Genomic DNA, 55,059 nt, shown 5'->3' on the forward strand with positions numbered 1-55,059 from the left:
GAGGGGAGAGCGGACCGCGGAATTTTCGTTGACGGGGTAGGCTATGGAAGCGCGATGATTGCCAATAAAATTTACGGCGTGTATGCGGCGGTATGCCAGGACCCGTTCTGCGCGGAATTGGCGCGGTCCCATTCCAATACCAATGTGCTGTGCATCGGCGGGAAAATCATCGGCTCGGCGATTGCTCTCGAAACCGTAAAGGTGTGGATGACGACCGACCATCTGGGCGGCGTTGAGAAGTACAAGCGGCGCGTGGACAAGGTGATTGAAATATCCGAGAAGCATCTGAAGAAGTTGTCTGAAATATAAGAGGCTGGGAATTCTGCCGCTCCGGGAACCTTTAGCCCATTTGTTTCCCGAAGCGATCTGTCTGAAAATATAAAAATATCGCATTTCTCCTAATAATTATCAGGTGGGTGCGATATTTTTATTTTTGTGTAATGCGATATTTTTGTGTAATTAGTATTTTTGTCACGACTCTCTTTTCCTATGGGTTATACAAGATTGATATTTGCGAAATTAGGAATGATAATTAACCGGCCTTTACCCCGTTGATCTCCGTTGTTCGGAACGAAAATCCCAACTGTTTGAATATTCCCGGTTTCCACTGCAAAATCAGTATGCGGCGCAACATCAAATGTAAGGGAAGGTGCATTGTACCGAGTAATAATAAGCTGCAGCACCGCCTCTTTGCTTTCGTTTTTCAACTGCACCAGTGCATTGATTCCAGGGGGAACTTCCTCAATAAAGTACCCTTGCCCAACACCGACGCCTTGTTCGATATGCAAATCTACATGTTTCATTCTTTTCGACTCCCTTCCAATGTGATGATACATAGTATTCGTTTCTATGAAGTTGCGACTAGTTGTTCGACTATTATTTCAATAAGTAGTTAAAACAACCAAAACTTTTACCTAATTAAGTACATATAGTTACATTAACCTCATCTTAAATAAGGAGAGATGCCATATGAACTTGCTGAGTGATCTATTAGGCAAACAAGTTATTGTAATGGTTTCGGGAGTACTCCAGCCTTTAGAAGGAACTTTGAGAGATTTTGGCCCGGATGTTGTTATCATTAAAAATGGAAACAAATACTTATATATCCCGGCTGCCCACATTAGATTTTTAACGCATAATACAGAAGCTGTCGTCGAACCGGACGATATTCCCCAATCCCTGCCTTCAAGTCAAGAAACAATCATCTCGCTTCGGCCGCTTTTGGAAAATAGCAAGGGTATTTTCACGGAAATTTATATTACTGGAGTCCATGTGCTTCACGGTTATATTCAGAACATACTGGACGATTATATCCTCTTCTATTCTCCTGTTTTTGATACCGTACTCGTTCATATGAAACATCTTAAATATTTGATCCCCTATCCTCCCGAAGTTATCCCTTACTCTTTGAAGAAAGATAAGCTCTTGTCCAATCTTTCTGCTGTATCGACAGAATCTAACTTCATTCAGCAGCTTAAAAAAATGGAAGGTAATTTCATTGCGATGGATATGGTTAACGATCCTCAGAAGGTCGGATTACTAAAAAAAGTTCAGGCTCCTATGTTTGAGCTTGTAGCTCCAAATGGTGAAAGTATATTTGCACTGATAGACCATATTCAGACAGTAAACTACCCAACAAAATAAACTGTGCCAAGAAAACAAGCTTCAACCGTTCATGCTGCTGTATGAGCGGTTAAAGCTCTTCAGTTCGTTCGGATGCCGCATTTGGGCATGAACGCATCTTCTTCGCTCCAGTATTTAAGAAAATATCAATTGAACCCAATAGTATAATAGAAACAAGGTTACAATAGTTGTTAATGGGACAACGATCAACGTGACATGTAAATAATCCTTCCATTTAATTTTAATCTTCTTTTGTCTAAGGATATGCATCCAAATAAGAGAGGCAAGTGTTCCAATAGGAAGTAGCAAGGAACCCATATCGCTGCCTATAATATTTGAAAGATAGATTGTTTTTAGTGTGACGGGATCAAGCTTCATTTCTGTTAAGGTAATGGTTCCGATCATCAGAGCAGGATGGTTATTAAAAATGTTAGACAAAATGGAAACTAATCCGCCCATAATCAAGCTTGCCTGCATTAATCCTTGAGTTACAATGGGAGTAACTATTCTCACCAGTATTGTTGTCAGTCCGGTATTATGAAGCCCATAAATAATAACGTACATTGAGAAGGCGAAGACCAGAATGTGCCACGGTATTTTCTTTAGGATATCGACGGGATTCGTTCCCAATTGGTACCATCTCCATAAAAGTAAACAGGTCGAACCCATTACGGCAACCCATTCAACCGGAATGGAGAAGAAAGATGCAACAAAGAGGAGACAACGCATTGCAAAAACAAACAGTAATATTTTCAACATAAAAAGGGTTCGTTTTTTCTTGGTTTCCACAGAAATTCTTCCCTTTAATGGATGGAAATTTGTAGTGAAGAATTGCTCCTCTAAATCATAGGCTGCAGCTGGCAATTTCTCTGGCAATTTCTTTTTTACTACTAGAAACATTAGACATGACATAAACAATAATCCCATAGTTGCAGGTATAAACATCATTGCTGTATACATAAATAGGCTCATATTAACTATTTTCAATGCGATTAAATTAACTATATTACTTACCCCGATAGGAGCGCTGGAAGCTGTTGCGATCAAAGCTCCGCTTAATAGATAAGGAATCATTTCATGTGGTTTTAGCCGCAGGTTTCTTAGCAATAATATTAATATGGGGGTCGTAATCAGGATGCTTCCGTCATTATTAAATAAAAAGGTCATTAAAAAGCATAGTATTTGAATGTACCAGTATAAGCGATAGCCGGAACCTTTTGACATAGTGGCTAGCCGTACAGCGGCCCAATTGAAAAATCCGAAACTTTCCAATATGACCGCCATGACAATCGTCGCCATAATGGTAATAGACGCCCCTCCTATTTTCTGAATGATGTCCGCAACGTCATTACCAGATACTATTCCTGCAAGTAATATTAGTCCGGCCCCAATTGATGCTGGCCAAGCTTCATTTATACCTCCAGGTCTCCAGAAAATAGCTAGCATAGCCATAATGAAAACAAAACTAGTAAATCCAATGTCGAATGTCATGTCTCCCCCTCACCTCCTTCTACCTTATAAAATAAGGCAACGCTGCATTTCCTATTCTCTATATTTATATTCACAGCGAATTAGTAGGGTCTGGTTAATAAACCAAACCTTTGAATATGTACTTTTTTAAACTGTGTTTCTCTGAATTTCGACAGTATCCGGCACTTCCGGATTTTTCAGACACAAAGCCGCATGTTACTTCTATCAGACTTAATCCCGTGTTGGATGACGAACCCTTCACAAAAAGTAAGCGTTCACAATATTGCAATATTTGTATAAAAAAAATGAAGGTTTTTGAGGGAATATGAATAATAATGATTGTTTTTTGATGTGAATATGTTACTATATGGTCAGTTGGAGGAATGAAAATGCTTACGGAAGAACGCTGCGGATTAATAATACAGCGCTTACAAGAGAAGGGCGTCGTCAAGATACAGGAGCTTATGGATTTGCTCGAAGCTTCGGAATCGACGGTACGGCGGGATTTAATCGATCTTGAGAGCCGTAATTTGCTGAAGAGGGTACATGGCGGAGCATCTTTACTGCCTCACAAAAGCCAGGAACCCGGCATGGATGAAAAAACATTCAAAAACATTCAGCCCAAAAACATCATCGCCCGTTTGGCCGCCAGCCAACTGCTTGATGGTGAATGTATTTATCTGGATGCGGGAACAACTACGTTAGCCATGATTCCCCATATTAAAGCCAAGGGCATAACCGTCGTGACAAACGGCTTGTCGCATGTTGAAGCGCTTGTAAGTAAGCGCATTCCGAGCTATCTGCTCGGCGGCATGATGAAGAGCCATACCAAAGCCGTTATCGGAAGCATCGCATTTCAAAACATGGATAATTTTCGTTTCGATAAATGCTTTTTAGGTACAAATGGCGTAGATGCGGAGTGGGGGTATACGACACCTGACCCTGAGGAAGCGCTGATTAAAAGACGGGCCCATCAGTTATCCGGCAAAACTTACGTGCTTGCGGACTCCAGTAAATTCGGCGAAGTTGCTTTTGCCAAACTGTTCGATTTGTACGAGGCTACCGTGATAACGGAGGCAGTTCCGGAGCGGCTTCGCCAATCCATTGCAAATAAAACCAAAATAATTGAGGGATGAATGATGATCTATACTGTGACGCTTAACCCTTCCATCGATTACATCGTGGAGGTTGAAGACCTGAAGCTTGGCGACTTGAACCGGATGAAGCGCGATTTGAAGCTTCCCGGCGGCAAAGGAATTAATGTATCCCGTGTGCTTGACCAGCTTGGGGTAGGGAATACGGCTCTGGGCTTTCTTGGAGGATTTACCGGCCACTATATTGCGGACAAATTGCGCGAAGACTCGATCCAAAGTGATTTCGTATTTGTGGCGGATGATACACGTATTAACATCAAGCTCAAACATGGAGACGAGACGGAGATTAACGGACTGGGGCCGGTCATTCGTGAAGAGGAAGCACAGCAGCTGCTGGATAAACTGTCCCATTTGCAGGAGAACGACATTGTCATTTTGTCCGGAAGCGCGCCTCCTTCCCTGGGAGGAGATTTCTATCAGAAGCTGATCCAGGCATGCGGGCAGTCCGGAGCGGAATTCGTCATCGACACCACCGGCAAGGCGCTGATGGACGCGCTGGTTCACAAACCGCTGCTGGTCAAACCGAATCATCATGAACTCGCCGAACTGTACGGAGTTACGATTCACTCTGTGGAAGAGATCGTCACTTACGGCCGTAAGCTCCTGGAAGAGGGCGCAAAGAATGTGCTGATTTCCATGGCAGGCGAGGGAGCTTTGCTTATTACCGAAAATGAGGTGTACCGCGCTACTGTGCCGTCCGGGACGGTTAAGAATTCCGTAGGCGCGGGCGATTCGATGATAGCCGGATTTGTCGGCACGCTGTTCCTTACAGGGAATCCGATTGAGGCTTTCCGCACGGGAGTCGCGTCGGGAAGCGCTACCGCATTTTCCGATGACCTGGCAACAAAGGAGGAGATCGAGCGGCTTCGTCCGCAGGTTGAAATCATAACCCTTTGATATGCAGGATCGTCAAAATGACAAGACGTGCGATATGCACATTTATGAATTTACGGGGAGTTGAACCTATATGAAAATTACGGATCTGATGATTAAACAGACCATGATCATGGACCTGAAAGCTACAACCAAGGAAGCTGCGATCGATGAACTGATTGCCAGCCTTGCCGAAAGCGGCCGCATTAACGATCAAGTGTTATTTAAGGAAATGATTTTGAAGCGCGAAGGAGAGTCCAGCACCGGTATCGGCGGCGGGATTGCCATGCCACACGCGAAGACCAAAGCGGTCAATGAACCGACTGTCGTATTTGCCAAAAGCGCCACAGGCGTGGACTACGATACTCTGGACGGAGAGCCTGCGTATCTGTTCTTTATGATCGCCGCTCCTGAAGGTGCGGGCAACACGCACCTGCGTACGCTTGCCGCTCTTTCCCGGCTGCTGATCGATGCCGAATTCATCGACGAGCTGAAGAATACCCGGACGCCGGATGAAGTGACGGCGCTCTTCGACGCCAAACAGGCGCAGCAGGAAGCGGCCAAACAAGCGGAAGAGGCCAAAAAGGCGCAAGCCGAACAACCGTCGGCGGCCGGAATGATCGTAGGCAACCCGAACAACTTGGATGCGTTTGTAGTCGCAGTTACCGCGTGTCCTACAGGCATTGCCCATACGTTCATGGCCGAAGACGCTCTTAAGAAGAAGGCCAAAGAACTCGGAATCAATATCCGCGTGGAAACCAACGGTTCCGAGGGTGCCAAGAATGTGCTCACTCCCGACGAAATCCGGCGGGCAAGCGGCGTTATCGTAGCCGCCGACAAACAGGTGGAAATGGCCCGCTTTGACGGCAAGCCACTGCTGCAAAGACCGGTAAGCGACGGTATCCGCAAGCCGGAAGAGCTGATCCGCAAAGCGGCTGCGGGCGACGCCCCGATCTACCGCAACGAAGGCAAGGCCGCTTCGGATGCGCCATCCGCGGGCAAGACCAGCGTCGGCAGCAAGATTTATAAAGATTTGATGAACGGTATCTCCCACATGCTGCCGTTTGTCGTCGGCGGCGGTATTTTGCTCGCCATCTCCTTCTTGTTTGAGCAAGTTGCAAGCGTAGATAATCCGATTGTCAAGCTTCTGCAGACCATCGGTGGCGGTGACGGAGCGTTCCACTTCCTGATTCCGATCCTGGCCGGCTTCATCGCAATGAGCATCGGTGACCGCCCGGCGCTGATGCCAGGTATGGTCGGCGGCTTTATGGCCGCAAGTTCCAATGCCGGTTTCCTTGGTGGTCTTGCAGCCGGTTTCCTGGCCGGTTATATCGTTATCGGCCTGCGCAAAGTGTTCGCCGGCCTGCCTAAGACGCTCGACGGTCTCAAGCCGATTCTGCTGTACCCGGTATTCGGTCTTCTCGTTACCGGCGCCATTATGTTCTACCTGTTCGATCCGGTCTTTAGCTGGATCAATGAAGGTCTTATCAGCGGTCTGAACAACCTCGGAACCGGCAACGCCGTTCTGCTTGGGCTGATTCTCGGCGGAATGATGGCAATTGACATGGGCGGTCCCTTCAATAAAGCGGCTTACACGTTTGCCATTGGCGTCTTCACATCCAGCGGCAATACGAACGGTCTGATGATGGCGGCTGTTATGGCCGGCGGTATGGTTCCTCCGCTTGCGATCGCATTGGCAACCACGTTCTTCAAGAAGAAATTCACGGAAGATGAGCGCAAGTCCGGCTTGACGAACTATGTGCTCGGCCTGTCCTTCATTACCGAGGGCGCGATCCCGTTTGCGGCCGCCGACCCAATGCGCGTTCTGACTTCCTGTATCTTGGGATCGGCTATTGCCGGAGGATTGACTCAGTGGTGGCAAATTAATATCCCGGCTCCGCATGGCGGCATCTTCGTAGCCGCACTCGCGAACCACGCCCTGCTGTTCCTGCTGTCGGTAGCCATCGGTTCGGTTGTCTCCGCTCTGGTGTTCGGCTTGTGGAAGAAGCCGCTCGAAGCGAAGCAAGTCGAAGTAAGAGCTGAACGCTCTATCGTTTAAATAGAATCAGAATGAGGGAAATGGCTCTATAAAAAATAACAACGGCCTGGAGATCCAGGCCGTTTTTTTGCGGGCTGTATAAATTGACGGTTCCGTTAGATGGATTCGCCATGTTTTTGAATAGATTTAGTGAGCCTTCAATCATGAAGCTCGCAAGCGTGTGCAACCCTGTATCGATGCCAACAGAGGCCCCCACTTCATGCGTAAGCTAAGTGGGGGAGAGTTCACTAGGCCTTTTCTTACTGCTCCGCTTTCTTCCGGGCCCTGAACCTTCGAACCTTCATCAGGTTGCCGCAGGCTTTATCGTCGCAGTAGCGCTTGGAACGGTTGCGTGTATCATCATAGTAGACCCAAAGACAGTCGGGATTGTCGCAAATGCGAAATCTCGACTCTTCTTTTTCCGCCAAGGCAGAGGCAAAAGAGGCGGCGATTTCCGCCATCACCTGTTCCCAATCGGCCCGCAGCGGCAGCAGCACCACTTTAATCCTTCCATCTTCGTCCTTTGCCGCCTGCCGCACCACAGGTCCAGCAGCCATGTAGGGGTTCAAGCGCTCCGGCAGCAGAGCAGGCTCTTTCCCATCCACAATTTCCCGGACCGCATCAAAAAGACAACTGCGCAGCTTCTTGAGCTCATGCAATTGTGCGCTTTGCATGCAAAACAAAATTAGCGAGGTTCTGCTCCAAAACTGGGATTATGCGATGGATCAGGAGGACTGGGCCCCGCCGCTGAAGGATGCGCTGGATGGCGTTGACAGCGAGTAGGCGCTATGGAAGCCGCAGGGAGAAGCCGCCAACTCGATTTGGGAGACGGTCAATCATCTCACTTATTATAAGGACCGGCTGCTGCGGAAGCTGAAGGGTCTGCCCAAGCTGCCGAATTTGGAGAGCAACGACGCTACGTTTACGGTGTCGGAAAGCGGTGAAGATGCTTGGGGGCTGGCGGTTTCCCGCCTCAAAAAAACCCATGCCGATCTGCGTGAAATTATCGAGGCGCTTGGGGAAGGCGCGTACGATTGGGGAGGCTCGGGGCATGCTCCCGGAGAAGAAGTCATGAGCCTCATCCTGCATGATGCCTATCATACGGGACAAATTGTGCTGGTCCGCAAGCTGCAGGGCTCCTGGCCGTCCAAACGAAGCTTCGGATAGACAACCGCCCGAACAGATGCTTTTTCTAACCTGCCGCACTTTCACCTTCCGGGTTTAATCGCGAAGGGCAGGGTAGCGGCTGTTTGTTTCAAATTTGAATTGGTCCGGGTAATGAAGCCTAAGCGGGCCCGGGCAGGAAATCCTGTTTATAAGCCCCGCCGTTGGAGAGCCGTTAATCTTGGGCAGATGGTGCATTTTCAAAAAATTCAGGTAAGGAGTGATCGATCATGGACACGCGTTACAAAGACAGCAATGTGGAAGTGGAGCATCGAGAGGTGCAAAAGAAAACGGATTCCAGTCTTGTCGCCTCCACCTTTATCAAGTACGCCGCCTATATTATTATTTTCTTCGGATTTCTGTATTTCCTGGTCCGATATGTATTCCCGAAATTCTGATTGCTTCCTTAAGCTGGACAAAACAAAATCCATCCCTTTAGAGAAGAGATGGATCTGTATTTAGGGCATTCATAAGGCTTGCCGGCACGGCAAACCGGTAACGGCTCTTGGACAGCGCGGCGCCAAACCGGACGGACTGAGCTTAACGCTTGACTGCGGAATCCCGGTAGAAGAACCAGCATTCGTTCAGCAGCTTGATTTGTCGCCGGTCTTTTTTGTAATAAGCTTTCATCAGCTGATGGCTGAGCCACTGCGGCAAGGGAACCCCTCCTCTGTGTGCTTAGGTATGTTAACATATGTGAGGAGTTGGGCAATGGTGCGCCTCAAGCCGAAGATGAATGCTGCCGCGTTCCGGCTGCCGGGAAGCCTTTTTCACAATAAAAGATTTTCTTCTTCATACCACTGCTCAAGCTGCGCCTGCAGCGCCCGGATTTCCGTCAGCAGGGATATGAGCGGATAGTTCTGCTCCTGAATGGAGGCGAAAGCCCGCTCCAGCCGGTTGATATAATCGAGTCCGGATTCCAGCGAATACTGCTCGCGAAGCAGCTCCAGGGAATCGCATTCAGCCACCGCAAGCGGCAGATCGGGCACATTCTCGGCCGTCAGCTTGTCGAGCTCCTTATTCAGTCTAAGATTGAGCGCACTGAGCTGATACGCGTAATCCTCAGGCATTTCCACGAATTGAAGCTCCTGATTTTGCTGCAAAATTACATACCGCATTTTCGGCATAGTCATTCTCCCTCCGTCCTTGTCTTCCTTCTTGAAGTGTAGCGTATGCGCAAGTTACAATTCAAGTACAGATTGCAGCAAGCGCCGAGCGCGTTAAAGAAACGGAGCCGCCAAAATCATGAGCATGACCAACGAAGAACTGCAGCGCTGGATTGAGCGGGTGTCGCGGGAAAGCTTCGGATTGCCTTTTCGCCATAAAGCGTCGTTTAACGGCAGGCTGTCCTCCACGGGAGGACGCTATTTTATGAAGAGCCATAACATAGAGATCAATCCCCACCAGCTTTCGGCGTACGGACCTGAAGAAACGGAGAAGATCATCAAGCATGAACTCTGTCACTACCATCTCCATCTGGCAAAAAGAGGGTACAGGCACCGCGACGCCGACTTCAAGGCGCTGCTCGCCCGTGTGGGAGGAAGCCGGTACTGTCAGAACCTTCCCGGAGCGAAGGCGAGAAAGCCGCTGCCTTACCGCTACAAGCTCATTTGCAAGCAGTGCGCTACGGAGTATCTCCGCAAGCGCAAGGTGAATCCGCAGCGCTACCGCTGCGGGAATTGCGCAGGACCGCTACAGCTTGCGGTTATTCAAGGCGCCGAGTCTAATTAGGAAACAATAAGGAGAGCGGGAACGGTCGGTCGACAGGCAAATAACTCAGCAGCCTACTTGATCCGGCTGATGGCGAGGCTTACCTTATAGTTGCCATACTTAAGCAGCCGGTCGAGCAGAGCGTTAAGCCGTTCCGGACTTTGCGTGAGCGCCCTCATCCAATAACAGCCCTCGCCGCTGACGCGGTGAGCCTCTTCAATTTCTTCCTCGGCTTCAACGAACTGCAGGAACATCCGGTGGGCGCCGCCTGAATTTAAGAATACGGTTATCAAGGCGTGTACGTGAAGTCCCAGCTTTTCCGGATTCCAGCCTACCGAATATCCCGTAATGACGCCCAGTTCCCGCAGCCTGCGAATACGCGCCCCCACAGCCTGCCCCGTCATATGAACCGTCATGCCGATCTCCTTATGGCTAAGTGTGGAGTCGTGTATCAGCTGCCGCAGAATGAGCAGATCGGTCTCGTCTATAAGCGCTTGGCCCATCATCAATGAATTCCTTTCTGTATGAAAATAAATCCGGATTAATCCTTTCACCGGATGATGTACTCCAAACCATGAGGAAAATTATACTTAATTGTAGCAGAACTCATGAAAAAGAAGGAGTACATCCCTATGAAGCTTCAATTGATAAGAAATGCGTCGCTTTGGCTGGAATACGGGGGATCGACCTTTCTGATCGATCCGATGCTCGGTGAACAAGGCGCGTATCCGCCGATCATGAACAGTAGCAATAACCGGAGAAACCCGCTCGTCGATCTTCCCGGCCCGGTGGGAGGGTGGCTAAAACCGGATGCCGTAATCGTGACCCATCTTCACAATGACCACTGGGACCCCGCAGCGGCGTCTCTGCTTCCCAAAGACGTCCCGCTGTTCTGCCAGCACGAGGAAGGGGAAGCGGTCGCCTCTCAAGGCTTTACCGCAGCAGTTCCTATTGAGCAGGAGGCGGAATTCCGGGGTGTGCGGCTGACTCGGACCGGGGGAAGACATGGCACCGGAATCATCGGACGGCAGATGGGCCCGGTATCCGGCTTTGTATTCCGTGCGCCTGATGAGCCTGTGCTCTATGTCGCCGGAGATACGATCTGGTGCGAAGAGGTGCGGGAGGCGCTTGACTCGCATCGGCCGGAAGTTGCTGTTCTAAATGCGGGCGAAGCAAGGTTTGCCGCTGGGTGTCCCATTACCATGAGCGAACAAGATATCGCGCATTTATGCGGCCATGCTCCCGGAACGAAAGTGGTGGCCGTCCACATGGATGCGATTAACCACTGCCTGCTAACCAGGGATAAACTTCGGGAAAGGCTCGAACAGAAAGGGTTGCTCGGCGGCGTGCTCATTCCATCGGACGGAGAGCAGCTTCATTTTTAAGCAGCCTTCGTAAGCGATTTCCCAGGTTTCCCCCCGCTCTTGACTGTAGTGTGAAATCGTGATAAATTATGTTTTGTTCACATTAAAATGTTCCCTGATAGCTCAGTTGGTAGAGCACTCGACTGTTAATCGAGTTGTCACAGGTTCGAGTCCTGTTCGGGGAGCCATTTTCTTGGAGAGATACCCAAGTGGCTATAAGGGGACCCTCTGCTAAGGGGTTAGACTGCGTAAGCGGTGCGAGGGTTCGAATCCCTCTCTCTCCGCCATATTTCATCTGAAATGTGCGGCTGTTTTAAACTTGACAGGTTTGATGAACACGATACATATATATAGAAGAAAGAGTTCCCGAGAGGGGGCTTTTTTTGTTTCAAGCTGCTTTCAAGCATAACGAGAGAAGAACAAAGCATATTTCTCCATTTTTAAAGGAAGGATCATCGAGAAATGTGATGAATTAACTCTTTAATAATTTGAAGGAATAGTGCTTTAAAGAGAGAAATGTTATATTAAATGCTACAAAATAAAGCTTTATATTCGTTTAGGGAAAAAATTCCACGTTTGGCCCACATTGATTTATCTCTGTTTTTCTCCATAATGCTCTGCTTTTCTAATAAATTGTTACACTATATAACATGTAGATTACATTTCAAGTTGCTAAACATCACATTGAATTTCGAAATTTCTTGGAATGCACTAAAATCTTAGTGACGAAAAAAAGGACATATGTTAATATAGGTAACATCATTAAAAAGAAAGAATGAAAGAGAGAAGAGGGAAAGACAATGAAAATGGGAAAAGGGGATGGCGATGGAGTACTTTATTCAGCAATTAATTAACGGAATTTCCGTAGGCAGCATTTATGCGCTGATCGCCTTGGGCTATACCATGGTTTACGGAATTATCAAGCTGATCAACTTTGCACATGGGGATGTGTTTATGGTCGGCTCGTTTATCGGATTGTTCAGCGCCAGATATCTGGCTTCGGCGGGTCTTCCTCCGGTTTTGGTCCTGATTATATCTCTGATTTTCTCCATGACGGTCAGTGCGCTGCTCGGTATCACCATTGAGCGTCTGGCATATAAGCCGATACGCAAATCTACACGAATCGCGGCGCTCATTACGGCAATCGGCGTATCCTTTTTGCTGGAATATACCGGTGTGCTCGTGCTTGGACCACAGGCGCAAGGTTTCCCGGACATTATGGTGAAGAAACAGTACCAATTGTTCGGCACTTCCATCCAGGTGGATTCGAATCAGGTCATGATTCTGATTACAACAATTATTCTAATGATTATTTTGCAATATATCGTACGTTATACCAAGACCGGTAAAGCGATGCGGGCGGTATCGTTCGATATGGAAGCGGCGCGTCTGATGGGGATCAACGTGGACCGCACCATTTCTGCGACCTTTGCCATCGGTTCGGCGCTTGCGGCTGCGGCCGGTGTTATTTTCGGCATGACTTACAACTCCGTAGACCCGCTTATGGGCGTTATGCCGGGACTAAAAGCTTTCGTCGCCGCGGTGCTTGGAGGCATCGGAAGCATTCCGGGCGCACTTGTTGGCGGCCTGCTGCTGGGTACGGTAGAGACGGAAATCTCTTCGATGGGATATTCCTCCTGGCGTGATGGCGTAGCTTTTGCTGTGTTGATCCTGATCCTTATCTTTAAACCATCCGGGCTGTTCGGCAAGAATGTCCGGGAGAAAGTGTAGGAGGGGAAACGGTGTGAAGAAGATAAATAAAAAATTCTGGCTTGGCATTATCGCAGCCTTGGCTTTGTATGGAGTTGTGCAAGTTCTGCTAACAACGGGGATATTGGACGATGTTCAAAGATCGATGCTCCTTCTGATCTGCGTCAACGTTATGCTGGCAGTATCGCTTAACCTGATTAACGGCATTACCGGACAGTTCTCCATCGGCCACGCCGGGTTTATGTCCGTCGGCGCCTATACTTCGGCGATTCTTACGCTTGACTATGACGTTCCGTTTGTTCTCGCTATTGTTGCGGGGGGGATTGTGGCTGCGATTTTCGGCGTGCTGATCGGGATGCCGACACTTCGCCTGAACGGCGACTATTTGGCGATCGCGACACTCGGATTCGGCGAAATTATCCGGATTATCATGCTCAACACGGAATACGTTGGCGGGGCTTCGGGCCTCAGCGGCATTCCGGCAAAATCGACATGGACTATCATGTTCTTCTTTATGTTAATTACGGTTGTCTTGATTAATAACTTCATCCGCTCCACACACGGCCGGGCTTGTCTCGCCATCCGCGAGAACGAAATCGCGGCGGAAGCGATGGGTATCAACACGACACTGTACAAGGTTATTGCCTTTACGCTCGGCGCTCTGTTCGCGGGGATGGCCGGAGGTCTGTCTGCTCATACGTTCTACGTCATCACTCCGGGCAGCTTCAACTTCCTGAAGTCGTTCGAAATTCTCGTTATGGTCGTTCTCGGCGGACTCGGAAGCACGGCCGGTTCGATCGTCGGCGCTGTATTCGTTACCCTGCTGTATACTTACCTTCGGGATGTCCCGGAATGGCGCATGATTATTTATTCGATCGTTTTGATTCTGATGATGATTTTCCGTCCGGGCGGTCTGCTTGGAAGCACGAAATTCTCTCTCAAGAAGTTCGGCAAAAAGGAGGCGAAGGCAAATGGCGGCATCAGCGACAGCAGTGCTTCTTGATGTTAAGGAAGCCAGCCGTTCCTTCGGGGGGCTAAAGGCACTCAGCGAGGTCTCTCTTCATATTAAAAAAGGCGAACTGATCGGTCTGATCGGACCGAACGGCGCCGGCAAAACGACGCTGTTCAATCTCTTGACCGGTGTTTACCCGCCTTCCACAGGCAGTATTATCCTTAACAATGAGTCGGTCGGCGGCATGAAACCATTCAAGATCAATCACAAGGGAGCCGCGCGCACCTTCCAGAACATCCGCCTGTTCACGGCAATGACGGTGCTTGAGAACGTCAAAATTGCCTTTCATCAGCATGCCAAACACTCCATGTTCACTTCCATGCTTCGTCTGCCAAAGCATTTCAAGGAAGAGGACGAAATTACGCGGAAGGCATTGGATATTCTGAAGATATTCAATCTCGCCGATCAAAGCGAAGAGCTTGCCGGCAATCTCAGCTACGGCAACCAGCGTCGTCTTGAAATCGCGCGGGCACTTGCCGCCGGACCGAAGCTGCTGCTGCTCGATGAGCCGGCGGCCGGTATGAATCCGAACGAGACGCGCGATTTGATGAATCTCATCGCCTGGATCCGCAAGGAGTTCGACCTTACGATTCTTCTGATCGAGCATGACATGTCGCTTGTTATGGGGGTCTGCGACCGGATTTATGTACTCGACCGCGGAATGCTCATCGCAAACGGTACGCCGTCCGAGATCCGGAGCAATCCGAAGGTTATCGAAGCGTATTTGGGACAGGAGGCGTAAAGGCTATGCTTACAGTACAGGAGATCAACGTTTACTACGGAGCCATTCACGCTCTGAAGGACCTCAGCATCAACGTCAAGCAGGGAGAGATCGTTACGCTGATCGGAGCCAACGGCGCCGGCAAGTCGACGCTTCTAAAGACGCTTTCGGGATTGCTTAAGCCGAAGACGGGAAGCATTGACTTTTTAGGGAAATCCATTACAAATCAAAGCGTTCAGGCGATCGTCAAGCAGGGGCTGATTCATTGTCCCGAAGGACGACGCGTGTTTGCCAATATGTCTGTAGAGGAAAATCTGGAGCTCGGCGCTTATTTGCAGGATTCCAGCAATTTGGCGGCTGATTTCGAGAAAGTCTACAATACCTTCCCGAGGCTTCGGGAGCGCAAGAAGCAACAGGCCGGAACACTGTCCGGCGGCGAACAGCAAATGCTTGCTATGGGCCGCGCCATTATGGGACATCCGAAGCTGCTGCTGCTGGATGAACCGTCCATGGGCCTCGCGCCGCTTCTCGTGCAGGATATTTTCAAGATTATCCAGGAAGTGAACGCAGCCGGAACGACCGTGCTGCTGGTTGAACAAAATGCGCATCAGGCACTCAAAATCGCCCACCGCGCATATGTGCTGGAAACCGGCAGAGTCGTACTGGAAGGAGACGCCAAGGAATTGGCCGATTCGGAAGAAATCAAAATGGCTTATCTCGGGCACTAACACATTTAGCTCTATTCATGGCATCACAGAACCAACATATAAATTAAATTATCTGGGAGGCTGGGAGAACAATGAAGAAAATCGGGGCCATTATTTTGTCGACAGTGCTGACTGCCGTATTGGCAGCAGGCTGCGGCAGCAACAACACAGAGAGCAGCGGGAATTCCGCAAACGGCGGTAACTCTGCCGGAGACACGATCAAAATCGGAGCTGACCTTGAGCTCACAGGCGGCCAAGCATCCTTCGGCGACTCCGCATCGAAAGGCGCGAAGCTGGCTGTTCAGCAAATTAACGATGCTGGCGGCGTGCTTGGCAAGAAGCTGGAGCTGGTTGTAGCCGATAACGCTTCGAAATCCGAGGAAGCAACGCAAGCTGCTCAAAAACTGATCACCGACGACAAGGTTGTTACCATTATCGGCGCATCGACTTCCACCAACACTTTGGGTATCGTTCCAGTTGTTACGGAAAAACAAATTCCACTCGTAGCCGTTGGCGCTACCAACCCTAAAGTTACTGTTGACGAGCGCACAAGCAAAGTGAACGAATGGGTGTTCCGCGCAGCCTTTATCGATCCTTTCCAAGGACAGGTTATGGCTAACTTTGCAACCAACTCGCTGAAAGCTAAAACAGCTGTAATCTACACGGATACGTCCAGTGACTATTCGAAAGGTCTGCAGAAGTTCTTTGAAGAAACCTTTAAGAAAAACGGCGGACAAATCTTGAGCCAAGAGTCTTACCAACAAAAAGACTCCGACTTCAAAGCCGTACTGACTCGCATCAAAGCATCCAATCCGGACGTTATCTACCTGCCTGGTTACTATGAAGAGGTAGGCAAAATCCTGAAACAGGCGCGTGAAATGGGCATTACGGTTCCGTTCCTGGGCGGCGACGGATGGGATTCTCCGCAGCTGGCTGAAATCGCAGGAGCAGCGGCTCTGGACAATACCTTCATGTCCAACCACTATTCGCCGGAAGATACCGCTCCTGAAGTTACATCTTTCGTTGACGCCTACAAAGCGGCTAACGGCGGCGCAGTTCCGGACGGCATGGCAGCCCTTGGCTATGACGCTGTCAAACTGGTAGCAGACGCTATTTCCCGCGCAGGAGCAGCCGATGCGGCCAAGATTAAGGACGCTTTGGCAGCAACCAAGGATCTGCAGCTGGCTACCGGCAAAATTACGTTGAACGAAACGCATGACCCGGTTAAAGCGGCTGTTGTACTGAAATTCGTAGGCGGCAAGCAAACTTTCGAAACCAAGGTTAATCCGTAAGTTTTCGATTTGATCTCTCTTTCGTAAAAGACAATTCATTTCCAAAATATCGCTAGGCTGCTCAGGAAGCCGCTCCATTTGTCAATGGGGCGGCTGTCCTGCTATCTTGCCATATACGAGAAGGAGGAATTAGCATGATTGTCGGTATACCGAAAGAAATCAAGAATAACGAAAACCGTGTGGGTATCACACCGGCGGGAGTCGAAGCGCTAAAAAAGGCGGGGCACACTGTGCTGATTGAGACTTCCGCCGGTACAGGCAGCGGATTCGACGATTCGGAATACCGGGATAAAGGGGCTGAAATTCTCGACTCTCCTTCAGAGGTGTGGTCCAGAGCGGAGATGGTGATCAAGGTGAAGGAGCCTTTGCCGGAAGAGTATGGCTTGTTCCGCCGGAATCTGATCCTGTTCACTTATCTTCATCTTGCTCCCGAAGCGGGTCTTACGAAGGCGCTGGTGGACAGCGGAGTTGTCGCCGTCGGCTACGAAACGATTCAGCTTCCAGACGGCTCGCTGCCGCTGCTGACGCCTATGAGCGAAGTAGCGGGGCGGATGGCCGTTCAGATCGGCGCAGGGCTGCTGGAGAAGCCGCATGGCGGTAAAGGCATCTTAATGGGCGGCGTACCGGGAGTGAGGCCCGCAGAAGTCGTTATCGTTGGAGGAGGCGTGGTCGGAACGAACGCGGCAAAGGTAGCGATTGGCATGGGCGCCAGGGTTACCATCCTCGATTTGAATGCGAACCGGCTTCGGGAGCTGGACGATATTTTCGGCGGCCGGCTGATCACCATAATGTCGGATTCCTATCATCTCGAGGAGGCGGTCCGTAAAGCCGATTTGCTGATTGGCGCCGTGTTGATTCCGGGCGCCCGCGCGCCGAAGCTGATCACGGAATATATGGTCCAGCAGATGACGGAAGGCTCGGTTATCGTTGACGTCGCTATCGACCAGGGAGGTTCGATTGAGACCATCGACCGGATTACCACTCATGAGAATCCGACCTATATCAAGCATGGGGTTGTTCATTATGCGGTTGCCAATATGCCGGGAGCGGTCGCCCGGACATCGACGCTGGCGCTGACAAATGTAACGATTCCATACGCGCTGCGAATTGCGAATTTCGGCATGCATGAGGCGGCGGAAGGCAATGCCGCGCTCGCACGCGGCATCAATGTGGCAGCCGGACAAGTCACCAATCAGGCGGTGGCCCAAAGTTTAGGCTATGAATTTAAGGAAGGGTTGGAAGCTTTGAAGGAGACGGGCCTCTTTTAAAACGGGCCTTCCTTCTTTCTCCGCGGGAAGGGCGGAGAAAGGGGGGACGGCGGTTTGCATCCATGTGGCAAGCCGCCGTATTTTATTCTAAAAAATAATGCTTGTCAGATGGATGAGGATTTGCTATACTCATTTTTGTTGTGACACTAAAGTAAGGCCCGTTGGTCAAGGGGTTAAGACACCTCCCTTTCACGGAGGTAACAGGGGTTCGAATCCCCTACGGGTCACCATAAGCGGTAGTGGTGGAATGGCAGACACGCTATCTTGAGGGGGTAGTGGGCGTACGCTCGTGGAGGTTCGAGTCCTCTCTACCGCATAATAGCCAAGAAAGAGAATCCTGAGAGATCAGGGTTCTTTTTTTAACTACTCCGCCAACCAATTCAAAGCGCCGGCATATTGGGGATACAGCTGGGTCATGCAAGCCGGGCAAATATCATGGGTTAATTCGACATGAAGCTCTTGTTGGAGGAAGCGTTCCACAGGAACCCAATGCCCGCCCTTGCGGACGGATTTGCAGGAAGCGCAGATCGGCAGGAAAGAAAGCGGCTTTCGGTATGGAGACGTAACCTTCGGCTTGGAAGGAAGCGAGTCGGTGACAGCAGGGACATGACGGTGGGACAGCAGAACAAAAGAGGTCGCTCCATTCGTCTCTTCCGGTATGGGAAACCCCTCGATCTGAAACCATCTTCCTCCCCTCAGAAAAGGAGGTTTGGGAAACCGGCCGCTGAAAACGAGACGCTCACCCAGAAAGATGGACTGAAGGGACTGAATAAGCTCGGTCAAATAATCCGGCGGCAGAATCAGCTCCCGCATCAGTTCAAAATAATCGATTCCCATCCACTCAAAGCGCGCTGAGAGGCCCGCGGCGACACCGTAGGCTTTCCATGAGTCGTTCGCAGCGGTGATGAGACCTCGTCTGTCGATAGCCAGTACGCTGCCGGGCAGAGTGTATGTCAGTCGGGTAACAAGGGACAAAGCAGACAAAGGGATCGCTCCTTGACATGATCAGGATGGAATACTAAGATTAAGCAGATAAAATGGAAGCTCAATCATTTTCCGGTACACCCGGAATGTTCGGAGGTATGTCCAGCAGTTGGTCGACTTGCCGGCGGTAACGCATGGCTCTGCGTGTTCCGTAAATGAGATTGGACAGGCGGTAAGGCGGAATGCCGTACATTTGGCAAAAGTCCTTCTGACTCAGCATCATCTCCGCCAGGCGCTGCTTGATCGCCCATCCGTAAGGGGTTATGGGCTTTTTGCTGCTCATCTCGCTCACCTCTTATCGACATTCCAGCCGTATGATATAATGGGATAAGGCATAAGATTAGTTAATTATATACTTTTTTACGTCATTTTACAACGATTAATGACTTTTATAAGTAATTTGTCATAATTTCGGAAGGCGGTTTGGAAATGCAGTCCATTTATGATCGAATTGAGCTTTTGATTAACAAAAAAGGCATCACCAAAAAATCGTTCTGCGAGCAGCTCGGCATCAGTACAGGCAATATGGGAGACTGGAAACGGGGCAAGTCCACGCCCGGAACGCATAAATTAATCGAAATCGGCGCTTTTTTCGGCGTCAGTCTGGACTGGCTCATTCTGGGCAAGACCTCTCCGTCCATACTGCGTGAAGGGAGCGAGGATTATTTTTTTGAACATATACGGCAATCCAATTGCCATTTCGATGAGCTGGAGCCTCGCGAGAAGGAATTTATTAAAGAATATCTCGCTTTTTCTAAATACCGCAGACGGATACAGGATGAACAACTTCCCGAATAATTTAGCTTTACTTTTGAGGAACAAGCGAGTATAATAACATGTGTTGGTCTCAAAAAGATCATTCGCCGCGCGGTAGTGGTGGAATGGCAGACACGCTATCTTGAGGGGGTAGTGGGCGTATGCCCGTGGAGGTTCGAGTCCTCTCTACCGCATACAGTAAAGAAGCCTTGCGCAGCAGGGCTTCTTTTGTTTTTTCTGCAAATGGCGATTTTACAAGTGATGGGAATTCCAGTATGATCTTAATGCCGAGTTTTTGCATTGGAATAGATGAGCGTGCTGTTTGGAAACTTTAATTTTGGAGGCTGTGCAAATGGTGAAAATCGCTAAGAACCTGACTGAACTGATCGGAAATACTCCGCTTCTCGAATTATCCAGTTTCAAAGAGGATGGCGCGGCAGCGAACATTCTGGCCAAGCTGGAGTATTTCAATCCGGCGGGCAGTGTAAAGGACCGGATCGGCTACGCTATGATCAAGGATGCCGAAGACAAGGGGCTCATCAATAAAGACACGACCCTCATCGAGCCGACCAGCGGAAATACCGGCATCGGTCTTGCGTTTGCTGCTGCGGCTCTCGGCTACCGGTTGATTATTATTTTGCCAGAGTCTTTCAGTACGGAGCGCCGAAAGCTTCTGAAACAGCTCGGGGCGGAATTGGTGCTGACCCAGGCTTCGGAGGGCATGGCTGGCGCGATCCGCAAAGCGGAGGAGATATCTGCCGAGATACCCAATTCCTACATCCCGCAGCAGTTTGAAAATCCGGCCAATCCCGATATTCACCGGAAGACGACGGCCGAAGAAATCTGGAACGATACCGAGGGAAAAGTGGATGTTTTCGTCGCCGGAGTAGGTACCGGGGGAACGGTCACTGGAGTCGGAGAGGTACTTAAGCAGCGCAATCCCCAAGTTCGCATAGTGGCCGTGGAACCGGCGGGTTCGCCTGTTCTATCCGGCGGGCAGCGAGGTCCTCATGCGATTCAGGGCATCGGAGCGGGCTTCGTGCCGGCTAACTTTAACCGGGCCGCAGTGGATGAGATCATCACGGTGAAGAATGAAGAGGCGATACAAACGGCGCAAAAGCTGGCAAGGAAGGAAGGGCTGCTTGTCGGGATTTCCTCCGGGGCCGCGGCATTCGCCGCTTATCAGCTGGCCAAAAGACCGGAGAATCAAGGCAAGAACATCATCGTCCTTCTGCCGGACACCGGCGAACGGTATATTTCTACCGATTTGTTTCCGGAGGAATAATAACGAGAGCGGCTAACAAGCCGCGCAAGCAGTGGTCAGCAGACCGGTCGCCGAGCAGAAAATGCCCGTTGACCGGTCTTTTTTTTATGCTAAAAAAAGACTTCCCGCCCGTATTGACGAAAAGAAGCTGTAAGCGTATACTAAAGCCACAGAGCACAAATGATAAATTTAAATGCACATATGTGCTAAGAATATAAAGGGTCTGGAGAGAAAGCTGATGACAATCCAAGATGAAGATAGAAGGCTGTTGGCTCAAATCGCCCGAATGTATTATCTCGATGACTTGACGCAAAGCGAAATCTCAAAGGCGCTGGGCATATATCGCACCTCGATCAGCCGGCTGCTTAAGAAAGCCCGGGAAGAAGGTGTGGTCCAAATCAAGATTACGGAGGGCACAGGCAAATACGAAATTGAGGAACGTATGGAAAGCGTATTTCAATTAAAAAGGGTGGTTGTAGTGCCTGACAACCCTGAATTGTCCGAGTCGGGACGAAAAAAGGCCGTGGCCAGAGCGGGGGCCGAGCTGATGAAAAATATAATCGTAGACGGCGATGTCGTAGGATTTGCCTGGGGCACCACCATGGGAAGCCTGATCGGGGAATTTACCGATTGCGAGCAGCGTTCCGCGCATTTCGTTCCCCTGGTTGGGGGACCAGGGCCGATGGAAACGAAGTATCATGTCAATGCCATCGTGTACAGCATCGCGAATGACTTCGGTGGAGAATCGTATCTGATTGACGCAGCAGCCGTTGTGGAACGCAAGGAAACGAGAGACGAGATCGTGCAAGCGCATTATTTTCGCAAAATATCCGATCTGTGGGATCGTCTTACGGTCGCTATAGTCGGCGTCGGCGCTCCCATCAGCAATTCCAACATGATCTGGACCGGATTTTACGGCGACAAGGAGATTGCCGACCTGAACCGGCATAACGCGATCGGCGATATTTGTTCCCGTTTCTACGACCCGGAAGGGACATTAATTGAATCCGAACTAACCGAGCGAACGATTGCAATTCCGCTGGAGCGGCTCCGGAACACCCGATATACGATAGCTCTGGCGGAATCGGTAGAGAAAGCGCCTTCCATTATCGGGGCCATCAAGGGCAAATATATCAACACCTTGGTCACCAATGAAGAAACCGCTCTCGAGATGCTCCGTCTGGAGGCTCAGAAGAAATCACAAGTAATGAATTAAAGGGGGTGATTAATCATGGGATTTATCATTATTGTAATTGCGTTGTCATGGCTCTTGCAAAGTGTGCTCGGGTTCCTGCAAATCAGACATTTCAACCGGCATTACACGGAACTGAGGCGGATCGGGCGAGTTGCCATTGGCAAAAAGACGGGAAGGTTCAGGGCAGGCACTGTCGTTATGCTCGCAATCGACTCGCATGGAAACATTCTGAAAGCCGCTAAGATGCAGGGAGTTACAGTCTTTTCCAGAGTGCGATCCTTGAAAGGTCTGGAAGGCAAGCCGCTTCCGAAGCTGGAAGAGGGAGATCTCGCGGGGTTCGACAAGCTGACAAAGGGCGCTATCAGGGATGCCATGAGCAGCTATAAGATTATTTCAAATGGAGGTGAACTGAAGCTTAAGAAGACCTGGATCGAAAGACTTATACCTGCCAAAAAATAGCAAAATGGGGTGAAAGTATGGATATTGTAACAAACCTGGCTAACGGCTTTATGAACCTGTTCAGGCAGGGAGGCGTAACCTTCACCAATCTGGTTACAGGAATTGTCCCGCTGCTGATTATGCTGCTGGTGGCTATGAATGCGCTGATTCAACTGATCGGCCAGGAACGAGTGGAGCGAGTCGCAAGGAAATCGGCAAAAAATCCGTTCACGCGCTATTTTATCCTTCCGATCGTAGGCACTTTTATTCTTGCCAACCCGATGACCCTCTCGCTGGGAAGATTCCTGCCCGAAAAATACAAACCCAGCTACTATGCGGCGGCCTCTTATTCCTGCCACACGCATAACGGATTGTTCCCGCATGTGAATCCCGGAGAACTGTTCGTATTCCTGGGAATCGCTGCAGGCATCACTACACTGGGCCTCAACACGACAGAACTGGCGCTGCGGTACTTTCTGGTAGGGATTGTGACGAACTTTTTCAGAGGCTGGGTAACCGACCTTACCACTTCCATCGTCGAGAAGCAGCAGAAAGTAAAATTGAAAGAAACCGTTAATTTGTAGGAGGTGGTAAACATGAGTCATTACAATGCGGTTATTATTAAAGCGGGAACAGGCGGGTTTGGTGGTCCGCTCATTATCAGGCCGACTGAGGGAAAAAACAAGGTGGTCTACATAACAGGGGGGACGAAACCGGATATTGCCGACCGAATCGCGGAGCTTACCGGGGCCGTACTGGTAGACGGCTTTAAAACAAGCGTGCCTGAAAAGGAAATCACCTGCGTGATCATCGACTGTGGAGGGACACTGCGCTGCGGCGTGTATCCGCAAAAGGGAATTATGACCATTAATGTGCTCCCGACGGGGAAGAGCGGACCGCTGGCAAAGCATATTACCGAGGAAATCTATGTATCCGGAGTGAAAGTTTCGGACATTGAGCCGTATGAAGGTGCTGCAACACCCCATACAGCCCAGCCCGAAAAAAGTGATGCAGAAATAAAAACCCAACCTAAGTATAGCGCAAACCAAAAAATAAGTGAACAGCAAAAGCCGAAAGGCTTGCTGGCACGGGTCGGCATGGCAATGGGCTCCATTGTAAGCGTGTTCTATCAGGCGGGACGGGAAGCGATCGAGACGGTTATCAAGACCATTCTGCCTTTCATGGCCTTTGTGGCGATGTTGATCGGCATTATTAACGCCTCGGGAATCGGCGACGTATTCGCCAAATTCCTCTCGCCGTTCGCGGGCTCGCTGCCCGGATTGCTCCTGATCTCGCTGGTATGCTCTTTTCCGTTGCTGTCTCCTTTTTTGGGACCGGGTTCGGTTATCGCGCAGGTTGTCGGCACTCTCATCGGAGTTGAAATCGGCAAAGGAAATATCCCGCCGCATCTAGCGCTGCCCGCCCTGTTCGCCATCAATTCTCAGGCTGCCGCCGATTTCGTTCCCGTGGGACTGGGGCTGGCGGAGGCCGAGGTGGAGACGATCGAAGTAGGTGTGCCAGCCGTATTGTACGGCCGGTTTCTTACCGGGGCACCCACGGTCTTTATCGCTTGGTTGGCCAGCTTCGGCCTGTACAGTTAATGACCTGAAATGGAGGACTTTGTTATGCAAACCGTTTATCAAACCCGGATTACGCAGATCGGTTCGTCGGTGTTTGATTTTATTGAAGATAAAATCTTTGTGCTGTTCGGTGAGAACGCTCCTTCGGATGTAGCGGATTATTGTCTTCTGATCCATGTAAACGATGTGGAAGGCGAAATCGAAAAGGGAGATGTTCTGCTCCTGGATGGCGTCGAGTATACGATCACCTCGGTCGGAAGTAAAGTGGCCAGAAATTTAAAGCTGCTCGGGCATATCACTCTTCAGTTTGATGGAAGAGAAACGGAAGGGCTGCCCGGCACACTGTATTTGGAGAACAAGGATTTTCATAAACCGGGAATCGGCGGCGAAATAAAAATTATTAAAAAATAAAAAGATCGATAAAGGAGAGTTAAGGATATGAGTGAACGTAAAGTGGCATTAGTTGCCGGCGGAGGCCAAAGTTTGGGAGAAACGCTTTGCTATCGTCTTGCTGACGAAGGCTATGATATTGTAGTGGCTGATTTGAACGGTGAACAGGCGGAGAGCGTGGCCCGGACCGTGAAAGAACACCATGGACAAAAAGCGCTGGCAGTAGCGGTAAATTTCATCCATGAACACGAAGTAATTGAGATGGCGGGCAAGGCAACGGAAGCCTTTGGGCGCATTGATCTGCTTGTTTATGTGGCAGGTGTCGCCAAGAGCCGTAAAATTACCGACTTTGGCCTGGAAGATTGGAATTTAACCGTCGACGTGAATCTCACCGGATACTTTTTGTGCGCAAGAGAAGTGTCGCGAGTCATGATCGGGCAGGGCGGGGGAAATATCATCCAAATCAATTCGAAATCGGGCAAGGTCGGCAGCAAGCATAATTCGGCTTATTCCGCTTCCAAATTCGGCGGGGTGGGGCTTACGCAAAGCCTTGCGCTTGATCTGGCGGAGCACAATATCCGTGTCAACTCGATTATGCCGGGCAATCTGCTGAAATCGCCGATGTTCCAGAGCCTGATTCCCCAATATGCCCAAAAACTTGGCATCAAACCGGAAGAGGTGGAGCAGGTATATACGGATAAAGTGCCGCTGAAGCGGGGCTGCACGTATGATGATATCGCCAATGCCGTTATCTTTTACGCATCCGATAAAGCGTCTTATATGACGGGGCAATCCATTAACGTGACGGGCGGACAGGTCATGCACTAACCGGGGGAGTGCCTCCGGGAACGAATGACGATAGAATAACGAAAAGGATTGAGCAGGAGAGTAATGCTGCGCAATCCTTTTTTTCTTTTTTCGGGAAATGCCGGCTGTACCGTTATTCAATCAAGCAGACTCTTAATTTCATCTTCAATGCTTTCCGGCGTCGTTGTCGGGGCAAAACGTTTCAGCACGCGTCCTTCGCTGTCGACCAGGAATTTGGTGAAGTTCCATTTTATGCTTTTAGAGCCGAGCGCACCGGGAGCCTCCTTCGTTAAATATTTGTATAAAGGATGGGCATTGTCGCCGTTGACATCGATTTTTTCATACATCGGAAAGGAGACACCGTAGTTGAGCTGGCAAAATTCCTGGATTTCCGCACTGCTGCCGGGTTCCTGTGATGCAAACTGATTGCTCGGAAAGCCGAGCACTTCGAAGCCACGGTCCTTAAATTTTTCGTACAACTTCTGAAGACCTTCATACTGGGGGGTGAAGCCGCACTTGCTCGCCGTATTCACAATAAGCAGCACCTTGCCTTCATACTTGGACAATGATTCTTCTTGACCGCGCAGGGTATTGGCCTGGTAATCATAAACGCTCACGGATGGGGCCTCCTTTACACACAGATATATTTATCCCAATTTAATTTTAAATGATTTATATCTCAGGTCAACGTTTTTTCGGATAATGACAGAGTTACTCGTTTCAAATCTTGCCCCAAGTTTAATAAAAGGTTGTACTGCGTACAAATTGGTTATATAAGGAGACGATATTCATGAAAGCATTGTATACGGCTACCGCAACGGTTCGCGGCGGACGTGAAGGCTCATTTGAATCCTCCGACGGCGCCTTGAAGCATAATCTCAGCATGCCCAAAGAGTTGGGGGGGCCGGGAGGAACCGGTACAAACCCCGAGCAGCTGTTTGCTGCGGGATACGGCGCCTGCTATGAAAGCGCCTTGGCCAATGTTGCCCGCAAGGAGGGCGTCAAGCTTCAGGATGTGGAGGTTGCGTCCAATGTATCGATCGGCAAAGATGAAAGCGACGGCGGTTTCAAGCTGTCCGTGCGGCTTGATGTGAAAATGTCGGGTGTCGACCATGATAAAGCGGAGGATTTGGCGAAGAAAGCCCATGATTTCTGCCCGTATTCCAAAGCGACGAGAGGGAATATCGAGGTGGAGCTTAATGTGCTGGAAATGAGCCGGCAGTAATCCCGAAGCGCAAATCCAGAAAAACAAATAGACAGACTCGTTTCCGCAGCGATGCGGAGACGAGTCTGTTTTTCTATACCTGAGCGGGCCGGCCTTGCCGGTTTGTTAATCGGCCGGAGGCTTGCTGTCAATGATCAGCTGAGCTTCGTCGTTCGTAAGGTTGTAATTCAAAAACTGCTTGTAGAAACTCACGGTCTCCTGAACCATGTTCAGATCGGGGAACAGGTCGGGATGCAGCGTCTTGGCCGCCCATTGGATTTGCAGCGCGGCTTCGGCGCCGTAGCGGTCCCAGAGGAACGCGCCGCTCGGGTTGTTATAGACATGGCCGTTCTTGACGGCATTCAGCGTCTTCCAAGCGGGATCGTCCATAATGTGGTCGGTATCCGTCAAACCGCTGCCGATCATAATGTAATCCGGATTCCAGGAAATAATCTGCTCCATGCTTACCGGTTTCATATTGCCGCTAAGCTCTTGGGCCGCGTTAATGCCCCCTGCTACTTCAATCCAGTTCTGGATCATCGTATCCTTGCCGTCCACTTGAAGCGGTGATAGGGACTGGATATGCAGCACTTTGGGCTTGTCCGATTCGGCAATTTTGGATGTTACGGCCGTAATATCTTTCAGTTTGCCGTCCAGATAAGTGATAAAGGAGTCGGCGCGTTGACTCGCGTCACCTCCAAGGATTTGTCCGGTCAGGCGAAAACATTCTTTCATCTCGTCAAAATTCGTAAAATTCAGCGCCACTATGGGAATCCCCGCATTTTCCAGAGGCTGGATCAGCGGAGATCCGGTTGATGCAAAGGCGATGTCGGGCTTGTTCTTCAGCACTTCTTCCATTTGCGCTTCGGATTTGGTGAAGGAGGTCACGGCATTGTTCATCTGCGGATTCACTTTGTACAGCCAGGGAACCGACTTCCGGGTGGAAATAGTGGACACGATTTTGTCGCCTGCCCCGAGAATTGTCACGACCTCATTATGAGCCGGCCAGGTGTCGGCGATCTTGTTGATCTGCGCGGGAACCGTTACCTGGCGTCCGTCGGTATCCGTAATGGTCTTGCCTGCCTCGGCGGACTGCGCCGCCTGCGTTGTTGGAGATGCCTGTGGAGAGGCTGCCGGTGAAGCAGCGGTTCCGGTATCACTGGCACTTCCGTTTGTATCGTTGCCGCCGCATCCTGCCAGAACCAGGATTAATGCAGCTGACAGTATGAACGCGAGTAAACGTCTTTCCTTGAACTTTCTTTGCATGATAGTACCCCCTGTTTTATTATGGTGAACCGTGATTAAGAACGTTCTTCAACGATTTGTTGTCCGTTCGCATAAGCGGTACACAGGTCTTCACTTTCCGTCCACTGGCGGCGGTAAACTCCGCTACCTCAACATCAATGCCATACGCGGAAATCAGATTTCCGGATGTGACGACTTCTTTTACGGACCCTGCCAAAAAAGGAAGTCCGCGGCGCAGAAGCGCTGCCCTGTCGGAGCATAAAAAAGCATGGTCCGGAAAATGTGACGTCATGACGACCGTCATTCCCCGGTTGCTGAGCAGCCTGATCTGTTCCAGCATCCGGATCTGATTGCCGAAATCCAGGTTGGACGTCGGCTCGTCCATAATCAGAATATCAGGCTGCTGCGCCAGTGCCCGGGCGATCAGGACCATCTGCCGCTCTCCTCCGCTCAGCTCCGTGTAGATCCGGTTCCGGAGCGAGTCGATCTGAAGACTGTGCAAGGCCTCATCGGCAATGCTCTTGTCCTTGGAATTCGGTGCGGCGAACAAACCGAGATGGGCGGTGCGGCCCATTGTTACTACATCGATGACACTGAACGGAAATGGGGCGCTGTGCGCCTGGGGAACATAGCCTACAGCCCGGGCCAGCACCTGTCTGGACCATCCCGCCGTGCTTTGCCCATTGATTTTGACGGTTCCTCCCAAGGGCTTCAGAAAAGAAAGCAGGGTTTTGAACAAGGTTGTTTTTCCCGCGCCGTTGGGACCGAGCAGGCACATAATTTCTCCGGCCCGAACCGAAAAGGAAACGTCCTTGACCACCGGCTTGTCGCCGTATCCGCAGGAGAGGTTTTCGATTTCCAGCATCATTCCCAGCCCCTTTTTCCGGTAATGAGCAGCACTATGAAAAAGGGAGCCCCGATGAGGGCGGTCAGAATCCCCAATGGAATTTCCATGGTAAGAGCGCTGCGGGCAATATCATCGACAAGCAGCAAATACGATGCGCCGTAAAGCGCGGAGATGGGCAGCAGCACTTTGTAATTCGGCCCGACGACCATGCGGGAGAGATGCGGCACGATCAGACCTACCCAACCGATCATGCCGCTGACGGAAACGGCGGTCGCTGTCAGCAGGGTGGAGCAGATGATGGTTACAATCCGGATTCTGGTTGTATTGACACCGAGCGCCTGGGCTTCCTCCTCGCCAAAAGACAGCACATTCAGCTTCCAGCGCAGCAGGAGCAGCGGCGTCAGGCCAATCAGCACAAGCGGAGCAAGGATTGCCAGATCATTCAATCCGACGAGAGACAAGCCGCCCATCAGCCAAAAGGTGATGGCGGGAAGCTTGTTGTCGGGATCGGCGGCCAGCTTGATGATCGACGTAAATGAGCTGAACACAGTAGAAATGACGATTCCGGTCAGTACGAGGGACAGCACCGCTCCGCCTCTGCGGCTGACAAGCGATCCTATGGAGTAGGTCAGCGCCACCGCCCCCATGCCCAGCAGGAACGATAGGAGCTGGATTCCCGCAGGCCCAAGCGACAGCAGCATCGCGAGCGCCGCGCCGAATCCCGCACCGGCGGAAGCGCCCAAAATATCAGGCGATACCATCGGATTACGGAACAAGCCCTGGTACGAAGCCCCGGCGGCTGCCAGTGCCCCGCCGACCAGCAGAGCGGCGGCGATTCGCGGAATGCGCACATGGAGCAGGACGATGCTTATGGAAGCTGGTCCAGGATCGGGCAATCCGAGCAGATGGGCCCGGATGATGTCCGCCATCTGCGGCAGCGAAACGCTGTAACGCCCCACCGAAAAGGATAGGAGCAGCACGACAATCGGCAGCCCGGTGATCAGAATGATGCGGAAAGCCCGTTTGTGCTTGCCGGCAGATTCCGCCGGTTGACTGGGCATTGCGGAAGTTTGTTTCCTCTTCGGGTTCATTCTGCAGCCCCCTTTTCTGAAAATATTCTGAAACCGAAGGTTTTTTACATTTTGATATAAATAGAAAAGTTTAGTTATGACATTTTGCATACATAGATTATATTTGTATATATTTAGTTATGATTTGAATGCCGAGGGGGAGGGCTTCAGCTTGCGTGACGACAGCTTTTGTCAAAATTTAAACATCTGCGGATTTTTTTGATTTTATCTTTTATAATCTCCTTTCGGCTTCGGTTGACATCACTCCTAAAATTCTTTAAGATGTCTAAGTATCTGAACATTCGAACATGATTATATTGGACGAGCCAAAATTTAAAATAATAGGTGATGAACATGTCTTATAAACCGGCAATTACGAACGTGACGAAGGCCAGCAGCAACGACAAGGAAGGGCTCTACGAATTCATTATCAAGCTAGCCGACGGAACGGAGTGCCGCGCGTTTTACAATCGGTTTCCGGAATGGAGAATGACGAACATCAGCCGCCTGCTCAAGACTCCCTGCCCGATTTGCCGCAAGGATTTTATCTGTAAATGTATGGAGGCCTTTACCGGTGAGCTCGAGGATCAAATGATCGGTGATAATTGGATTGAGAAGACGACCGCCGAGTAATTAAGGCAGCGGTCAGAAATGGAGACGCGGGAATATTCCCGCGTTTTTGTTTTGCCGAAAAATGGGGAAGGATAGAGTATATCGAAAGGAGCGGAGCCGGATGAGCATTACCAAAAGGAAGGAAGCCGCCGTGTGTGAGATGCCGGGAGAACGGAGAAATTCTAAAAGTTCCGCGGATACCGAAGAGGCATCCATCGTGCTGATCGACGGTGTGTGCCATCTGTGCGGGTGGCTGGTGACCTTTATTATTCCCCGCGACCCCCTAGGGCGGTTTCGTTTCGCGCCGCTGCAGAGTGATATTGGGCGCAGGCTGCTGGAAAAGGGCGGACTTGATGCTGATGTATTGGATACGGTAGTGCTTGTGGAAAAAGGCAAGTATTATACGGAGTCGGCTGCGGCCCTCCGCATTCTGCGCGGGCTTCGCTTTCCCTGGCCGGCGGCCTATCTGCTAATCGCCGTGCCGGCTCCGCTGCGCAACAGGCTGTACCGGTACGTAGCCAAGAACCGCTACCGGTGGTTTGGACGCGACGATCAATGCCTCGTGCCTACGCCGGATATCAGGCGGCGTTTTTTGTAAGGCCGGGAAATCGGCTGCATCAAGTCGTTCTGTGGAACATGGCGCAGCGGACTCGATAACCGAATTATTCCTATTTTTAAATATTGCCGCTTCCCGATAAGTATGCTAGTATAACTGTAAATTATAGGAATAGTGACGGAAGCACCGTTCATTAACCGTTTTGTCGCGGTTATGGGCGGTGCTTTTTTGCTGTTTCCTTACAATTAACGGATATAAATATCCGAATTCCCGCAAAACGGGACTTTAGGGGAGGGGGAAGGTTAAATGACCGCTAGCCTAGTGCTCGCCGTGCGTGAAACCCAGTACATCGAACCGCTGCTGCATTATGTTCACCATAGCGAGTATGGCGAAATGCTGAATATTAAGGCGTTCAGCCGAATGGACGCTTTTACCGAGTACATGAAGGGCGGGGAGACTCCTGACGCGGTTGTCGGCGATCCTGCATTCATCGAAGCATGGCTGCTTGGGGGCCGGGCGGCGGTGCCATGGGCGATTCTGGAAGAAGCGGGCGGCATGGCGTCCGCGAAGAACAAGAGTGCTCTAGGCGGCAAAAGAATTACAAAATATCAGGCGCTGCCGGCACTGCTCTCCTCCATGCTGCAGCTGTGTGACGTTCGGCGGAGCCGTACGGCTTCCACCCTGAGCGAAGGCACCTTGCTGCTGGGAGTTGTGTCGGGAAGCGGCAGCAGCGGCAAAACGACGGTTGCGATGAACATGGCCAAGCAGCTCGGAAGCCGGGGATTGTCCGTATTTTATTTGAATCTTGAGACGGTAGACAGCAGTGGGCTGTTTCTCAGGCCTTCAGGGGGGAATGGTCCAGGTCTTGAGCGGCTTCTGTACGAGATTCAGGCGTCGAGAGACACCGGGAATGCTTCGGCGATCGGCTTAGGACATTATACGGCCAGGCTGGATGCGCTGCACTGCGATACTTTCAGGCCTGTCGGCAATGTAAAGGAAATGCTGCAGATGAGCGCCAGGGATGCGCAGGAACTGATGGAACTTCTGGCTGCGGATGGCGGCTACGACGTCGTTATCGTTGATACGGGCAATATCGGGGAAGAACGGGCCGAAGCCGTGGTGCAGCGCTGCGGACACCTTGTTTGGGTGCTGCGCGACGACGAGGTGAGCATCTACAAAATGGGGAAATGGTTCCTTCACTTCACATCCCCCCATTCCGGGATGAATGCCGATTTGCCCGGAAAGAGCCTGTTCGCAGTGAACTTCGTGAGGGAGAATGTCCAGCAGGCGCCATTACCGGAAGGCTTGGAGCCCGATGTCCTGCTGCCCTTTATCTCTTCGTGGAGCTTGCCGCACAGGGGAGAGCTAAGTCTCAATTCGCCGCTGTTTCAGCGTGGTATTCTGCAGCTGTGCGGGATGATTACGGGAATGGAGCTGCCGGGCCCTCCGTCAATCGGAGGGAATGCATGAATGATGAACTGTTCCGGGAACTCCGTGGCGATATACGCTCAGGGCTGGATGTGACCTCTTCCGTGGGAAACGGCGAGCTGGTCTCGCATATTGAAAGGACGATTTTTGAGCGGGAAGAGCTGCAGCGCTTAACTGCCCAGGAGAAGCACGGGCTCGTCCGGAGACTGTTCGATTCTTTTCGCGGTCTGGACGTTCTTCAGCCGCTCGTAGATAACCCGGCTATCAGTGAGATTATGATTAACAGCCATGAAGATATTTTTGTCGAGGAAGATGGGGAAATCCGCCGGCTGCCGCTGGCGTTCGAATCGGCGTCCAGACTGGAAGATATTATCCAGATCGTCGTCTCCGATGTCAACCGCGTAGTCAATGAATCGTCGCCGATCGTCGATGCCCGTTTAAAAGACGGCTCGCGGGTCAACATTGTGCTCCCGCCGGTAGCGCTGAAGGGTCCGGCGATGACGATTCGAAAGTTTCCCGAGTCGCCGATGACAATGGATGACCTTGTCCGCCGGGAGGCCATCAGCCAGGAAGCGGCCGGCCTGCTTAAGACGCTCGTTGCCGCCAAATACAATATTTTTATCAGCGGCGGAACGGGTTCGGGGAAGACGACCTTTTTGAACGCTTTATCCCAGTTCATTCCACCGCAAGAGAGAGTCATTACAATCGAGGATTCGGCGGAACTGCAAATTATAACCGTGCCGAATCTGGTATCGCTGGAGACGAGGAACGCCAACACGGAGGGTAAAGGGGAAATCTCCATCCGCGATCTGATCCGCTCGTCGCTGCGGATGAGGCCGAACCGGATCGTCATCGGCGAGGTGCGCGGCGCTGAAGCTCTTGATATGCTGCAGGCAATGAATACCGGCCATGACGGAAGCTTGTCCACCGGCCATGCGAACAGCGCGCGCGACATGATCAGCCGGTTGGAAACGATGGTGCTGGGCGGCGCCGATCTGCCGGTTGCCGTCGTCAGGCAGCAGATTAGCTCGGCCATCGATATTTTTGTCCATCTGGCGCGGCTGCGGGACCGTTCGCGGCGGGTCACGGAGATCAGCGAGGTAACCGGTCTGGATAACGGAGAAGTGCAGCTAAATCCGCTTTACGAATTCCGTGAAACCGGCGGGAGCGGCGGGCGCCTGAGGGGAGAGCTGGAAGCATGCGGCAATTCTTTGCGGAATACGGCAAAGCTGGTTATGGCGGGAATAGCGTATACTCCGCTGGCGCGCTTTGCCGGTGCAATTGAGAGAGGAGAAGAGACAGACTGATGTTCGAAATGACCAGAAAGAGCCGGGCTCCGGCTGATCGTGTACCATCCGGTTCCGGACCGGACAGTCGCGAACCGGCGTATGGCGTGGAACCCCATCTTAATTCCGGCAGAAGGTTGGCTAAGCGCGATATCACGCGCATTGGCCGGGATACAACTAATGATGTGCCGCTCAAGAGCCTTCGAAACAACCTTGGACAGGCGGGAAGCGGAAACGTCTCTGCGCCGCTGTTGCCGGATTACACGGTTTACACGCTGAATCCGAGACAGAGAATCGTTTCGGCGGCGGCCGGGGGGCTCATATTGTTCGGAATCGGCTATTTGTTTTATCACAATCTGCTAATTGCCCTGGTGCTGTCAGCGGGAGGATACTTTGCTCCGCGTATATGGCGGGATTATTTGAAGGCGCGCCGCCGCGCCGCGCTCAACCTCCAATTTAAGCAGATGCTGTTTTCGCTGTCTTCCTCGCTGTCCGCCGGAAGATCGGTAGAGAACGCATTTCGCGAAGCGGTGCAGGATTTGAAGATGCTTGACCCGGAAGGCGGCAGCGATATGATTGCCGAGCTGAACATCATCTGCGCGCGGCTTGAATACGGACAGCCCGTCGAAGAAGCGCTGCATGATTTCAGCAGAAGGGCGGGAATGGAGGATATCCGGCGGTTCGCCGATGTCTTCTCCGTCTGTAAACGGACGGGCGGCGACCTGGTGGAGGTGGTGCGGCGCACCTCAAGCATTATCGGCGAGAAACTGGATGTTCAACAGGAAATCGCCGTCAGCGTTTCCCAGAAACGGTTCGAGTCCAAGGCCTTGCTCGTTTCTCCGCTAGTTATGCTGCTGTTTATGAGCTTTAGCGCCGGGGACTATATGGAACCGATGTACACCGGATTCGGAATGGCAATCTCGACGTTTGCGCTGGCTTCACTGATTCTGTGTTATTTCTGGACAAGCAAAATTATGGACATTCCGCTGTAAGGAGAGTGGGAAATCTGAGATGGATTTGCGGGTTGACCGCCATTGCGCTGGTCTTGAGCTGGGTCGCGCTCCGTGCTGTGAGCGGGAAGCGGTACGCCGCCCTCAGGAATCTGCCTGTGGACGGCCTGCGCCTGCGGAGTCTTTCGGAGCCGCTGCTTGTGCTGCTGGAGAAGGGCGGTATCGCCCGGAGATTTCCGGTATTCGTATTTCGGATGCAGCGGTCGGTTCAGCGGATATACGGGCAGCGCCACAGCGCGGAAATAACGCTGCTCTTCATGGGCGAAATGCTGGCCTACGCCTGGCTGCTCGCCTTGGGGGGATGCGTTCTGGCGACGCTTAGCGGAGAGCCGGCCGCGCTCGTTCTTGGAGTTCTGCTGGCCGTCCTGCTTCCCGCCGCGCTTGCAGCCGATCTGCACAAAAAGGTTAAGGTACGCGAACAGCTCATCATGATGGAGCTTCCGGATCTGCTAAGCGGGATTGTATTGCTGGTTAGCGCAGGTGAAACGGTGCAGCGGGCGATTATACGCTGTTTGGAAAGCCGGAAGAATGACAATCATCCGCTGTACCGTGAACTGCTTGCCATGACCGGCGAGTGGGAAAGCGGCTATTCGTTCCAGCAGGCTTTCGAGAATTTCAGCAAGCGCTGCGCCGTGCAGGAAGTTTCGCTCTTTGCGACGACGGTGCTGCTGAATGTCCGAAGAGGGGGAAGCGATTTTGCGCTCGCTTTGCGCGATTTGTCTCGGCTGCTGTGGGAGAAGCGCAAGGCGGTCAGCAGGACGCGCGGCGAGCAGGCTTCCTCGAAACTGGTATTTCCGATGGTTGTCATTTTTATAATCGTAATTGTATTGGTAGGCACGCCGGCTTTTATGATGATGAATATGTAGGAGGTTGAGAGAATGTTAACGATTGTGGAGAAAAGCAAGAATTTTTGGCGGGATGAGGAAGGTCTGGGCACGCTCGAAATGATTCTGATTATTGCCGTTCTGGTCGCTGTGGTTGTATTGTTCCGCCAAAAGATCAAAGAGGTGATTTCGGGTCTGATTGATACCGCTGGCGAAAAGAGCCAGGAAGTATTTGAAGATTAGTCATTTATACGATGCTGAACAGAATCCGTAACGACGAAGGAAGCTTCACCGTAGAGGCGGCTATGGTGCTGCCGATCATCATGTGCGTGACCATGCTGCTGCTGTTCTTCTGCTTGTACAGCTACCAGAAATCGATGCTGCTTCAAATTGCGTCTTCCGCATCTGAACGTGCGGCCTATAACTGGGACAACAGCCACAAGGCCGGTGATGGGTCGTTTCCGCAGGGACAATACGATTCCCTTTACTGGCGAATTGGAGACGACCGTCTGCTGGGAAGCCTGTTCGGGACCGGAGAGAATGGCGAAGCCGCAGCAATACAGCTGCCGGACGGCGGGGCGGAAGAGAGCAATCTTCCGGCCGTCAAGCTGAGTAAGTCCGCTATGAGAATTCCCGACAACTTACAGGGAGAAATGAGCTACAGTTACACCCTTACGGGGAGAAGAGTAAAGGCTAAGCTTCGGCGAATGCTGAACCTGCCGGTTCTGGACGAGATTCTTTCGGATAGAGCGCAGCCCGAGGTTACCGCGCGGTCTCTTGTCGCCGAGCCGGTTGAATTTATTCGCACCGTGGAATTGATGCGCTACTATGGAGCTAAATTTAGAGAGAACTCGGCGAATGCTGAACCGGAGCAGGCCATGAAGCAGCAGGATGCTTCAACCATGATGTCCAAACTGGGCAAACGGTAAAGACGAGAGGAAATAAGGATGAAAAGACGAATTGCAGCCCGAATCCGCCGCGCCGAACGGTTAAAAAGCGGGTGGAGACAGACGGAAGGTTCGGTATCGGTTTTCTTGATTATGGTGTTGGCCTTTGTATTCCTGTTCTCTGCGGTGCTCATCGATTACGCTCGGATGGCCGCCGCCAATGTGCAGGGCGAACGTCTGGCCCGAGCGGGCGTACGGTCGGCGATGTCGGCGTACGATGCGGGACTGAGGGAACAGTACGGGTTGTTCGCCTTCGGCGGAAGCGACGGAGACGAAATAATGGCTCGCACGCTTGCCGATTCCTTTTATAAAAGCGGCCGCGGCGACGGTTTTAATCTGATCACATTGGGCCTTGATTCCTCTACGCTGGAGTGGAGCCGCCCGCTGGGGAGCTATGACGTGTTCCGCCGCCAAATGAACGAGGAAATGAAATACAAGGCTCCGGTCGATTTCGCGCTGGAGCTTGCGGGAAAGTTCAAGCCGCTGTCCGGAGCGATGGAAGAAGCGTCCCGAACGACAGAATTATTCGCCAAGCTGCAGCCGCTGTACGACAAGCGGGAGGCGGCCCTCGACCGGATGCTGGAACGCAGGCGGCAGGCTGCCGAAAGCGCGCGGACGCCGCTCACGCTCATTAAGAATCCGGCTGCCGGCGGCATTGCCGATTCTTCCATCGGCGCTGTCTCAAGCACTGCGGATATCGCTGCGCAGTATAACGATTATGTGTGGAAATCTAATATCGACATGAATAGAGGGCCAAAAAAACCGGCGATGTATACCCATGCTATCACTTCTTATCGTGAGCAATCCGCAGCGGTTCTTTCCGGACTGGGCAGCCGGCTTGCCGTTTGGCAGAATGATCATGCCTTACTGATAAAGCAGGCAAGCGACGCGCTTAATGAGGCGAAGATAATCAACGAGGAAATGAGCAAAGCCATTAAGTTGTCAGAAAGCAGAAGCGCCGGACGCGGATATGACACGGCCGATTCCTGGGATATTCCTAATTCACAGGCAAATGCCGCAGCCCGCCCTAACTTGCGTGAGCAAGCGGAGCAGCTGGTGCTTGAATCCGCGGACTTGCTCGGTATGGAGAATAGTCTGGCGGCGCAGGAAGCGGCTTTTCGGGATTCATACTCCCGGGCTTCATCCCTGCCGGGGGCGATGAGCCCAGCTTTGGGGCTAAACGGCGACGCCGGCGCGATGAAAGCCGCGGTAACCGGCGCCGCAGGCACCGTAGACGCATATTTGAGCGATTATGGAAACGGAGGGGGCGTTATCGGCCGGGAGGCGGCCGAAATCGACAAGCACCGCGGCTCGGACAATCAGCGAAAAGAACTGGAAAAAGAGGCGAAGACCAAGCTTGCGGAGGCGCTAAAAGTTGCCGACGCTCTTTGCAATCTGAATAGCGGTGCCAAAGAAGTGCTGGAGCGTTACGAATTATTGAATCAATACTATGAAGAAAGTATCGATTATAACAAGGGACTAACGGAAGGTTCGGCGGATGAGCCAGTTAAGAGCGATCCGTATGCCGCTGAAAGCGCGGCTATGGACCAAATGGACAATCTTTACGAAGCGTTGGGGAGCGTTCTGCTTGCTTCAAGGGACAGGCTGTTTCAAACCGAATATGCGGCGCAGTATTTTCCCCATTTTGATCTTTCGCAGCTTAAGGAAATAGCCGAAGGCTCCGCTGAAGAAATCGGGGAGAAACTGAAGGAGCAGCTCGATCCGCACAGCCAGGAGCTGGAATATATCCTGTATGGTTTTGACAAGCCGGGACTGAATGTGGCAGCGGCTTACAGTGAAATATTCGCGGCCCGGCTGGCTATCCGCACGATGGAAGGATTTGTGAAAAAAGCAGGAATGGGCAATCCGTTGCTAGTAGCGGCGGCGGCACTGGTGTACGGGTTGACGGAAGCGGTCAAGGATATGATTACGCTCTGCCGCGAGGGAGCCGTCCCTTTATCTGAATATGTGCCAGCCAAACTGACCTACCGTGATTATTTGCGCCTGTTTTTGGCGCTGCATGGCTCGGGAGAAGCCGAGCTGTCGCGGATGCTGGCCCTGATCAGGCTGAATACGGGGATCAATCCGGCAGAGAGAAGCACATATGCTTCCGCTGAGATGCGTTTAGGGATGCGGCTTTGGTTCTTGCCCGGCATCATGAAGCTGCTTCAACATACCGGCGAGGTTCCGGGGGAAATCGACGGCCATACCTATTTCAGGTCGGTGAGGGCGGACTTTGCGTATTGACGGGAGGAACAGAGAAACAATGGATAACTGGCTCAAAAAGGAAGGGAGGTTTAATAACGAAGGCAGCATGGTCGTGGAGGCGGCTATGGTGCTGCCCCTATTTTTGCTGTTCGTGCTGTTCCTGATCTTTATCGTGCAAATGACCCTGTATTCAACCGCTTTGCAGGGGACCGTATCCGATACCGTAAAAGAAGTGGCCACGCATATGTACCCTGCCGCCTTGGCGGTGCAGAAGGGAGAACAGTCCGCAAACGCTTCAGATGAAGCCGAGAGCGGAATGAACGGCCAAACGACTGCGGCCAAGCCGTCCATTTGGACTATTCCTAGACTGTCGGTTACGGATTGGGCCGAGCAATACGCCTCCGATCTGCCTCCGCCGCTGGGTGATTGGGTAAGAAGCGCGGCAGAGAAGGGAGAAGCTCCTCTTCAGGAGCTCCAGGCCAAAGGCTCGGAGGCTGTTTTGGACGTTGCCGTCAAACCGCTTCTAAAGCCTTACATCGCTTCGGATATGCTGGACTACAGGCGGCTCCACGTTTCTAATGTGACGGTTCCGAAGCTGAAAGACGGCTCGCAGCCCTATTTCGGTCTTCAGGTCAGCTATGAGCTCCCGATGAAGGTGCCGTTCCTGAATCGCAGCATTGTGCTGGAGGCCTCTGCCGTGGAGCGGCTATGGATAGGGGAAACAGGCGAAGGCGGAAGCGTCGATGAGGAAGGTGGAGCCGAAGACAACACCTCCATTTCTATTCTGGAGAAGCCGAATCCAGCAAGGCCTAACAAACAGGGAGTCATCCGGATTAAAACCACGCCGAATGCTTCGGCGAATCTCACGGTCTTCTACAAAAGCGGGAAAAGCACCGCCAAGTATTTGGGCTGGAAGAAAGCAGACGAGAACGGGTATATCGAGTGGGAATGGAGAATCGGCGGCAAGACGACGCCGGGCTCATGGCCGACATTCGTCATAGAGACGGAGGACGGCCAATCGGCGGAGGGCCAATTTTACGTGGCGGAAAAGCCGAATTGACTCACAGAAAAAGGAGCCAAGGCAATGAATGAATGGGCGTTTTGGGGCTGTCTGCCCTTTTTGGCGGGGGCGTTCCTTACGGATACGCTGACGATGAAAATACCGAACTGGATTACGGCGCCGGCTGTGCTTATGGGCTTTATGGCACAGGGACTTTCCGGCGGCTGGAAAGGGGTAGTGTTTGCGGGAGCCGGCGCTGCCGCAGGATTTTTACCGCTTCTTCTCATGCATGTCATAGGGGCTGTTGGAGCGGGTGATGTCAAGCTTTTTGCCGGAATCGGCGCCTGGACAGGATCTTTGTTCACCGCTCAGGTCATCGTCTACTCGCTGCTGTTTGCGGCGGTGATCGGCTGGATGATTGTGCTCAAGAGGCGGGAAGCATTTCGCCGGCTGCGGAGTGTCGCAATATTGCTGGCGGGAATCTTTTATATACCGAAATGGACATTGTTCAAAAGCCGTGACGGCGATATGCTGCGATTTCCTTTTATGCTTGCCGTGATTCCCGGGGCGGCGGCCGCTTTTTTGGGGGGCTGGATTTAAGGACCGTCCGTTCAATTGTAAGAGGGAGGTGAACTTCATTGTTTGGGTTAACCAGGGATTTTGTGCAGCAGGACGGCATCCGGATGGTGCTTGGAGGACGAGAGGGAATGCCGGCGTCCAGGCTCAATTCGGTTCAGAGCCGCATGCTGTCCTCCTTAACCATTCCGCATCATCTTAGGCTGTTTCTCAAAGAGGTGGATCTGAGCGTAACGCTGGAATATCCGGTATCCGGGAAAAAATTGCTCTCGCATCTTCTCAAGGGAGTTAAGCTGACCCTGGCCGAATTTTACGGGCTGCTGCTTCAGATCGCTCAAGGTATGGAGGATGGACGGCTGCATATGCTTCATCCCGGGCAGTACGCTCTGCATGAGGATTATATTTTTATTGAAGGTCCCCTGCAAAGGGGGAAAGTCTACTTGACGTACGTTCCTCTTCAGATCATCGAACCGGCGCAGTCATTGGGAGAGAGTCTCAAGGGGCTGATTATGGCGCTGATGCCAAGCGTGGGGGAGTTGAAAGGAGACGGCGTCCAGCGGCTGCTGCACTACTGCGGCGAAGATGAATTTACCGTCGGAGGGTGGAAGAAGCTTCTCTCGGCGCTGCTGACAGATGACGGGGAACGGAATCCGATGGCGCATGCGGAGACGGCCGCGGCCAAACCATCGACGGAAACCGGGCATTACACGGTGGATGCTGACAACGGTAAAAGATCCCCCGCGAAGCGTGACGGCCCGGATGCGAACCATCGTATTTTCAGCAGTTTTGGTTCTTCGGTGGACTCCCCGGAAGCCGAAGCTTCACGGGAAAGGTTCAAATCGCCGATTGCCGAATGGATGAGCGGGAGTTCTTTTTTTCAGGGCAGGCAGCAGGAAGATAACAAACAGGAAGGAGGAAGGGAGAGAAGCTGGAAGGAAGAGGAAAGTATGAACACCGGTTTGGCTTCCGGCGAATTCCTCGAGGCCAACGGTGGACATTCCTCAAAAAAGACATATATTTTGCTGGGCTGCGTTCTGCTGGACGCCTTGCTGTGGAAATACTTGTACCTGGATCATCCGGGAAGGTTAACGCTGATTCTTTGCGGAATCACTACGGTTCTGCTGATTGCAATAAACGGGTTAATCTGGGCGGGGAAAATAGGCGCAGGCCAAATGGAAGAGGAAGAGACGGAAGAAGAGGATGCAAAAGGTCCGGAATTTGGAATACCCGGGGGGTTCGGAATGATGCCGCCGTTTGGCGGGCGAAACAGGGACAAGCTTGAGGAATCACGGCGGCTCAATCCTGCGCCAGTTGACCGGAATAAACGGGTCGTCGCCGAAATGCATGAATTCGGATCTGGCGGTATAGGGATTGAGGCAATGGAGGAATATCCAAAACCAGCGGTGGCCGAGCCGGTTACAGTTCTGCTTTCGAGAGAGAAAGCACCGGCTCCGGAAGAAGCGAAGCTGCGCGAGGGAGCGGTGCCTTATCTTGAAAGAATGGAGGAAGGAAGCGAACGCCGGGAGAAAATCGAACTGAACCGGACAAGCTTTATTATCGGCCGTTCACCGGAGGTGGCTCAGTATATGGAATCATCGGAGGGCGCATCCAGAGTGCATGCCGAGATATTCCGAAGCGGCGGAGGCTATGTCCTGAAAGATTTGGATTCGCGCAACGGCACCCGTTTTCGGGGAGAGGTAATGGTTCCCTACAAGGAGTATCCACTGACTGACGGGGACGCCTTCACAATTGTAAAAGGGAAGTATACCTTTCATCAGCGTTAATGGTTTTGGATCGCAGTGCTTAAGCTCATGTTCTCAGCTGCCGCAGCGCTTTGGGAAGATCGGGATAAGTGAATACAAAGCCATGCTGCAGCAGCTTGGCGGGAAGAACACGCTGGCCCTTAAGCAAAATTTCTGACAGCTCGCCGAGGGCGGCTCTCAGCAGAAAGGCAGGCAGCGGGAACCAGTGGGGACGACTGTACACTTGTCCGACAGCCGCACCGAACCGGTCGTTGGTCACCGGGTCAGGGGCGGTCGCGTTAACCGGTCCTGAAATATCGGAACAGGCGGCGCAGTAATCAATCAAAGCGACCATGTCTGCTAGATGAATCCAGGACAACCACTGGCGGCCGCTGCCGATTTTGCCGACGAAGCCGAGCATATAGGGCAGCTTCATCTTCGGGAAGGCGCCGCCTTCATTGCCGAGCACAACGCCGGTCCTCAGTTTGACAAGCCTGACGCCTTCGTAAGTCTGATCAGCGGCATCTTCCCAGGTCTTCACGACCTCGGAAGGAAAATCCATCACCCGCGAGGGAGAGGATTCATCGAAGGTCTCGCTGAACGATGTGCCGTAAATCGCAACAGCGGATGCCTGAATGATGACCTGCGGTTTGGACTTCAGGAGACCAAGCAGATTGCCGGCTGCAGCACCGGTTTCAATCCGGGATTGCCGGATAAGCGATTTACCGCGTGCGTTCCAGCGCTGGCTCAGGCTAGCGCCGGCGAGATTAACGAGGACATGGGCTTCTTCCGCAGGTTCGGGATCGTTTGTAAGCCCATCCCAGGTTCGGTACAGCAGCTTAGAGTGAGATATAGCTTCCTCCGGCGTTTTGCGGCTGACGATGATTATTTCATGCCCAGCCTGCAGCCAGTATTGAGTCAGCGCGGTGCCGATAAAGCCGGTGCCGCCGCAAATAATCGCTTTCATTTTATGGCCTCCTTGCCTTCGCGGGAGCGGTGCGCCGGGGTATGCTCAAGCTCAAACTATTGAAAGTTTACTTCATTAAATGACGGTATGGGGAGTAGTCGATGTGGTTCTTTTCCAGAAATTGAACCAGAAAGCGGCTGTCCCGCCTTGGAGTGGCTGAGATGTAGCCTCTGATGCAGTGATCGCGTGTAACCTCGCTTGCATGGCTTTCGATGGCGATCCTGCCGATTTCGGCGGCGATGGAATGCTTGGCGATATCGCGGAACGGCCCGGGTACGGGCTGCACCAACTGGTCGAGGAAGGCTTTGGATTCATCGCTCCACAGCGGACGGCTGCGTTCCACCCAGTAGTTCTGCCAGTCCAACTTGGATTTTCCGTCCGCCTTGGGCAGCACCTTGAGAAATTTGCGGAACATAAAATAGCCGCCGATGCACATGCAGCCCAGCAGCAGAAATGTCCAGAAAGCGATTGTGTTCATAAACCAACTGTTCGGTGACATGGACAACCAGCCAAGCCCTGATTTAATAAACATAATACTATCACCTCATCAATGATGATGATCACAGACTTCTTTCCAACTTAAATTATAGCGTATAACCCGCATTTTGCGAAGGTGGAAGCCAGATATCGGCAATGCCTAGATTTATTGTCCCAATCACGATAAAATAAGTTTTAATTCGTGAAAGAAAGAGGGAAAAACGGCATGCTAAAAATTGGTTCCCATGTTTCGTGCGCGGCTAAGGGACTGCTCAGCGCGGCAAATGAAGCGAATGAATACGGTTCAAGCTCTTTTATGATATATACTGGCGCACCGCAAAATACCCGCCGGAAACCGATCGAAGACATGTATCCCGAAGAAGGCAAAGCGGCGATGCGGGACAACGGCGTAGAAGAGATTGTCGTTCACGCTCCTTACATCATTAATCTGGGTTCTTACAAAAATCACACCTACCAGCTTGCCGTAGATTTTCTCCAGCAGGAGATCCACCGCACCCATGCGCTGGGCGTCAAGCATATCGTGCTCCATCCGGGCGCTTATACGGACAAGGACCCGGAATACGGCATCCAGCGGATTGCCGACGGTCTGAACGAGGTGCTCGGCGGCACGCATGAGACGGAGGTCCATATTGCGCTTGAAACCATGGCCGGCAAAGGAACGGAAATGGGCCGGAGCTTTGAGGAAATCGCATCCATAATCGATAAGGTCGTACACAACGAGCGGCTGTCGATCTGCCTGGATACCTGCCATATCCACGATGCCGGTTACGATATTGTAGGCGACCTGGACGGCGTGCTCGAACAGTTCAACAAGACAATCGGCTTGGACCGGATCGGCGTAGTGCATATCAACGACAGCAAAAATCCGATCGGTTCGCGTAAAGACCGCCATACGCCGATCGGTTCGGGCTGGATCGGTTTTGATACGATTAACCGGGTGGTTCATCATGAACTCCTTGCCGGGCGCCCGTTCATTCTTGAAACGCCGTGGATCGGCAAAGACGCCAAGACCCAGCGGCCGATGTATGAAGCGGAAATCGCGCTGCTGCGCGGCAATGTTCAGGAGCGGTTCGGCGGAGAGTTTTTGGCCCAGGTCGAGGAGCTGCACGCTTTCTTCGCCAAGCAGGAGCTGGACCCAAGGCAGTATGTGCTGGACATTTGGAATTTGCTCAAGACCGATGCCAAGGCCAAAAAAGCCGATCCGCGCGAGCCGATGGAACGCCTTTACGATCTGGTAACCGCCGCCGATCTGTTCCCGGACTTAAGCGAAGAAGCGGTAAATCACCGGCTGATCGCTTGGCTGGCGGGCAAGCAGGTGCTGGTTAACGTTTAAACTCAGGCAATGCGTGAATGACGAGAGGATGGAAAGTACACAATGGAATTGCATGTAAAAAGAGAACATTCTTCTTCGGACGGGCAGCACCCGAACAGGGCGCGGATGCTCATCTCCTGTCCGGACGGCCCAGGAATTGTGGCTGCGGTATCCCGTTTTTTATTCGATCACGGTGCCAATATCGTGCAATCGGATCAGTATACGATGGACCCGTCGGGCGGAATGTTCTTTATGAGAATCGAATTCGATCTGCCGGAGCTGGAGCAGCGCATGGAGCAGCTTCAGGCGGAGTTCGGCGAAATCGCCGGACAGTTTCAAATGAACTGGCAAATGTTCAATGTCAGCCATAAAAAGAGACTCGCGATCTTCGTGTCGAAGGAGGATCATTGTCTTGTCGAACTGCTCTGGCAGTGGCAGGCGGGTGACCTGGATGCCGACATCGCGCTCGTTGTAAGCAATCACATCGATATGAAGGAGTACGTCGAGTCGTTCGGCATTCCGTATCATCACATTCCTGTAACGGGGGATACGAAGGCGGAGGCGGAACGGCGCCAATTGGAGGTTGTCGGAGAGGATATCGACGTTATTATTTTGGCGCGGTATATGCAGATTATCTCACCGTCGTTTATCGAGCATTACAGGAACCGGATTATCAATATCCACCATTCGTTTCTTCCGGCCTTCATCGGCGGCAATCCTTATGCCCAGGCGTACCGGCGTGGGGTGAAGATTATCGGTGCTACCGCCCACTATGTAACCGAGGAGCTTGACGGCGGCCCGATCATCGAACAGGATGTGCAGCGGGTCAGCCACGGGGACGATGTTGGCGAACTAAAGCGCATCGGCCGCACGATTGAGCGTGTCGTTCTCGCCAGGGCAGTCAAATGGCATATCGAAGACCGTATCCTTGTTCATCAGAACAAGACGGTCGTGTTCAACTAATCGAATAGCTGCTTGCTTTATAGGTAAAAAAGCATTTTACCCACACTTTGGCGCTCTATGCCAAAGTGTGTTTTTTATGCGCAAAATACACCTTGCAAAGGGGGGATCTGCTTGTCGGCGCAGCGCGGTCATTTATTGAAGCGCAATTATATTTTTGCTTTTCTGATTTTGATTGTCGGTTTCGGCGGTCTGTTGGGATATGATCTTTACTTCAAGCCCTATGTGCTGTCCCAGACCGTGGTGAAAATCAAGGTGGACGGAGGCGGCGTGCTGCCCAAGAATCACGAGCTGCAGGCGGGAGAGCTTTATCTCGATTCCGTCCAGACGAAGGATGTCCCGGGCGGTGCGGTAACTCAACTGAACCAGGCGGAGCGCAAAATTACGAACGTGAGCCTGACGGACGGCAGTATTTTGACAGAGGTGCTTGTCGATTTGAACGACTTGGAGCCGAGGGCGGACGAAGGGATTTTTCCGGTGCCGAAGGAAGCGGTCTATGCGATCAATGGCTCTCTACGCAGCAGGGACAAAGTGGACATCTATCTTGTGTTAGAGGAAGCGAAGGCTGCGGAAAACTCCAACATTGCTATGGCAGGCTCTGCACAGGGAAGCCCTGGCAGCGGGCAGGCGGCTGTGCCGGAGGTGGCTTTTTTAACCGGAGTGACCGTGAATTATGTCCGCACGGAAGATAACAACGACGTTCGCGATACGGAGCTTGGCAATGACAATAACCGGGTCACCTCGACCGGCAAGGTGGCGGTTCCAGAGCTGAAGCTGAAGAAGAGTGACGGCGAACTGCTGAAGCAATATCTGGAGCGCGGCTGCAAGCTTTGGATTGTCCGGGTGGAATAGGAGGAATAAGGCTTTATGAAAATATTCAGTCTCGGCCTGGACCAACTGACGATAAATGATATCCGGCAGGCCGGCTATACCGTTGTTATGCAAAACGCGCTTCCCGATCCGCAGCAGGCAGCGGGCCATATGCTGATAGCTACAAGCGGACAGGCCGAAGTCTACGAACTGAGGAGGCTGCGCGAAAAGTTTCCGGATACGCTTATCCTATATTTTTACATGGAACGGGGCGTACGCGGGTATTACGGCATCCATCTGACCTGTGAGGAACTGGGCATCCATTTCCTGACGCCGCGCTCCACGTCATCGGCGATTATCGAAAAGATCAGGCTCGTCCTGAAGGACGACGGCGATGAACGCAGCAATGTGCTGGGGGTGCTTGGCTCCGGACCGGGAATCGGCTGCACGAGCGTAGCCGGATTGCTGGCGGGACGAATGGCGGCGGCGGGCAGACGGGTTATTATGCTGGGAATGAATGTGTATGACCCGGGTTATGACCGTAAACCGGCAATCAGTCTGGACCGGATTCGGCCGAAGCTGACAGGCAGCAGACTCTATGATGAGGATTTTACCCAACTGATTGTGCAGGATGGCTACCGCTATTTGCCGGGAAACTGCGATTACTTAAGCGCCCAGGATTATCAGGAGAACGAGATGGAGTATTTGCTCGCCCGTGCCTCGGACAACGCCGACATCGTTATCGCCGATCTCGGCTCCGTACCGGAGAGCGCGGCGTGGTATACCGGAATGAGAAAATCCGCGCTGCGCCTGCTCGTTACCCATCCGAAGCATGAACACAGACTTGAAGCGCTTATGGACTTGGCCGGGCATATGGACCTGCAGCCGCATGATTTCAAGCTCATTATGAACCGCGGTGGCCAGGAGGAGAGCGTTTCCCCAAAAAGTATGGCTCTGCGCTTCGGCACCGAGATTTTTCTGGATATACCTTACTACCCGATGTCCTCCGGCAAGCTGCCGCTCGGCAAGAAAGAGCTTACACAGGCAGATGAAAAAGTCCGCGCGCTGCTGGCTGCTTTCGGCTTTGAGCCCGAGATCAAGAAGAAGGGGATGTTCTTATGAGCAGTGTAGCGGGCTCCGGCCTTACAGTTGCTTCTGCGGCAGGAACTCCGTTCTCGCTTAAACAGAGCGTGCTCCGCGGCAGCAGACCGGGAAAGGATGACTTCCCTTCCTTCCTGCAAAAAATGAAAAGAGAGATGAACGCAGGTCTGGAGCGGGAGGATGAAGCGTATTTCGAGCTTAACGCCAAGGCGCTGACAGGCGACCCGCAGGCGGTCAGCTTTTTTATGAATGAAATTGAAAAATACTTGCGAAAGACGCCTTATTCCGGCAGCGTTCCCGAAGCATACGACACGGCGGCCGAAGCGCTGTTTCATGAATGGAAAGGATTTGGCCCGGCTTACCGCTGGTTCACGGATCGGGCGTACAGTGAGTCGACGGGGCTGCAAATTATCGGGAGGCAAATTTTTTACAATGTAAAAGGCAAATTTGTTCCTTACCCGTATGAGATGCCGTCACTAGACCGGGTAGAGCAGTTAAAGCGTTCGCTGCTGAAGAGCGATCCGAACAAGAAGCTGAACAAGGATAATCCGTCCGTCGAGTTCAAAATGGATGATCCGCTCTGGCCCGGCAGGTTTATCCGGCTCGCCATTTGGGTTTCGCCGCGTGTATGGGATGGCTTTACCACGATTTCCATGCGGCGGCAGGTGGTCGAATTTCTCGATCTGGACGATCAGGCGGGAACGGAATGCATTCCGGCAGAGGCCGTACCGATGATTCGCGCGCTGGCAATGACTTTTCGCAACACGATTATTGCCGGCTCTGTCGGCTCGGGCAAAACGACCTTTGCCAATACGATTGTCGGCGAGCAGCTACTCGGTTCCGCCTCCTGCATGGGCGTGGTGATGATTGAGAAGCATCCGGAATCGACACTGCCCTACCAAATTAAAGGGCACCGGATTATCCCCATCCAGGCCGCCAATGAAGAACTGATGGAAGTGGGGATAGAATCGCTGCGGCATGATCCAAACCTTCTCTACATGACAGAAATGCGGTACAACGAATGGGAATTTTACCTGTGGAGCGGAGAAAAGGGTTACGACGGCATAACGGGAACCTTTCACACCGTTGATTCGGAGGATATTCCCTATCAGGGGGCTTTTGCCGTATCGACCCGTATTGGCGGAAGTTTAAAAGGTCACCTGGTTTCCGCGCTGAAGGCATGCGAGCTTGTGTTTATTCTCGAAAGCGCGGGGGAAGGCAGAAAGCGGCTGGCATGTATTTCCGAAGTGTTTTACGACGAAGCCCGTAATTCGGTGTTTGCCAATGATCTGATGCGCTGGGATGAGGAGAAAAGAGATTGGACCTACAATGCCGGAGTCACCGAGGGGCTTGCCCTAAAGATGCGGAAGAGAAATGAGGAAGCCGCGCTGGCGCTGAGGGATTCGTTAATTAGGCTGGCCGGCGCGAAGCCGTTGTCCAACCCTCTAAGGGAAAGTCTGAAATCCAGAATTGTGCTGAACGAGTGAGGCGGTGAAAAAGTGAATGGAGTGTTTTACCTGCTGCGCTTTGTGCTGCACCTGCTGATCGTTTGGGGAATTTGGCTGCTGGTCAAACCGCTTACGGAACAGGGAATCCGGCATTTTGCGGCAAAAATCAATTACCTATTTATTAGCAGAAGAAAAATTCTCGGGCGGAAAGCGGGCGGTATTCCCCGGTATGTGCCGTTTTACAATCATTTGGACAATCTCCTGTACATCGCCAAACGAAATTACGAGCCGGGAACGACTGTGCTGCGGTTCATGGTGCAGTCGGGTCTTTTGGCCGCCGCCGTGTTCTTGTCGGGTCTGCTCACGCTCCGCGAACTTCCGGGTCATTTGGACTTTCATAATCCTTTTTTGGAAGGGGTGTCGTTTGACAGTGGACGTCCTTGGCGGGACGGGTGGCGGCTGCCTATGTTCTTGGCGGTTCTCGCCGGAATGCTGCCCTATCTGCGGCTTCGGTATGCTTATGCGCATAAAAAAGTGAAAGGCAGCTACCATCTGCTGGATGTAGTCAAAATCGCCGCGAAGTTTACACATTTGCCTGTCGATGCGCTGCTTGGCAGAACGGCAGATTATTTGGACGAAGACAATGTCCTTGTAACGCCGCTAAAAATACTGGCTGCCTCTTTCGCCAATTACAGCAGTGAGCACGAGCTTGCTGCGGAGACACAGCGTTTTGCCAATGCGGTCAGCACCACTTTTGCCGTTGAGTTCGTTTCGGATCTGCTGTACTGCGAGAAGGAGGGCGGCTATTACCTGAAAAATTCCCTGATGATGCTTAACCGCTCGATGGAGCAGCAGCGGGAGACGATTTTGGAGGTCAAGGCCAACAGCAGGGATGCGATTAGTCTGGGGCTTTACGGTAATCTGGTTGTGCTGTTCTTTTCCATCGGAACCTTCATTTATATGCTGAAGCCCGGAGTCTACTTTCGGCTGCAGTTTGAGACCCGAGCCGGTTTGGCTTTTCTGATGGTTATTGTCTCGGGCCTGTTTCTGTCTTTTGTGATCAGCAGCGTGCTGGCCAAGCCCAAACTCGATTACCACTGAGGAGATTTGTATGGACAGATTATTTTTGCTGACTGCCGTACTCGGCATCGTCTATCTCGCTTTAGTTGTGTTTGTCGGCGCCACAGGAAAACGGGAGCGTTACATGCTGCGTTTGCAGCAGAGATGGAACGGAATGGGAGAACGCATGGAGAACGGCAGGCTTCAGCAGGTTCTTTATGCCGCAGGCTTGACTGTATCCGCCCGGAAGGTTACTCTGCTTCGTTATTTGGCGGCTTTTCTCTATCTTCTCGTAAAAATATTGGGCGACTATATCCGCGGTTTACCGTTCAATGCATACGATTTGCTGATCGCCGCGATGATTATCGGCTTTACGAGTCCGGCCCGCTATCTTCCGTTCGGCTGGCTGCTTTCGTGGCTGCATCAGAGATCCGTTGTTCAAAAGGATAGCGAATTGATCTCGTTTCTGCGGCTTTATGAGAACAACAGGCTGCGCAGGCGGGGATATGTGCAGTTTGGCGCTTTCTGCGCCGGGACTGCCGGACATTTTGTCCACATCCGTCACGATTTGTACGAACTGTCGGAACGGGCGGTCGATGAGGGGCCTGAGCGGGCCATCGAATGGTTCTGCGATCAGTTTCCTGAGGGCCATGCTTTTATCGGCGATATCCGGTCAATTCTGCTGGCTACGGAGGGGATGGATGATGATACGGAGGCCGCCGCTTATTTGCGGGAGCAGGGTAAAATGATCGCCAAAATATCCAGCGACCAATATCTGCGCAAGTGGTCTCTGATTGGGGATATCTCCTCGATTATTAATGTGATTCCGTCGATTGCCACCTTTTTAATGATCGTAACACTGGCCATGCAGTACATCATGCTGATCAAGGGGAATTTTAACGATATTCGCCTATTTCAGTGAATAAATGTCATATTCAATCAGCACATAAAAAAATAAAATTAAAAGGGAGATATTAACAATGAAAAAAGATGCTATTTCTACGGGGCTGTTTATCGCAATCGGGTTTCTGTGTGTCGCTATTGTCATTGCCGTGCTGATTCCGGTCGTGCGGGATGTAATTGATGATGCCGACGACAACCGTCCAACCGTGCCGGCGGTCAGTATGACGCAGCCGCTTAACCCTGCCGATCCGACGTCTGATGTATCATTCCTCTTGGGAGCCTAGCAGTCGATGAAAAAAGATTCGATCTCCGTCGCCTTGTTTCTCGCCATCGGATTTATTATTGCCGGGATCTTCATCACGTCCGCCACAGGTATGATCGGCAGCAGCCAGGATGACATTATCGCCCATACGAAGCAGGTGGAGAATTACTAGCCGAAAGGAGTACGAGCATAGACCATGAAAGCGACGGTCCTCCGGGCTTTGTTTATGTGGCTGGTTTTGTTCATTATTTTGCAGCCGATCTTTACCTATATCGATTATTTGCTGGATTTGCAGGTCAAGGCCAACACCTCTTACATTGCACAGAAAGCCGCAATCGAAGGGATGGTGACTGCCGGCATGCGGAGCGAAGTCGTGAACAATCTGAAGGCTTTAGGTTTCTCGGGAGCATCTATTGAAATTACCAGCAGCTCCGAGACGGTTCAGGATAGAAAAACGAGACTCGACGTATACGTCAAAGCTCCGCGGATCTCCATGTTTCCGTACGACTTTTCCGGAGAGGTACAGTCTTCGTATTATTACGGCCATGGTTCCATTATGAGCGAATATCTCGATTAAGGTGACATTATGGATTACATTATCAAGCTTGCTTTTGTGCTGCTGATCTTTATTTATAGCTGGTTTTTTCAGGCGCAGAATCAGGAATGGGACATCGACCGTGAACTGCTCAAAAGTGCGAACAACATGGCCGTCCACGATGCCGCGCAGGAAATGAACGAGTCGGAACGCGCGAGAGGACGGCTGATCATTGATCGGGCCGCAGCGGAAGCAAGTTTTAAGGAAACACTGGAAGCCAATCTAGGACTGGATGACAGCCTTAATCCCCGCGCCGGCAGCCGTCTGAGTTCCAGAGTGGATGTCGTTCATTTTGAAGTGATCGATGAATCCTCCGGCGTGACCTTTCCGTTTCTCTATGAAGACAGCCGCTATGGCATTACAAAATATATACAAGGACCATCCGTAATTGCCGTTATAAAAACCAGGCATCCGGCGCTAATCGCAAGAGCCAGAACTCAGGAGGATATCCAGGTGCCGGCGATTCAGGAGTATAAGTACAACAAGTAGTAGTTTGGATTGGGAATACCGATTTGAAGGACAATGGGGCGGCCTGGACATTACGCTGGTTTTTCAGCTTTCAGGCCGCTGCGCATTGCCTTTCAGTTTATCGGCAAGGGACTTTCCTGCTGTAGATGAGAGTCTTTGCCGATAAATGAATTGACAGGAGAGCAAGTTTGACTATCTTACATAAATAATTCATTAAAAAAAGGAGAGGTAAGAAAATGAAAAAGATGATTTTGAAAGTAAGTACGGCTGCGTTGCTGCTCACGCAAATTGTTTTGGTGGGGGGAGTTGCTGCAGAAGCGGGGAACACAACGCTGCCTCGTGTGGCGACTACGGCTTCGACTGCAGCCAAGACAACGGTTCCGGTTATGACTGACAACCTGTCTAAGTATGGACTGAAGAAGGCAATGAACCTTCCCGTTACGCTGTCTTCCGAGGGATTGAGCTATACCCTACATAAAATCATGATTTATGATTTTAATTCGCCAGAGGTTAAGAAGCTGCAAAAGCTTTATGGGTTTCAGAATGGTAGTGACGTTATCATTGTTCCTAAATATTTTATCTGGACTAAAGTTACAATTAAAAATAATACTTCTAAGATGTTGAAGGGGAGTGGGGCGGATATTCATAGATTGATCCCACTTACTTTTCAAACGGGTGAAATTACTGATCCGGCATGGCCGATGAACCTAGCTCAAAAAATAAACAGCAAAGATGCGTTATGGACATATAGAATAAAACCTGGTGAACAGATTACGTCCTATTTGGCCTATTATTACGATAAAGAGATAGATTATTTCGTAATTCGTATGCTATATGGTAAAAACTTCGTTGAAAAGTATGTGGTGCCTGAATGAAAAGAATCTCAAAAATTCTAATAAGTTTCATTTTACTATCATCTATTTTGACTGAACCGACTTCGGTTAAAGCGGCAGAAACAACAAGTGCGACAGTAGCGATTCCAGTGAATACGGGACTTGTTGGTGACGACAATGCGGAAAAATCCTATGCGCTTGATCTGCCGAGTGGTGTTTCGGCGGCTGCAATAAATACCAACTCCCTGAAATATACGGGCAACAATACATTAGATGGGAGTATTACCGTCGAAAATGGAAAAATCAAGTTGAAGCTTAAAGGGGTTGCAAATACTAAAACGCTGACCGATCTTGTTGGTTATCAATCATCATTTGAAGCAGAATTCTATACCAATCCAAGTAACTCGATCTGGCGGTATTCTGACGGAGTTCGCTGGCAGATTAATGAGTACAGCGAAGCATCTGATACATTGATTTCCCATGATCTGCCCGCAGAGGATAGCAGTATTCCATCTGATCACCCACCTAGAACGGTCGTTTCCGCTGCCCCTATGCAGGATACGAATTATCTCAAATGGTATGATGGAGCGAAAACGAAGGTAATTGATTCAAAATATATTATTCCTTCGACAATTAAACCTGTATGGGTGAAAGATTTATCTTCCGGTACTATCAAAGAACCTCCGAAATTTAAGAATGGGAAAGTCATTGTGAACTATGCTATACCCTGGTTTGTGGTTCCAACGGGTCCGGATGCGGGAAAGATAAGATTGCAAACGTATGAGGATGTAAGTGATGAAACGACCCATCCACTTGTCGGTCATGCTCAAGGTAGAAAATATATGGTTCATGTTTACTATCACTACACAGCCGATGCCAAAGTCCCATCGTACAGTTATAGTGGCAGCGTTTCCTTTAATTATTCGCCCATAACCGAACCAACCTTAGACGGCAGTGTAGTCGTTGTCAAACCGAATCCTAACCCAACCAAAGGTGATGGGAGCGATTTGCTGGTTACGCTAAAGGTTAATGGCGAGCTTCTGGCTTTTACGGATTCGTCTAACATCGAAGAATGGATATTTTATGCCAAGGAATCCGGATCAAACGAAGTCAAGATGAAGAAGGATTATGGCAAGGTTCTAACTTCCAGCCGGACCTTTGATGACTTCAAAATACCTAAAGAGAAGTTTGCCAGCGGCGAGTATGAGCAGGAGTATACGCTAACCGTCACCGTGCGCTTTTCCAAACCGCTTATAAGCGCTGGAGGAGACATCCCCTCATTAACCAAAACGATGAAAGCGAAGGTCGGCGTATATACAGGACCGCAGCCATCGTACATGCCAGACCCAACTCCGACTCCCCCTAGTGGAAAACCACCTGTGGCGGTTTTGGATGTACCCGATACTGTCGTTGCTGGTGAAAACTTCACCATATCTGGAGGCGGCTCCTATGATCCTGACGGAACGATTAAGAGCTATATTTGGGATACTCCTGCTGTTGTAGATGCGATTAGCGGCAAATATGGAGAAACGGAATATCCGCTTTCAGCGACAGGTACGACACAAACGGTTGTACTTGAAGTTGTCGATAACGACGGACTATCGGGCGTAACCTCAAAGAAAATTGATGTTGTGGCCCCGGTTCCGCAGGCAAAAGTTGAAGTTAAGGGTTCACTTAAACAAAATCGGAGAGTAACCTTGCATAACGCAAGCCGCAATAAGGCGGATGACTTCCCGCTCGTTGAGTCAAAGACCCAATTCACGGTCGT

General features: G+C 51.4%; 63 protein-coding genes, 5 tRNA genes and 1 pseudogene (2 of these 69 cut by a window edge). 55 read left to right on the forward strand and 14 right to left on the reverse strand.

Going from position 1 to position 55,059, the window contains the following annotated elements; translation table 11 throughout:
- On the forward strand, window positions 1-309 hold the 3' portion of the coding sequence (locus EH198_RS09960) for an RpiB/LacA/LacB family sugar-phosphate isomerase (protein ID WP_124695389.1). 162 nt of this gene lie to the left of the window's left edge; 309 of the gene's 471 nt are visible here — the last part of the coding sequence; the start codon falls outside the window, past its left edge; the stop codon is at window positions 307-309.
- A gap of 185 nt (window positions 310-494) precedes the next feature.
- Here EH198_RS09960 and EH198_RS09965 read toward each other — a convergent pair whose 3' ends face one another.
- On the reverse strand, window positions 495-803 hold the full coding sequence (locus tag EH198_RS09965; RefSeq protein ID WP_124695390.1) for a hypothetical protein: 309 nt from the start codon (window positions 801-803) through the stop codon (window positions 495-497).
- A gap of 166 nt (window positions 804-969) precedes the next feature.
- Between EH198_RS09965 and EH198_RS09970 the strand changes: the two genes are divergently transcribed.
- Window positions 970-1,644, forward strand: a complete 675-nt coding sequence (locus EH198_RS09970) for a DUF2642 domain-containing protein (RefSeq protein ID WP_124695391.1) — start codon at window positions 970-972, stop codon at window positions 1,642-1,644.
- Between the two features lie 114 nt (window positions 1,645-1,758).
- Here EH198_RS09970 and EH198_RS09975 read toward each other — a convergent pair whose 3' ends face one another.
- A complete protein-coding gene (locus EH198_RS09975) occupies window positions 1,759-3,114 on the reverse strand; it encodes an arsenic transporter (RefSeq protein WP_124695392.1) in 1,356 nt (451 codons plus the stop codon).
- Between the two features lie 368 nt (window positions 3,115-3,482).
- Between EH198_RS09975 and EH198_RS09980 the strand changes: the two genes are divergently transcribed.
- From EH198_RS09980 to EH198_RS09990, 3 genes are all read left to right on the forward strand, one after another.
- The gene (locus EH198_RS09980) at window positions 3,483-4,229 is read left to right on the forward strand and encodes a DeoR/GlpR family DNA-binding transcription regulator (RefSeq protein ID WP_124695393.1); all 747 of its coding nucleotides are present in this window, start codon (window positions 3,483-3,485) and stop codon (window positions 4,227-4,229) included.
- Between the two features lie 3 nt (window positions 4,230-4,232).
- Window positions 4,233-5,144: a 1-phosphofructokinase gene (gene pfkB, locus EH198_RS09985; protein WP_124695394.1), complete on the forward strand. Its 912-nt coding sequence runs from the start codon at window positions 4,233-4,235 to the stop codon at window positions 5,142-5,144.
- A gap of 70 nt (window positions 5,145-5,214) precedes the next feature.
- The gene (locus tag EH198_RS09990) at window positions 5,215-7,179 is read left to right on the forward strand and encodes a PTS fructose transporter subunit IIABC (RefSeq protein WP_124695395.1); all 1,965 of its coding nucleotides are present in this window, start codon (window positions 5,215-5,217) and stop codon (window positions 7,177-7,179) included.
- A gap of 239 nt (window positions 7,180-7,418) precedes the next feature.
- On the opposite strand, the gene EH198_RS09995 is transcribed toward EH198_RS09990, so the two are convergent.
- The gene (locus EH198_RS09995) at window positions 7,419-7,832 is read right to left on the reverse strand and encodes a CGNR zinc finger domain-containing protein (RefSeq protein WP_124695543.1); all 414 of its coding nucleotides are present in this window, start codon (window positions 7,830-7,832) and stop codon (window positions 7,419-7,421) included.
- A 127-nt stretch (window positions 7,833-7,959) separates the two neighbouring features.
- Here EH198_RS09995 and EH198_RS10000 point away from each other — a divergent pair.
- Both EH198_RS10000 and EH198_RS24595 read left to right on the forward strand, forming a co-directional pair.
- Window positions 7,960-8,325, forward strand: a pseudogene (locus tag EH198_RS10000) (DinB family protein); the annotation flags it as partial.
- Between the two features lie 227 nt (window positions 8,326-8,552).
- Window positions 8,553-8,720 (forward strand): hypothetical protein, encoded by a 168-nt coding sequence (locus EH198_RS24595; protein WP_185702834.1) that lies wholly within the window; start codon window positions 8,553-8,555, stop codon window positions 8,718-8,720.
- A gap of 142 nt (window positions 8,721-8,862) precedes the next feature.
- On the opposite strand, the gene cmpA is transcribed toward EH198_RS24595, so the two are convergent.
- Together cmpA and EH198_RS10010 are read right to left on the reverse strand one after the other, a co-directional pair.
- Window positions 8,863-8,979, reverse strand: a complete 117-nt coding sequence (cmpA, locus tag EH198_RS10005) for a cortex morphogenetic protein CmpA (protein ID WP_090834029.1) — start codon at window positions 8,977-8,979, stop codon at window positions 8,863-8,865.
- Window positions 8,980-9,092: 113 nt separating this feature from the next.
- Window positions 9,093-9,449 carry a hydrolase/acyltransferase gene (locus tag EH198_RS10010; RefSeq protein ID WP_124695544.1) on the reverse strand — a complete coding sequence of 119 codons (357 nt, stop codon included), beginning with the start codon at window positions 9,447-9,449 and terminating at the stop codon, window positions 9,093-9,095.
- A 124-nt stretch (window positions 9,450-9,573) separates the two neighbouring features.
- Between EH198_RS10010 and EH198_RS10015 the strand changes: the two genes are divergently transcribed.
- A complete protein-coding gene (locus EH198_RS10015) occupies window positions 9,574-10,053 on the forward strand; it encodes a SprT family protein (protein WP_124695545.1) in 480 nt (159 codons plus the stop codon).
- Between the two features lie 53 nt (window positions 10,054-10,106).
- Here EH198_RS10015 and EH198_RS10020 read toward each other — a convergent pair whose 3' ends face one another.
- Entirely contained in the window at window positions 10,107-10,535 is a 429-nt protein-coding gene (locus tag EH198_RS10020; protein ID WP_124695546.1) for an Lrp/AsnC family transcriptional regulator, read from the reverse strand.
- 129 nt (window positions 10,536-10,664) lie between these two features.
- Here EH198_RS10020 and EH198_RS10025 point away from each other — a divergent pair, with 129 nt between their 5' ends.
- The 11 genes from EH198_RS10025 (at window position 10,665) to EH198_RS10075 (ending at window position 18,422) form a co-directional block, all read left to right on the forward strand.
- Entirely contained in the window at window positions 10,665-11,417 is a 753-nt protein-coding gene (locus tag EH198_RS10025) for an MBL fold metallo-hydrolase (RefSeq protein WP_124695396.1), read from the forward strand.
- A gap of 91 nt (window positions 11,418-11,508) precedes the next feature.
- Window positions 11,509-11,584, forward strand: a tRNA-Asn gene (locus tag EH198_RS10030).
- A 7-nt stretch (window positions 11,585-11,591) separates the two neighbouring features.
- Window positions 11,592-11,683, forward strand: a tRNA-Ser gene (locus EH198_RS10035).
- 538 nt (window positions 11,684-12,221) lie between these two features.
- Window positions 12,222-13,127, forward strand: a complete 906-nt coding sequence (locus EH198_RS10040; RefSeq protein ID WP_124695397.1) for a branched-chain amino acid ABC transporter permease — start codon at window positions 12,222-12,224, stop codon at window positions 13,125-13,127.
- Window positions 13,108-14,109, forward strand: coding sequence for a branched-chain amino acid ABC transporter permease (locus EH198_RS10045; RefSeq protein WP_124695398.1), 1,002 nt, complete (start codon window positions 13,108-13,110; stop codon window positions 14,107-14,109). The genes EH198_RS10040 and EH198_RS10045 overlap by 20 nt, the downstream gene beginning before the upstream one ends.
- Window positions 14,078-14,860 carry an ABC transporter ATP-binding protein gene (locus EH198_RS10050; RefSeq protein WP_124695399.1) on the forward strand — a complete coding sequence of 261 codons (783 nt, stop codon included), beginning with the start codon at window positions 14,078-14,080 and terminating at the stop codon, window positions 14,858-14,860. The genes EH198_RS10045 and EH198_RS10050 overlap by 32 nt, the downstream gene beginning before the upstream one ends.
- A 5-nt stretch (window positions 14,861-14,865) precedes the next feature.
- Window positions 14,866-15,567 carry an ABC transporter ATP-binding protein gene (locus EH198_RS10055; RefSeq protein ID WP_124695400.1) on the forward strand — a complete coding sequence of 234 codons (702 nt, stop codon included), beginning with the start codon at window positions 14,866-14,868 and terminating at the stop codon, window positions 15,565-15,567.
- A gap of 71 nt (window positions 15,568-15,638) precedes the next feature.
- Complete coding sequence (locus tag EH198_RS10060) at window positions 15,639-16,838, forward strand: ABC transporter substrate-binding protein (RefSeq protein WP_124695401.1); 1,200 nt, start codon at window positions 15,639-15,641, stop codon at window positions 16,836-16,838.
- A gap of 134 nt (window positions 16,839-16,972) precedes the next feature.
- Complete coding sequence (ald, locus tag EH198_RS10065; protein WP_124695402.1) at window positions 16,973-18,106, forward strand: alanine dehydrogenase; 1,134 nt, start codon at window positions 16,973-16,975, stop codon at window positions 18,104-18,106.
- Between the two features lie 155 nt (window positions 18,107-18,261).
- A tRNA-Glu gene (locus tag EH198_RS10070) sits at window positions 18,262-18,336 on the forward strand.
- 3 nt (window positions 18,337-18,339) lie between these two features.
- Window positions 18,340-18,422 (forward strand) — tRNA-Leu (locus EH198_RS10075).
- Window positions 18,423-18,469: 47 nt separating this feature from the next.
- On the opposite strand, the gene EH198_RS10080 is transcribed toward EH198_RS10075, so the two are convergent.
- Both EH198_RS10080 and EH198_RS10085 read right to left on the reverse strand, forming a co-directional pair.
- Entirely contained in the window at window positions 18,470-19,090 is a 621-nt protein-coding gene (locus tag EH198_RS10080; protein ID WP_124695403.1) for a PAS domain-containing protein, read from the reverse strand.
- Window positions 19,091-19,151: 61 nt separating this feature from the next.
- Complete coding sequence (locus EH198_RS10085) at window positions 19,152-19,373, reverse strand: XRE family transcriptional regulator (RefSeq protein WP_124695404.1); 222 nt, start codon at window positions 19,371-19,373, stop codon at window positions 19,152-19,154.
- 146 nt (window positions 19,374-19,519) lie between these two features.
- Here EH198_RS10085 and EH198_RS10090 point away from each other — a divergent pair, with 146 nt between their 5' ends.
- The 10 genes from EH198_RS10090 to srlD all read left to right on the forward strand — a co-directional run bounded on the left by EH198_RS10090 (window position 19,520) and on the right by srlD (window position 25,541).
- On the forward strand, window positions 19,520-19,888 hold the full coding sequence (locus tag EH198_RS10090; RefSeq protein WP_124695405.1) for a helix-turn-helix domain-containing protein: 369 nt from the start codon (window positions 19,520-19,522) through the stop codon (window positions 19,886-19,888).
- A gap of 69 nt (window positions 19,889-19,957) precedes the next feature.
- Window positions 19,958-20,040, forward strand: a tRNA-Leu gene (locus EH198_RS10095).
- Window positions 20,008-20,181 carry a hypothetical protein gene (locus EH198_RS24600; RefSeq protein ID WP_185702835.1) on the forward strand — a complete coding sequence of 58 codons (174 nt, stop codon included), beginning with the start codon at window positions 20,008-20,010 and terminating at the stop codon, window positions 20,179-20,181. The genes EH198_RS10095 and EH198_RS24600 overlap by 33 nt, the downstream gene beginning before the upstream one ends.
- Before the next feature lie 17 nt (window positions 20,182-20,198).
- Window positions 20,199-21,131 carry a cysteine synthase A gene (gene cysK, locus EH198_RS10100; protein ID WP_124695406.1) on the forward strand — a complete coding sequence of 311 codons (933 nt, stop codon included), beginning with the start codon at window positions 20,199-20,201 and terminating at the stop codon, window positions 21,129-21,131.
- A 217-nt stretch (window positions 21,132-21,348) separates the two neighbouring features.
- Window positions 21,349-22,326 (forward strand): sugar-binding transcriptional regulator, encoded by a 978-nt coding sequence (locus tag EH198_RS10105; protein WP_124695407.1) that lies wholly within the window; start codon window positions 21,349-21,351, stop codon window positions 22,324-22,326.
- 15 nt (window positions 22,327-22,341) lie between these two features.
- On the forward strand, window positions 22,342-22,764 hold the full coding sequence (locus EH198_RS10110) for a transcriptional regulator GutM (RefSeq protein WP_246014173.1): 423 nt from the start codon (window positions 22,342-22,344) through the stop codon (window positions 22,762-22,764).
- Between the two features lie 17 nt (window positions 22,765-22,781).
- Window positions 22,782-23,327 (forward strand): PTS glucitol/sorbitol transporter subunit IIC, encoded by a 546-nt coding sequence (gene srlA, locus EH198_RS10115; protein ID WP_124695409.1) that lies wholly within the window; start codon window positions 22,782-22,784, stop codon window positions 23,325-23,327.
- Between the two features lie 12 nt (window positions 23,328-23,339).
- Window positions 23,340-24,344 carry a PTS glucitol/sorbitol transporter subunit IIB gene (gene srlE, locus EH198_RS10120; protein WP_124695410.1) on the forward strand — a complete coding sequence of 335 codons (1,005 nt, stop codon included), beginning with the start codon at window positions 23,340-23,342 and terminating at the stop codon, window positions 24,342-24,344.
- A gap of 24 nt (window positions 24,345-24,368) precedes the next feature.
- A complete protein-coding gene (locus tag EH198_RS10125; RefSeq protein WP_124695411.1) occupies window positions 24,369-24,734 on the forward strand; it encodes a PTS glucitol/sorbitol transporter subunit IIA in 366 nt (121 codons plus the stop codon).
- A 27-nt stretch (window positions 24,735-24,761) separates the two neighbouring features.
- Window positions 24,762-25,541, forward strand: coding sequence for a sorbitol-6-phosphate dehydrogenase (srlD, locus tag EH198_RS10130; protein ID WP_124695412.1), 780 nt, complete (start codon window positions 24,762-24,764; stop codon window positions 25,539-25,541).
- A gap of 116 nt (window positions 25,542-25,657) precedes the next feature.
- On the opposite strand, the gene EH198_RS10135 is transcribed toward srlD, so the two are convergent.
- Entirely contained in the window at window positions 25,658-26,137 is a 480-nt protein-coding gene (locus EH198_RS10135) for a glutathione peroxidase (RefSeq protein WP_124695413.1), read from the reverse strand.
- 173 nt (window positions 26,138-26,310) lie between these two features.
- Here EH198_RS10135 and EH198_RS10140 point away from each other — a divergent pair, with 173 nt between their 5' ends.
- Window positions 26,311-26,745 carry an organic hydroperoxide resistance protein gene (locus EH198_RS10140; protein ID WP_124695414.1) on the forward strand — a complete coding sequence of 145 codons (435 nt, stop codon included), beginning with the start codon at window positions 26,311-26,313 and terminating at the stop codon, window positions 26,743-26,745.
- 105 nt (window positions 26,746-26,850) lie between these two features.
- Here EH198_RS10140 and EH198_RS10145 read toward each other — a convergent pair whose 3' ends face one another.
- Genes EH198_RS10145 through EH198_RS10155 form a run of 3 tightly spaced genes read right to left on the reverse strand, consistent with a single transcriptional unit; the run spans window position 26,851 to window position 29,907 of the window.
- Window positions 26,851-27,990 (reverse strand): ABC transporter substrate-binding protein, encoded by a 1,140-nt coding sequence (locus EH198_RS10145; protein WP_124695415.1) that lies wholly within the window; start codon window positions 27,988-27,990, stop codon window positions 26,851-26,853.
- Between the two features lie 19 nt (window positions 27,991-28,009).
- Entirely contained in the window at window positions 28,010-28,834 is an 825-nt protein-coding gene (locus EH198_RS10150) for an ABC transporter ATP-binding protein (protein WP_246014175.1), read from the reverse strand.
- On the reverse strand, window positions 28,834-29,907 hold the full coding sequence (locus EH198_RS10155; RefSeq protein WP_124695417.1) for a FecCD family ABC transporter permease: 1,074 nt from the start codon (window positions 29,905-29,907) through the stop codon (window positions 28,834-28,836). The genes EH198_RS10150 and EH198_RS10155 overlap by 1 nt, the downstream gene beginning before the upstream one ends.
- 333 nt (window positions 29,908-30,240) lie before the next feature.
- On the opposite strand from EH198_RS10155, the gene EH198_RS10160 reads away from it, so the two are divergent.
- From EH198_RS10160 to EH198_RS10215, 12 genes are all read left to right on the forward strand, one after another.
- Window positions 30,241-30,519 (forward strand): hypothetical protein, encoded by a 279-nt coding sequence (locus tag EH198_RS10160; protein WP_124695418.1) that lies wholly within the window; start codon window positions 30,241-30,243, stop codon window positions 30,517-30,519.
- 139 nt (window positions 30,520-30,658) lie between these two features.
- A complete protein-coding gene (locus EH198_RS10165; RefSeq protein WP_124695547.1) occupies window positions 30,659-31,096 on the forward strand; it encodes a thiol-disulfide oxidoreductase DCC family protein in 438 nt (145 codons plus the stop codon).
- A 264-nt stretch (window positions 31,097-31,360) separates the two neighbouring features.
- Window positions 31,361-32,524 carry a P-loop NTPase family protein gene (locus tag EH198_RS10170; protein ID WP_124695419.1) on the forward strand — a complete coding sequence of 388 codons (1,164 nt, stop codon included), beginning with the start codon at window positions 31,361-31,363 and terminating at the stop codon, window positions 32,522-32,524.
- Entirely contained in the window at window positions 32,521-33,789 is a 1,269-nt protein-coding gene (locus EH198_RS10175; RefSeq protein WP_124695420.1) for a TadA family conjugal transfer-associated ATPase, read from the forward strand. The genes EH198_RS10170 and EH198_RS10175 overlap by 4 nt, the downstream gene beginning before the upstream one ends.
- An 8-nt stretch (window positions 33,790-33,797) precedes the next feature.
- The gene (locus EH198_RS10180) at window positions 33,798-34,760 is read left to right on the forward strand and encodes a type II secretion system F family protein (protein WP_124695548.1); all 963 of its coding nucleotides are present in this window, start codon (window positions 33,798-33,800) and stop codon (window positions 34,758-34,760) included.
- A 5-nt stretch (window positions 34,761-34,765) separates the two neighbouring features.
- Window positions 34,766-35,644: a type II secretion system F family protein gene (locus tag EH198_RS10185; RefSeq protein ID WP_246014177.1), complete on the forward strand. Its 879-nt coding sequence runs from the start codon at window positions 34,766-34,768 to the stop codon at window positions 35,642-35,644.
- Between the two features lie 12 nt (window positions 35,645-35,656).
- The gene (locus tag EH198_RS10190; RefSeq protein WP_124695421.1) at window positions 35,657-35,845 is read left to right on the forward strand and encodes a Flp1 family type IVb pilin; all 189 of its coding nucleotides are present in this window, start codon (window positions 35,657-35,659) and stop codon (window positions 35,843-35,845) included.
- A gap of 11 nt (window positions 35,846-35,856) precedes the next feature.
- Window positions 35,857-36,531 (forward strand): TadE family protein, encoded by a 675-nt coding sequence (locus EH198_RS10195; RefSeq protein ID WP_246014179.1) that lies wholly within the window; start codon window positions 35,857-35,859, stop codon window positions 36,529-36,531.
- A gap of 18 nt (window positions 36,532-36,549) precedes the next feature.
- Window positions 36,550-38,796, forward strand: coding sequence for a hypothetical protein (locus tag EH198_RS10200; RefSeq protein WP_124695422.1), 2,247 nt, complete (start codon window positions 36,550-36,552; stop codon window positions 38,794-38,796).
- 19 nt (window positions 38,797-38,815) lie between these two features.
- Entirely contained in the window at window positions 38,816-39,817 is a 1,002-nt protein-coding gene (locus EH198_RS10205) for a pilus assembly protein (RefSeq protein ID WP_246014181.1), read from the forward strand.
- Between the two features lie 24 nt (window positions 39,818-39,841).
- The gene (locus EH198_RS10210) at window positions 39,842-40,357 is read left to right on the forward strand and encodes an A24 family peptidase (protein WP_124695423.1); all 516 of its coding nucleotides are present in this window, start codon (window positions 39,842-39,844) and stop codon (window positions 40,355-40,357) included.
- Window positions 40,358-40,395: 38 nt separating this feature from the next.
- Complete coding sequence (locus EH198_RS10215; protein WP_221621508.1) at window positions 40,396-42,117, forward strand: DUF6382 and FHA domain-containing protein; 1,722 nt, start codon at window positions 40,396-40,398, stop codon at window positions 42,115-42,117.
- Window positions 42,118-42,142: 25 nt separating this feature from the next.
- On the opposite strand, the gene EH198_RS10220 is transcribed toward EH198_RS10215, so the two are convergent.
- Complete coding sequence (locus EH198_RS10220; protein ID WP_124695424.1) at window positions 42,143-43,042, reverse strand: TIGR01777 family oxidoreductase; 900 nt, start codon at window positions 43,040-43,042, stop codon at window positions 42,143-42,145.
- 67 nt (window positions 43,043-43,109) lie between these two features.
- Window positions 43,110-43,574: a DUF2621 domain-containing protein gene (locus tag EH198_RS10225; RefSeq protein WP_124695425.1), complete on the reverse strand. Its 465-nt coding sequence runs from the start codon at window positions 43,572-43,574 to the stop codon at window positions 43,110-43,112.
- Between the two features lie 171 nt (window positions 43,575-43,745).
- Between EH198_RS10225 and EH198_RS10230 the strand changes: the two genes are divergently transcribed.
- From EH198_RS10230 to EH198_RS10285, 13 genes are all read left to right on the forward strand, one after another.
- A complete protein-coding gene (locus tag EH198_RS10230) occupies window positions 43,746-44,873 on the forward strand; it encodes a deoxyribonuclease IV (protein WP_124695426.1) in 1,128 nt (375 codons plus the stop codon).
- Between the two features lie 42 nt (window positions 44,874-44,915).
- Window positions 44,916-45,815 (forward strand): formyltetrahydrofolate deformylase, encoded by a 900-nt coding sequence (gene purU, locus EH198_RS10235; RefSeq protein ID WP_124695427.1) that lies wholly within the window; start codon window positions 44,916-44,918, stop codon window positions 45,813-45,815.
- A 111-nt stretch (window positions 45,816-45,926) separates the two neighbouring features.
- Window positions 45,927-46,664 (forward strand): CpaB family protein, encoded by a 738-nt coding sequence (locus EH198_RS10240; RefSeq protein WP_124695428.1) that lies wholly within the window; start codon window positions 45,927-45,929, stop codon window positions 46,662-46,664.
- A gap of 15 nt (window positions 46,665-46,679) precedes the next feature.
- Window positions 46,680-47,744: a P-loop NTPase family protein gene (locus EH198_RS10245; RefSeq protein WP_124695429.1), complete on the forward strand. Its 1,065-nt coding sequence runs from the start codon at window positions 46,680-46,682 to the stop codon at window positions 47,742-47,744.
- Window positions 47,741-49,210 (forward strand): ATPase, T2SS/T4P/T4SS family, encoded by a 1,470-nt coding sequence (locus tag EH198_RS10250; RefSeq protein ID WP_124695430.1) that lies wholly within the window; start codon window positions 47,741-47,743, stop codon window positions 49,208-49,210. The genes EH198_RS10245 and EH198_RS10250 overlap by 4 nt, the downstream gene beginning before the upstream one ends.
- A 12-nt stretch (window positions 49,211-49,222) precedes the next feature.
- The gene (locus tag EH198_RS10255; protein ID WP_124695431.1) at window positions 49,223-50,272 is read left to right on the forward strand and encodes a hypothetical protein; all 1,050 of its coding nucleotides are present in this window, start codon (window positions 49,223-49,225) and stop codon (window positions 50,270-50,272) included.
- Between the two features lie 10 nt (window positions 50,273-50,282).
- Window positions 50,283-51,152, forward strand: a complete 870-nt coding sequence (locus tag EH198_RS10260; RefSeq protein WP_124695432.1) for a hypothetical protein — start codon at window positions 50,283-50,285, stop codon at window positions 51,150-51,152.
- Between the two features lie 58 nt (window positions 51,153-51,210).
- On the forward strand, window positions 51,211-51,417 hold the full coding sequence (locus EH198_RS10265; protein WP_124695433.1) for a hypothetical protein: 207 nt from the start codon (window positions 51,211-51,213) through the stop codon (window positions 51,415-51,417).
- Window positions 51,418-51,423: 6 nt separating this feature from the next.
- Window positions 51,424-51,567, forward strand: coding sequence for a hypothetical protein (locus EH198_RS24605; protein ID WP_179034548.1), 144 nt, complete (start codon window positions 51,424-51,426; stop codon window positions 51,565-51,567).
- A 24-nt stretch (window positions 51,568-51,591) separates the two neighbouring features.
- Window positions 51,592-51,972, forward strand: a complete 381-nt coding sequence (locus EH198_RS10270) for a hypothetical protein (RefSeq protein WP_124695434.1) — start codon at window positions 51,592-51,594, stop codon at window positions 51,970-51,972.
- A 9-nt stretch (window positions 51,973-51,981) separates the two neighbouring features.
- On the forward strand, window positions 51,982-52,479 hold the full coding sequence (locus EH198_RS10275; protein WP_124695435.1) for a hypothetical protein: 498 nt from the start codon (window positions 51,982-51,984) through the stop codon (window positions 52,477-52,479).
- A 215-nt stretch (window positions 52,480-52,694) separates the two neighbouring features.
- Window positions 52,695-53,333 carry a hypothetical protein gene (locus EH198_RS10280; protein ID WP_124695436.1) on the forward strand — a complete coding sequence of 213 codons (639 nt, stop codon included), beginning with the start codon at window positions 52,695-52,697 and terminating at the stop codon, window positions 53,331-53,333.
- Window positions 53,330-55,059 carry the 5' portion of a hypothetical protein gene (locus EH198_RS10285; RefSeq protein ID WP_124695437.1) on the forward strand. It continues 577 nt past the right edge of the window, so only the first 1,730 of its 2,307 coding nucleotides appear in the window; it begins with the start codon at window positions 53,330-53,332; the stop codon falls past the right edge of the window. The genes EH198_RS10280 and EH198_RS10285 overlap by 4 nt, the downstream gene beginning before the upstream one ends.

This window comes from Paenibacillus rhizophilus (assembly GCF_003854965.1).
Classification (GTDB): Bacteria; Bacillota; Bacilli; order Paenibacillales; family Paenibacillaceae; genus Paenibacillus_AQ; species Paenibacillus_AQ rhizophilus.

Excerpts from the sequence above, each read along its gene's own strand:
- EH198_RS10015 (WP_124695545.1), top strand. The coding sequence starts at position 9,574 with ATGACCAACGAAGAACTGCAGCGCTGGATTGAGCGGGTGTCGCGGGAA.
- EH198_RS10280 (WP_124695436.1), top strand. The coding sequence starts at position 52,695 with ATGAAAAAGATGATTTTGAAAGTAAGTACGGCTGCGTTGCTGCTCACG.
- srlE (WP_124695410.1), top strand. The coding sequence starts at position 23,340 with ATGAGTCATTACAATGCGGTTATTATTAAAGCGGGAACAGGCGGGTTT.
- EH198_RS10090 (WP_124695405.1), top strand. The coding sequence starts at position 19,520 with ATGCAGTCCATTTATGATCGAATTGAGCTTTTGATTAACAAAAAAGGC.
- EH198_RS24600 (WP_185702835.1), top strand. The coding sequence starts at position 20,008 with ATGCCCGTGGAGGTTCGAGTCCTCTCTACCGCATACAGTAAAGAAGCC.
- EH198_RS10060 (WP_124695401.1), top strand. The coding sequence starts at position 15,639 with ATGAAGAAAATCGGGGCCATTATTTTGTCGACAGTGCTGACTGCCGTA.
- EH198_RS09995 (WP_124695543.1), bottom strand. The coding sequence starts at position 7,832 with ATGCAAAGCGCACAATTGCATGAGCTCAAGAAGCTGCGCAGTTGTCTT.
- EH198_RS10105 (WP_124695407.1), top strand. The coding sequence starts at position 21,349 with ATGACAATCCAAGATGAAGATAGAAGGCTGTTGGCTCAAATCGCCCGA.
- srlD (WP_124695412.1), top strand. The coding sequence starts at position 24,762 with ATGAGTGAACGTAAAGTGGCATTAGTTGCCGGCGGAGGCCAAAGTTTG.
- EH198_RS10165 (WP_124695547.1), top strand. The coding sequence starts at position 30,659 with ATGCCGGGAGAACGGAGAAATTCTAAAAGTTCCGCGGATACCGAAGAG.
- EH198_RS10190 (WP_124695421.1), top strand. The coding sequence starts at position 35,657 with ATGTTAACGATTGTGGAGAAAAGCAAGAATTTTTGGCGGGATGAGGAA.
- purU (WP_124695427.1), top strand. The coding sequence starts at position 44,916 with ATGGAATTGCATGTAAAAAGAGAACATTCTTCTTCGGACGGGCAGCAC.
- EH198_RS10150 (WP_246014175.1), bottom strand. The coding sequence starts at position 28,834 with ATGCTGGAAATCGAAAACCTCTCCTGCGGATACGGCGACAAGCCGGTG.
- EH198_RS10045 (WP_124695398.1), top strand. The coding sequence starts at position 13,108 with ATGTCCGGGAGAAAGTGTAGGAGGGGAAACGGTGTGAAGAAGATAAAT.
- EH198_RS10040 (WP_124695397.1), top strand. The coding sequence starts at position 12,222 with ATGGAGTACTTTATTCAGCAATTAATTAACGGAATTTCCGTAGGCAGC.
- EH198_RS10260 (WP_124695432.1), top strand. The coding sequence starts at position 50,283 with ATGGACAGATTATTTTTGCTGACTGCCGTACTCGGCATCGTCTATCTC.
- EH198_RS10020 (WP_124695546.1), bottom strand. The coding sequence starts at position 10,535 with ATGGGCCAAGCGCTTATAGACGAGACCGATCTGCTCATTCTGCGGCAG.
- EH198_RS24595 (WP_185702834.1), top strand. The coding sequence starts at position 8,553 with ATGGACACGCGTTACAAAGACAGCAATGTGGAAGTGGAGCATCGAGAG.
- EH198_RS10145 (WP_124695415.1), bottom strand. The coding sequence starts at position 27,990 with ATGCAAAGAAAGTTCAAGGAAAGACGTTTACTCGCGTTCATACTGTCA.
- EH198_RS09980 (WP_124695393.1), top strand. The coding sequence starts at position 3,483 with ATGCTTACGGAAGAACGCTGCGGATTAATAATACAGCGCTTACAAGAG.
- EH198_RS10010 (WP_124695544.1), bottom strand. The coding sequence starts at position 9,449 with ATGCCGAAAATGCGGTATGTAATTTTGCAGCAAAATCAGGAGCTTCAA.
- EH198_RS10025 (WP_124695396.1), top strand. The coding sequence starts at position 10,665 with ATGAAGCTTCAATTGATAAGAAATGCGTCGCTTTGGCTGGAATACGGG.
- cysK (WP_124695406.1), top strand. The coding sequence starts at position 20,199 with ATGGTGAAAATCGCTAAGAACCTGACTGAACTGATCGGAAATACTCCG.
- EH198_RS10270 (WP_124695434.1), top strand. The coding sequence starts at position 51,592 with ATGAAAGCGACGGTCCTCCGGGCTTTGTTTATGTGGCTGGTTTTGTTC.
- EH198_RS10230 (WP_124695426.1), top strand. The coding sequence starts at position 43,746 with ATGCTAAAAATTGGTTCCCATGTTTCGTGCGCGGCTAAGGGACTGCTC.
- EH198_RS10265 (WP_124695433.1), top strand. The coding sequence starts at position 51,211 with ATGAAAAAAGATGCTATTTCTACGGGGCTGTTTATCGCAATCGGGTTT.
- EH198_RS10085 (WP_124695404.1), bottom strand. The coding sequence starts at position 19,373 with ATGAGCAGCAAAAAGCCCATAACCCCTTACGGATGGGCGATCAAGCAG.
- EH198_RS10055 (WP_124695400.1), top strand. The coding sequence starts at position 14,866 with ATGCTTACAGTACAGGAGATCAACGTTTACTACGGAGCCATTCACGCT.
- EH198_RS10110 (WP_246014173.1), top strand. The coding sequence starts at position 22,342 with ATGGGATTTATCATTATTGTAATTGCGTTGTCATGGCTCTTGCAAAGT.
- srlA (WP_124695409.1), top strand. The coding sequence starts at position 22,782 with ATGGATATTGTAACAAACCTGGCTAACGGCTTTATGAACCTGTTCAGG.
- EH198_RS09965 (WP_124695390.1), bottom strand. The coding sequence starts at position 803 with ATGAAACATGTAGATTTGCATATCGAACAAGGCGTCGGTGTTGGGCAA.
- EH198_RS10245 (WP_124695429.1), top strand. The coding sequence starts at position 46,680 with ATGAAAATATTCAGTCTCGGCCTGGACCAACTGACGATAAATGATATC.
- EH198_RS10125 (WP_124695411.1), top strand. The coding sequence starts at position 24,369 with ATGCAAACCGTTTATCAAACCCGGATTACGCAGATCGGTTCGTCGGTG.
- EH198_RS10195 (WP_246014179.1), top strand. The coding sequence starts at position 35,857 with ATGCTGAACAGAATCCGTAACGACGAAGGAAGCTTCACCGTAGAGGCG.
- EH198_RS10175 (WP_124695420.1), top strand. The coding sequence starts at position 32,521 with ATGAATGATGAACTGTTCCGGGAACTCCGTGGCGATATACGCTCAGGG.
- EH198_RS10160 (WP_124695418.1), top strand. The coding sequence starts at position 30,241 with ATGTCTTATAAACCGGCAATTACGAACGTGACGAAGGCCAGCAGCAAC.
- EH198_RS10200 (WP_124695422.1), top strand. The coding sequence starts at position 36,550 with ATGAAAAGACGAATTGCAGCCCGAATCCGCCGCGCCGAACGGTTAAAA.
- EH198_RS09970 (WP_124695391.1), top strand. The coding sequence starts at position 970 with ATGAACTTGCTGAGTGATCTATTAGGCAAACAAGTTATTGTAATGGTT.
- EH198_RS10170 (WP_124695419.1), top strand. The coding sequence starts at position 31,361 with ATGACCGCTAGCCTAGTGCTCGCCGTGCGTGAAACCCAGTACATCGAA.
- EH198_RS10140 (WP_124695414.1), top strand. The coding sequence starts at position 26,311 with ATGAAAGCATTGTATACGGCTACCGCAACGGTTCGCGGCGGACGTGAA.
- EH198_RS10210 (WP_124695423.1), top strand. The coding sequence starts at position 39,842 with ATGAATGAATGGGCGTTTTGGGGCTGTCTGCCCTTTTTGGCGGGGGCG.
- EH198_RS10225 (WP_124695425.1), bottom strand. The coding sequence starts at position 43,574 with ATGTTTATTAAATCAGGGCTTGGCTGGTTGTCCATGTCACCGAACAGT.
- EH198_RS10220 (WP_124695424.1), bottom strand. The coding sequence starts at position 43,042 with ATGAAAGCGATTATTTGCGGCGGCACCGGCTTTATCGGCACCGCGCTG.
- EH198_RS10205 (WP_246014181.1), top strand. The coding sequence starts at position 38,816 with ATGGATAACTGGCTCAAAAAGGAAGGGAGGTTTAATAACGAAGGCAGC.
- EH198_RS10180 (WP_124695548.1), top strand. The coding sequence starts at position 33,798 with ATGACCAGAAAGAGCCGGGCTCCGGCTGATCGTGTACCATCCGGTTCC.
- EH198_RS10250 (WP_124695430.1), top strand. The coding sequence starts at position 47,741 with ATGAGCAGTGTAGCGGGCTCCGGCCTTACAGTTGCTTCTGCGGCAGGA.
- EH198_RS09990 (WP_124695395.1), top strand. The coding sequence starts at position 5,215 with ATGAAAATTACGGATCTGATGATTAAACAGACCATGATCATGGACCTG.
- EH198_RS10275 (WP_124695435.1), top strand. The coding sequence starts at position 51,982 with ATGGATTACATTATCAAGCTTGCTTTTGTGCTGCTGATCTTTATTTAT.
- EH198_RS24605 (WP_179034548.1), top strand. The coding sequence starts at position 51,424 with ATGAAAAAAGATTCGATCTCCGTCGCCTTGTTTCTCGCCATCGGATTT.
- ald (WP_124695402.1), top strand. The coding sequence starts at position 16,973 with ATGATTGTCGGTATACCGAAAGAAATCAAGAATAACGAAAACCGTGTG.
- EH198_RS10050 (WP_124695399.1), top strand. The coding sequence starts at position 14,078 with ATGGCGGCATCAGCGACAGCAGTGCTTCTTGATGTTAAGGAAGCCAGC.
- EH198_RS10155 (WP_124695417.1), bottom strand. The coding sequence starts at position 29,907 with ATGAACCCGAAGAGGAAACAAACTTCCGCAATGCCCAGTCAACCGGCG.
- EH198_RS09975 (WP_124695392.1), bottom strand. The coding sequence starts at position 3,114 with ATGACATTCGACATTGGATTTACTAGTTTTGTTTTCATTATGGCTATG.
- pfkB (WP_124695394.1), top strand. The coding sequence starts at position 4,233 with ATGATCTATACTGTGACGCTTAACCCTTCCATCGATTACATCGTGGAG.